The sequence below is a fragment of the Sphingobacterium sp. BIGb0116 genome (assembly GCF_024808035.1).
Classification (GTDB): Bacteria; Bacteroidota; Bacteroidia; order Sphingobacteriales; family Sphingobacteriaceae; genus Sphingobacterium; species Sphingobacterium paramultivorum.
The window spans coordinates 346,029-403,699 of the sequence record NZ_JANUDT010000007.1 but is presented as its reverse complement, the minus strand read 5'-3'; the positions used below and the strand labels follow the sequence as shown (position 1 = coordinate 403,699).

Below are 57,671 nucleotides of genomic sequence, written 5' to 3'. Positions count from 1 at the left end.
AACAGGCCAACTTTAAACTGTCGTCTCTAAAACCTTCCCGTAAAGCTTTATGAATCGGAATGAAGGTCGCCGATTTATCAAGATCTTCTAGAATCGTATAGATACGTTCTACCTGTTTGGTTGAATCTGAAAAGATCAGATTCTGGATCCGCTGGCTCTCATTCTCTTTGAAATTATGGATTAAGAGATTAAAATCCTTATTGAACGAAGGTTGCGGGTGGATATCGAACTTGAGTGTTACCTCAGCTTTATAAAAGAACTGTTTACCGAATTCGATGATTGGGAACTCAAAGAATAAGGCATTGAGATTCTTCTCATCTGTAAACTCATAGGCTGGGTTATGCCATTCGGGATTGTCTTTTTTCTGCTTATCTGTTAGTCCCGCCCATAATTTTTCCGCCTTCTTTAACCCATCTTTTACAATATCTAATGTAAATTGAGCGTCTTTGATCCAGATCGTAGCGTCCTGATCTACATATTCCAATAAGGAAATGTGTTGAGATGTTAGGAATTTCGCTTGGACATTTGGTACAATGGTTACTTTATGGATTTTTTTGACAGACAGCTGGGACTCAATGTCAAATGTACGTATGCTTTCGATGTCATCGCCAAAGAATTCAATACGGTATGGGAGGTCATTCGAAAAAGAAAAGATATCTACAATGCCACCGCGTATCGCAAATTGCCCAGGTTCATACACAAAGTCGACACGTTCGAAATCATATTCGATCAAAAATTCGTTGATGAAATCAATACTTAGAGCGGTGTTTTCTGTTATTTCCAACGTATTTTTATCCAGGTCGTTGCGGTTGATCACTTTCTCAGCAATAGCCTCCGGATAAGTCACAACCATTTTCGGTAATTCCGAAGTATGGTTGAGTGAACTTAAAGTCTCCGCGCGTTGCAATACATTGGCAGAGTCAGTTTGTGTAAAATCAAAAGCTTTGCGATAAGACGAAGGGAAAAAAAGAACCTGCTTATCCAACAGGCTTTCCAGATCACTTAAGAAATAAGAAGCGTCCTCATGAGTCGGTAAGATAAAGACCATTGGACGTTCCTGTAAGTTGTAAGAAGATACGGCTATGAACGCATCCGAAGATCCAATAAGCCCTTTCAGCTGAATCTTTGGGTTTTTGGATTGTATAGCCTTGGTGAGCGACTGGACAGATTCGCTTTGGCTGTATTTTTCTAATATTTCTTGAATTCCCACGAGCAAAAATTTCGAATAATTGCGAATTTAACGAAATAGTATCAAGTATTGGGTATGAAGTACTAAATTTTTTGGTAAAAAAATGGCTGAATCCCTCGTTAAGAAGGGCATGACTTTGGGGAGCTCAAAAAGCTATAACAGATTGATCTGTGCAGGATTTTATTTCGCGAGGTAAAAGGTGTAGGCAAAAGCGAGCAACACCAACAATGTGGCCAAGTAAATTAATTTATATTGCTCGTAAGCTGTAACATGAAAGGATCCAATTTTAACGCGGTTTTTGCTATTTCTCATGACTAATTTAGGTCGAGGTCAATCTTCTGTTCACTAATATAGCTTTTAAGTGTTGTATTACCAAAAGCATCCAGTGTATTTTGAAAATCTTCCCTGTAGTCAAACTGAAAGTCCTCATGAAGTTTACTGTATTTACCCACCGCATGTTTTATACGCCCTGTTATATATTTATGCAATTTGTGGGCGGCAGACTGATAAGAGGAGTCGAAAAGCCTGTCGTAATCAGCAATGGTTCTCTTCAGGATATAGCATCTAAATTCTACTTCACTGATTTTGTCCTTGGTGACTTTTTCGTGTTCATTCACTAAGCCGCTTGCCTGTTTTACCAGTTTGCTAAGTCCAATAAAATGAATGTGTTGTGGCGTATTGCCAATTTGACTTAAACCAATATCGAACAATTGTGCCAGTTGCTTTCTTAGTTTTTCAATACGTTCCTCTAAATCATCCGCATTCTCCAGTAATTGGAAATGCAATTGCTTGATCAGCATTTTGTCCTTGCTTATCAGGCGTACAAGGAGTTTGTCTTTTTCCTTCTGCGGTAGGTCAAGGACAGCTTTCTTTAATTCGGCATCTTGATGTAAGGACATAATCTGTGTTTTTAGTGTAAAAAGAGTTGTTGAGCGAAAAGTCAGGCACACTGAAAGTGTGCCTGAATAAATTTCTCGTTTCATAAGCCGGAATTTAAGCAGCAATAGCTGCCGCCCATATTTACCGGCGCTTGCTATTAATACAATATTCTGAACTTAATTGTATTGTCGATCTGTTTGAGTTGTTTCAATAGATCTTTATCATATTCACCTTGTATATCGGTTACCGCATAGCCAATGTCACTTTTGGTCATTAGAAATTGGGCAACAATATTGATGTTATTTTGGGCATAGACCTTATTGATCTGCGCCATAATTCCGGGAACGTTTTGGTGGATATGCAGTAATCTCGTTACCTGTTTTACTTTTGGTAAAATCAGATTTGGGAAGTTGCGACTTAAATAAGTATCACCATTGTTGATAAAATCGGCCATCCGCCGAGGTATAAACTCGGAATTTTTCTTTTTATTTTTCTTATCATCGAAAACGACAATACCTTTAGCATTGCAGATATCCTTATTGATATGCCCTCTGATATCACCCAAATATCCGATCGTTTTTAATTTGTCAGCATGTTGGAGTTGCTCATCACTGATATCGATATTGTCCCCCAATAGAAGCATCCCTACATCTTTCACATACTTTTCTTCGAAGGTATCTTTTGTACGGATAGAAAAACCGTCTCTTTTTAAGATATGAGCCGCTATTTCTGGTACGTCGCCCACAATCAAACAAAGGATACGGTTTTTAGGATAGGATATTGCACGGGGCAGATCATTTACATATAAGAACTCATCAAAACTAGGTGTGATGAAGTCTGCTTTCTCAGTGACACTTTTACGTTGGATATTCTCTGTAAATGCAAAGAATTTTTCAATTAATCCCGATTCTTTCAGTTGAAAATCTGAATAACCGTCACCAATGCCAAATAGTCTTCCTTCAATATTTAATTGTTTTAATAATTGCACTTTTCCACCTTCATTTGATAATGGATTCTCTTCATCAAAACCGATGATATTACCTTCTTCATCAAATCTGAATGTATTGGCATAGATATTTTCAGTCTTGATATGATAGGGTGTAACAACAGGAGTAATAAACTCCTTAAAACCTCCTGAAACAATCCATGCTGTGTCGGCGTGTTTCTTGAAGAATTCACGATTTCGGGAAAAAGAGGTTGAAACCTTTTTCTTAAGATGTGAAACAAGTTTATCCAGATGAGATTTATTGGCATTTAAGAGTTTTACGCGACCAGCCAAAGCTTCACGGAAAGATAGTTTACCCTCCATGGCAAGATTGGTGTACCGCTCAATTTCGTGATAAATAGATTCGCGATCCGGATGGTCCTCAAGGGAGATTCGTGCAAGTTCATCAAGTGCCTCTACTTGTGTAAATGTACTATCAAAATCAATGATGTAATAGTTTTTCATCTTGTTATTTTTTTATGAAACGATCGTGAGCAATAGCGCTGATTGCTGATCTCCGATATCGGTAGGTTTCCGATGGTTTCAAGGTTCGGTTGTTTGTTATGTTATAGTTTTACTGTTTGTTATATAAATCTGCAATTTCCTTTAGCGTTTGTTCCAAAGGCCGATAACTGTGGTTTAGGAGTTCTTGAATTTTAGCGTTGGAATACTGCAATTTGGCACTTGAAGCCGCAGCTGTTTCTTTTGTCAATGTCGTATCCGATTTTTTAAATACGGAAAGCATACTGGAAACAGTAGAGGCAATTTGGAGTAAGGTCTCGGAAACTTCGATTGTCGGTTCAGGCCTGTTCATTAATACACTTGCCACGCTCAACAAATCCTTGTTGCTTATATTGAGATGATTGATGATATAGCGCTCAGCACTAATATCATCTCTTTCCATCAATTGAATCATGATCGCAGCAACATCCTCTACGTCAACAACGCCGACACTTCCTTTCGGGTAAAATCGTAGACCTTTATTGATCATCGAAAAAATAGCTCCAGAGCCTTTTCCGTTTGCCGAAGCACCTAAAATTACTGAGGGGTTAACAATAACTGCACTTAAACCTTCGGTAATGCCACGCCACACCTCCATCTCCGCCTGATATTTTGATAACGAATAGTTGGATGTCAGTGAATTGTGTTCCCAATGGTCTTTTTCGGATACCGGCAGGTTGTCTCTATTTGTCCCTAAAGCTGCGATCGAGCTGACATGGAGCAGGCGAATGCCCTTTTCAAGGCAAAGATTGACCACATTTGTCGTTCCTTCCACATTCACTTTAAAGAGCGCTTTAGTGTCTTTCTTTTGGTAGGAAACCAATGCTGCACAATGGAACACTTTAGTAACCCCTTCAAGAGCATCTTCTAATTCAAAATAATTGTTGATATCAGCATCGATCCATTGAACCAACGAAGAAGATAACAACGAGGTCGGAATAGTCGATTGAGCTCTTTTGATGGCAATGACGTCAATTCCTTGGTCTATCAACTGTCTGATTAGTGTAGACCCTAAAAAACCTGTTCCTCCAGTTATTAATATCACTTGATAAAGATACTGTTAAAAATAATGTTTTCAAAAGTTAGTTAATAAATGGATATTTGTGTGAATTGCATCCTGAAAAAACCTTCATGCTTTCGCAGGTCTCAAACGCCATGAAAGCCGAGGTAGCTTCTTTCAGTCCAATTAAAACAGTCGTTTTCAGAACAAATAGGAGATTTTACAAATTATAGCTTATGTCATCACTGTCCGTATTCTTTAGCCCGATTTCAATTACAGGTTTTGCTCCTGAGCATGGGTTCTTGAGTTCTCAACTAGGAAACGTTATTCAAGCCTATGAAACAGATTTTCCGAGCTGGGAAGCGGATAAACAGCCTCAATTGGCTATTGTCGGTGTGGAGGAAGATCGTGCATCCATGAATAATAATGGAACGGATAAAGCGCCGGATGCTGTACGAAAACATCTCTATGCGCTATATCAGGGCGATTATAAGATGAATATCGTTGATTTGGGAAATATCAAAGCAGGTAATACAATTCAAGATACCTATATCGCTTTAAAATCTGTCGTAGAGGAACTGGTCAAAGAAAATATTCTTCCGATTATCATTGGCGGTGGGCAGGATCTCACTTATGCACAATATTTAGGATATCAAAATTTAGAACGAAAGATAGAGCTGGCGATTATAGATTCCCGTTTTGACCTTGATGAGGAAAATGCCGAAAATGTAAGCCTGAATTCCCGATCTTATGTGAACCATATTATCTTGCATCAGCCAGACTATTTATTCAATTTAAATGCCATAGCCTATCAAACCTATCTCGTAAGTAAAGAGTCTATCAATATGTATGATAAACTATTTTTTAATGCAACTCGAGTCGGTATGATTGCCGGTAAAATGGACCAATCAGAGCCTTTGATCCGAGCAGCAGATTTAATTAGTTTTGATATTGGAGCCATTCGCGCCTCTGAAGCACCTGGAAATGCCAATGCAATGCCCAATGGCTTATTTGGCGATGAAGCTTGTCAACTCGCCCGCTATGCCGGGATGTCGGATAAATGTTCTTCCATCGGTTTTTATGAATTCAATCCAACATTTGATCCAATGGAGCAGACGGCTATGTTGGTCTCCCAAATGATCTGGTGCTTTATTGATGGTTACTATAACCGCAAACAAGATACGCCACTGTACCCCAAATCATCTTATATCATTTATCGCACGACACTGGAAAATGAAGAACATGAATTGGTCTTTGTGAAAAGTAAAAAATCAGACCGCTGGTGGATTCAAGTGCCTTATTTTGGATCTAAATCAGTCAATGAACGCTATTACCTCGTGCCTTGCCGTTATGAAGACTACCAATTGGCTGTTTCAGGTGAAATGCCTGATCTATGGTGGAAAACACACCAAAAGTTACAATAATGTACCTCTAAGAGGGACATTGGTATTACGCCTTACCATAGAGAAGTGTGTAATACATCGTGCAAACTGATTACAGATTGGAGTTATCTGTTTTTAGTCCTGTCGATCCATTAAGTTTGAGACGTTATAGGTTTAATTAAATGCAGTGATGGCAAAATAGACCTGCTCAGGTAAGCATACACCATCTTCAGAAAATACAAATCATGGAAATATTTTTCTTTGCGGGAATCGTATTGTTATTGGTCATTTTGATCATATTGGTACTAAAAAAGAATACCGATACCAGTGCCGGTCCTGTGTACAATAAAGAGGTTGAAACACTAAAAATTGAGCTCGCTAGATCGCAACAGCGGGAACAAAGTTTGCTGGAAGAACGTCTTATGCTAAAAAATGAATTGGATAAGGAACGGGAGAATCTTCTGGTCGCAGAGCGGTCTTTAGAGAGTACACGTTCTTTTTATGAGGCGCAGCTCGATAAATTTCAGGAACAGAAGAATGAAATCGCCGAGATTAAACGACAATTCAACAATGAGTTTCAGGTCATTGCCAGTAAAATATTGGAGGAGAAGACACAAAAGTTTACAGAGACCAATCACCGTTCCCTGGGCTTGATCTTGGATCCATTGAAGGAAAAAATCAAATTGTTTGAAGAGAAAGTCGATAAAAATTACAATCAAGAGGCGGCGGAAAGAAATTCTTTAAAGGGAGTTGTCCTTCAGCTGGTCGAACAGAGCCTTAAAATTAAAGACGAAGCCAATAGCTTAACCAAGGCATTAAAAGGGGATACCAAAAAGCAGGGCAATTGGGGCGAGGTAATTTTAGAGCGGGTTTTGGAGCGTTCGGGACTTATGCGCGATCGCGAATTTAGATTGCAGGTCTCTCTTATGGATGCCGAAGGAAGAAGAATGCAGCCCGATGCTATTATCGACCTCCCTGAAGATAAACATCTAATTGTGGATTCAAAAGTTTCGCTGATTGCCTACGAACGTTGGGTCAATGCTGAGACGGACGAGGACCGCGCAATATTCGCAAAACAACACGTACAGTCTGTGGAAAATCACGTGAAAGAACTCTCCGCAAAAAACTATCACGAGTTATATGGTATCGAATCCCCGGAGTTTGTCCTGCTGTTTATGCCGATTGAATCTGCATTGAGTATGTCCGTCGCTGAAAAACCAGATCTATTCAGCGATGCCTGGGATCGTAAGGTTGTAATCGTTAGCCCTTCGACATTGTTGGCGACATTGCGTACCATCGCCAGTATATGGAAACAAGAGCGCCAGACACGCAATGTGATTGAAATCGCCAAGGAAGCAGGGAGTTTGTACGATAAATTTGTGAGCTTTCTGAACGATATGGAACAGGTGCAAAATCAGTTGGAGCGCGCATTAAAAAGCCATGAAGATGCAACTAAAAAACTCTCTACAGGCGCTGGGAACGTTATTGGAAAAGTGGAGAAATTAAAACGTTTAGGAGCCAAAGCAAATAAACAGATCGATTCCAAATTTTTAGATGAGGAAGATTAACAAAAACGGGCTTGCCGAAAGGTAAGCCCGTTTATAATTTTTAACCGTGCAAAGCAAAGCCTGCTCTGCTAACTTATGCTAGAGGTTCTACTAAAGCTCTTTCATCCGTTTATTGATCGAAACATCCACATACGTATCCTTTAAACGATCTACAGCTTCTTTTTGAACAGTGACATTGGTGTCTGATTCGTAATCATGAATAGTCCTTTGGTTTTGGACTTCGTTGTCATAAGGATCCTTTCCTGCCAAGAGCTTGACGATTACCGGAAGACATTCGAGGAAGACAAAAAGCAGCGCAATAAAAAACACAGCATTTGCATTGGATTCGTTGACCTTTCCATTGGCATCGTACCTTAGATTGCCCAGCGCAGAATTACGGTCTGCAAAACCAGCGACATTGACGGCGCTGTCCAAAGAAGCGTTGGATAAGACTTTTTGGTCCAATATCCCTTCAAATTTCTGTTTCTGACGTATTGCGTTTTGTTGGGTCGTTATCTTGTTCCGTAAAGTGTCCAAATAACCCTCTTTTTTCTTCAGCTCTTCTTCTTTCATTTTGGCATAAGGGCCATATCCCATGACACCAGATGTTTCAGTTGTTTTGTTCCCGAATATCTCGTAATTCAATTTTGTACGATCATTTTTAATACTGGCTTCCAATGAATCACGTTCGACCGTAATCGCTTTTAAAAGCGAAACCTCATTGGCATATTTCTTATTGAAAGTACTGTTGAGCGTGTCGATTTTAGCGCGTTGATCTGCGAGAAAACGTACACGGAGATTTTCTCGAATCTCTTTATCGAAGATTTTTAACTCCAATGGCCTAGAGATAACCAAACCAATCAAAATTGCCAATAAAATTCGTGGAAGAGCCTGCAGAAGCTGCATAAGGCCACTTTTTGATTTATTTATACTAAGTACAATATAGCGATCCATATTGAATATCGCTAAACCCCAAATGATGCCAAATACAATGGCCAAAAGCCAGTCAAATGCTCCACCACTAAATACGAAATACATGGCATAGCCCCCCGAAAGGCTGGCAAACAATCCCGTAAAAAAAATAGTAGCACCTATGGCTGTGTACTTACTATGTTCTTCCGGATATTTTTCAAGAGTTTCTTGATGTACCCCCGCACATCTCCAAAAGAAACGGTTAATATCGCTCATTAAAATATTTTTACCCAAATTGACAGATTATTTTTAACAAGGTTTATGAATAAGTTTTTGTTTTACAATACGATGACTGTTTTCAGGTTCCTTTGCACACCTCCTTAACGAGGCCTACCATTTGCCTAATTTTATTATCTTTGAAAAAAAAAATCAGGAATAATCAGATAATATGAAGAAAAGACAACTTTTGCCATTCTTTGCGATAGTGGCAACTGCATTTGTTGGTTGTGAGGAAAAAAAAGTGATGACAGATAATCCTCTTTTATTGGCTTACGAAACCCCATTTAATGTACCTCCTTTTGACAAGATCAAAACAGAGCATTTTAGGCCAGCTTTTGATGAAGCGATAAAAGTACACAATTTGGAAATTGACACGATAGTCAACAATTCGGATAAAGCAACATTTCAAAATACGATAGTCGCCCTAGAAAATGCAGGTGGATTATTGAGTAATGTATCTACTGTATTTTATAATCTAAATAGTGCCAATACAAATGACAGTATTCAGGCGATAGCAAAAGATTTGGCCCCCATCTTATCGAGTCATTCTGATGAAATTTCGATGAATACCAAACTATTTGACCGTATCAAAACAGTTTGGAGCAGCCGAAATACACTTGGATTAGACGAACAGGACAATAAACTATTGGAAGAAACCTATAAAAGTTTTGTACGTTCCGGAGCGAATTTAAAGGATGCTGATAAGGAAAAAATGAAAAAAATTAATGCTGAGCTTTCAACATTAACAACGCAATTCGGACAAAATTTGCTTGCTGAAACCAATGCTTATACACTGGTAGTTGATTCTGCTAGCCAATTGGAAGGCTTGCCAGAATCGTTGAAAACAGCAGCAGCTGAAGAAGCCGTAGCAAAAGGAAAGAAGGATAAGTGGGTGTTTACCTTACAGAATCCTTCCATTATGCCCTTTCTTCAATATGCAAAAAATCGTGAATTGAGAAAGCAACTTTGGGAGGCATATCAGCTACGCGGTAATCAAGATAACACCAACGATAATAAGGCGATCATTCAAAAAATTGTTAATCTCCGTCTTCAAAAAGCAAAATTATTGGGTTATTCTTCACATGCGGCCTATGTACTAGAGGAATCAATGGCGAAGAATCCGACCAATGTCTATGCACTATTAAATAAACTTTGGACTCCAGCACTCGCTAAAGCAAAAGGTGAAGAAGCAGATATAGCAAAGGAAATTAAGGCTGAAGGAGGTAATTTTGCTGTGGCCCCTTACGATTGGAGATATTATACAGAAATTATTCGCAAAAAACGCTTCGCGTTGAACGAGGACGAAATTAAACCTTATTTGAGCCTTCCTGCAGTTCGTGAAGGAGCGTTTGCTGTAGCCAATAAATTATATGGTTTGACATTTGTTGCCTTAAACAATGTCCCAACTTACCATAAAGATGTGGAAGTGTATGAAGTTAAAGACAAAGACGGTTCACATTTAGGTCTGCTATATGCCGATTTCTTCCCGCGTGAGTCAAAACGAGGGGGTGCCTGGATGACTTCTTACCGTAACCAGTCAACAAAAGATGGCAAACGTGTTGCTCCAGTAATTTCCATCGTATGCAATTTCACAAAACCAGTGGGGAAAAATCCTGCCTTGTTGACATTTGATGAAGCGACTACCTTGTTCCATGAGTTTGGACATGCTTTGCATGGTCTTCTTTCCAATGTAAGATACCGTTCAATGGCGGGAACTTCTGTACCACGTGACTTTGTTGAACTACCTTCACAAGTGATGGAAAATTGGGCAGCGGATCCAGAGGTGTTAAGAACATATGCTAAGCATTATAAGACCAAAGAAGCAATGCCAGATTCATTGATTCAGAAAATGGAAAAGGCCGGTACCTTTGATCAAGGATTTGCAACCGTTGAATACCTTTCTGCCGCGTTGTTAGACATGGATTATCATGCTACCACAAAAGAAATTTCAAAAGACATTAATGGCTTTGAAAAAACAGCAATGAAAAAAATAGGTATTATTGACGCTATTATTCCGCGCTATAGAAGTACATATTTTCAACATATCTTCGCTGGAGGGTATTCTGCAGGTTATTATGCCTATATCTGGTCTGAAGTATTGGATTCAGATGCCTTCGCAGCTTTCAAGGAAAAATCATTGTACGATCAAGTGACAGCGGATTCTTTCCGTAAAAATATCCTTGAAAAAGGAGGTACTGATGATCCCGCTAAAATGTACCGTACATTTAGAGGTGCAGATCCAGATCCAAAATATCTATTGAAAAAGAGAGGTTTGAACTAATGCTCTCCAATCAAAAAAAGGCGATATAGAAATATATCGCCTTTTTTTTGTTCAGGTACTTGTTATTCTAAAAACTATTCTTACATTTGAATATTATTTATAATGAGTCTAAATAAATGCAGGTAGTATGTGTGACACAAAAATTCTAAGCCAACGAGGAGATACCCATATTAGTGTTTGCCATAAGTGTCAAACATATTATATCTGGCAACAAAGTTTTGTACTGACATTTACGAGGAATAAATTCTTCGATTTCTTGAATATTACGAAAAGTAATGGTGATGAGCTCTTTTTTAGCACATTTCCAGATGGTGAATTTCGGTTGATTATGAAAACACCTTATCCAGATATCGTATTTTCATTTGATGAAGAACAATGGCAGAATTTCAGGGATGCACTCCAAGAATCTTATTACATGAATGAGTTTTATGGAATGCTGAATAATTAAGATAAAAAGTCCTGTTGCATCGCTTGTGTTTCATCTCTCTTTCCTTACGCGTTGACAACAGGCACAAACAAAACCCTCAGTTATAAGTTGCATACACTTATGCGACTATATGGTGAGGGTTCTTTTTATCTATATATTGATTACTCGCCTATCGCGTAATATTTAAAATCAAGGTCTTCAAGTTCCTTACGGTTCAATAGTTTACGGCCATCGAACACAAATGCAGGCTTTTTCATGTGCTCCTTAATTTTGGCCCAGTCATAACGTTTAAATTCATCCCATTCAGTCAATACTGCAATTGCATGTGCATCATTGCAAGCCTCATAGGCGGTATTGACAACCTTTACCAAAGCTCGGTTTTCTTCCGAAGAGCGCGTATTCAGATAATCGAGGTCGGCATAGATACGTTCAGCAGATACTTTGGGGTCATAGACCGTGATTTCAGCTTGTTCACTCAATAGATAATCTGCAACATAGATCGCTGCAGATTCACGTGTATCATTGGTGTCTTTTTTGAATGCCCAGCCTAAGAACGCAATCTTTTTGCCCGATACAGTATTATACAATGTTTGGATAATGTTGTCCGCAAATCGCTGTTTTTGATAATCATTCATCAAAATCACTTGATCCCAATACTCGGCAACCTCTGTGAGACCGTAACTTCGTGCGATATAAACCAGATTGAGGATATCTTTTTGAAAACAAGAGCCACCAAAACCTACAGAAGCTTTCAGAAATTTGGATCCAATCCTGGAATCCATACCAATCGCCTTGGAAACTTCATCTACGTTTGCCCCTGTTTTCTCGCATAGTGCCGAGATGGAGTTAATGGAGGAGACACGTTGTGCTAAAAAGGCATTTGCGGTTAGTTTTGAAAGTTCAGATGACCAAAGGTTCGTTGTGAGAATCTTGTCGCGACTTACCCAATGTGCATAGATGTCGACCAATGCGGCGATAGCTTCATCATTCTCTCCGCCTATAAGCACACGGTCTGGATTGATTAAATCCTGTATTGCTGTGCCTTCAGCCAAAAATTCAGGGTTGGAAAGAATATGGAAATTAACACCATTACCCGTGTTATCAAGGATACTTTTTAAAGCTGCCGCAGTGCGGACGGGTAAAGTCGATTTTTCAACAACAATTTTATCGTTTTTGGCAACCGCTGCGATCTGCCGTGCACAAAGTTCAATATACTTTAAGTCTGCAGCCATTCCCTTGCCTTTTCCGTAATTCTTAGTCGGTGTATTGACCGAAATAAAAATCATGTCGGCCTCGTCGATAGCTTTTTCGATATCGGTTGAGAAAAACAAATTACGATTACGCGCTTCTGCAACAATCTCTTGTAAGCCAGGTTCGTATACAGGAAGGTTGTCTAGATTCTCATCATTCCAAGCCGCGATACGGGCGGCATTGACGTCGACGATCGTAATCTCAATGTGTGGACATTGCTTTGCAACAACTGACATGGTAGGTCCACCGACATAACCAGCACCGATACAGCATATTTTCTTGATTGTTTTGCTCATTTTGATTATCTTAATCAGCTATAAATTGAAGAACAAACTTAGATAAATTGCTTTTGATATGCAATACAAAGCACAGTATATCAAAACAATTTATTTAGACGAACTGGCTCATCCATTGTTTTTCCTTCTATTTGTTTCATTGCCCTTCTGCAATGCCATTAAAGAAGCCATTTCGTAGTGGAGATGCAAAAGATTTATTCTAATTTTACATTAAAAAAGAAACGGTTTGATAAAGCAGGAAGTTATTGATAAGGTACTGGAAACAGCACGGATAGAAGAGGTGGTGGGAGACTTCGTTGATTTAAAGAAACGGGGAACTTCTCTGATTGGAAATTGTCCTTTTCACCATGAAAAGACGCCTTCCTTCCACGTTTCTGTGTCAAAGGGTATCTATAAGTGTTTTGGTTGTGGTGTTGGTGGAGATTCCCTTAAATTCGTCATGGAACTGGAAAAGTTCTCTTATCCGGAAGCCATCCGTTATTTAGCCGATAAATATTCGATTCAAATTGAAGAAATCGAGCGTTCTCCAGCCCAGCTTGCTGCGCAGGATAAACGGGAAAGTCTATATGTCCTAAGTGCTTGGGCCAGTAAATTCTTTGCTGAACAACTCTGGAAAACTGAAATGGGCCAGGTCATCGGACTCAACTATTTCAAGGAGCGTGGCTACCGGGAGGATATCATCAAAAAATTTGAATTGGGTTATTCGCCGGAGGAATGGACTGCATTGGTCGATAAAGCACAGGTAGCGGGTTTTCACCCAGATTATTTGGCCGCGAGTGGTTTGGCTATTGAACGTGATGATAAATCTTTATATGATCGTTTCCGTGGCCGGGTCATGTTTCCGATTCATAACCTGACAGGGCGTGTTATTGGCTTTGGTGGTCGGACACTAAAGACGGATAAAAAGGTCGCCAAATATGTAAACTCTCCCGAGAGCGAAATCTACCATAAATCCGATGTGCTGTATGGATTGAATTTTGCCAAAAAGGCAATTATGGAAGAGGATAATTGCTACTTGGTAGAGGGCTATGCCGATGTTCTTTCGGTACATCAAGCTGGAGTCGAAAATGTTGTTTCCTCCTCGGGAACGTCTTTGACAACAGGTCAGATCAAGCTTATTTCCCGATTCACAAAGAATGTGACCATACTTTATGATGGGGATGAAGCAGGGATCAAAGCCTCCCTACGCGGTACAGATATGCTGCTCGAAGAAGGCTTAAACGTTAAAGTGCTGCTTTTTCCCGACGGTAATGACCCCGACTCTTACGTGCAAAAGTTTGGTGCCACAGCTTTTAAAGATTATGTCAAATCCAATCAGCAGGACTTTATTTTCTACAAAACGAATATCCTGCTTCGCGATGCCAATAACGATCCAATAAAAAGGGCTTCGGTAATCCGTGATGTCGTCGAAAGTATTGCATTGATTCCCGATGAAATTAAGGTTTCTGTTTTTATCCGGGAATGTAGCAGCCTTTTGGATATCGAAGAGCGCATTTTATTGGCTGAACTCAACAAGATTAGGCTCAATAGAGCAAAGAAGGCAGATAAGGATGCTGCTCGTAAACCACAGAGCCCTCCTCCAAATGCAGGGATGCCACCTTTTGGGATGGACGGTCCACCTCCGGATTTCTTCATGACAGACGATGAAAGAGGGGGAGTAGCTCCTATGGAGAATGTCGAACAACCGGTACAACTGACTTCGGAAATTCTTCAGGAACGGGAGATTGTCCGTATTTTAATCAACTATGGGGATTATCTGGCAACCTGGGAAGGTGACGGGGATATTCCCGTTGCAGGACTGCTACTAGGGAATATCGGCGACATCGAATTTAAGGATAAAGCTGCGGCTTATATTTTAAAAGTCTATAGAGATGCTGCAGAAAATTACGAAATTCCAGATGCTAAGCAGTTTTATTCGAATTCGGATACAACAATATCCGATTTGGCGATTAATAGTGTTGCCAGTAAATATTCGCTCAGCGAAAATTGGAATGACGATAAGCGTAAAATTTATGTAACGCAGGAATACGAGCATTTAAAACAACTTGTTGTTACAGCAATTTATCGGATTAAGAAACGTAAGATTGAGGCAGAAATGCATCATATTCGTGAAGAAATGAAACATGAACAAGATGTGGCAAACCTAGAAGTCCTTATTTTTAAATATCAGAAACTTAAAGAAGCTGAACGGCTCTTGGGAGGCTTTCTGGGAAATACGATTGTTAAGTAATACTTGATATGGCCAAGCATCTTGAAACGGGCGAATGGGGTGAGCAAATGGCCATGGAATACCTCGTGGAGCAAGGCTATAAAATAGTGTTAAGAAATTGGCGATTTAAGAATTTAGAAGTAGATTTGATTGTCGTGGACAGGGATACCTTGGTATTCGTTGAAGTAAAAACACGGTCGGGAACGGATTTCGGTGAACCCTACGAATTTGTAGATCGCAAAAAACAGCGATTACTGATTCGTGCAGCACAGGCTTATATTCTTAAAACAGGTTATGTCGGTGAAGTCAGATTTGATGTTGTCGCAATAACAAGATCTCCCAAAACAGTACTCAACCATATCAAAGATGCGTTTTGGGATAGTTAAGGATACGTACTTATAAATAATTATACATAGATGAGAAAAATCACTTATTTTATGGCAATTGCAGCGCTAGCTTTTGCTTCTTGTAAGTCAAAAAAATCAAGTTTGGAATTTGCATCTCCTGGAGCAAATCAAGCTGTTTTAAAAGGAGCTCAAGTCCAGTTGAAATTGAAATTTGAATCAGTATCAATGGACTCTGTGGCTTATTTTGTTGATGATAAACATGTGGGGTCCTCAACTGACACTACGGCAATTACAATCGATACCAAAGATATGGCCTACGGTACACGTAATATTTCCGCCTTGGTATACAATGCTGGAAAACCCGATTCTGTTTCAAGTACATTTTATGTTGTACCTGAAAATGCGAAGAACTATGGTTTTGAGGTTGTCAACAAATACCCGCACGATACGACTGCTTTTACACAAGGGCTACAGTTTGCTGATGGCATTCTCTACGAATCTAATGGCCGTTATGGTGAGTCAAACTTGAGAAAGGTCGACCTAAAAACAGGTAAAGTACTCAAGGAAATCAAATTTGATGAAAAGACTTTTGCCGAAGGAATGACATTGGTAGGTAATAAGTTATTTATGTTAACGTGGCAACAGGGAGAAGGATATGTCTTTGATAAAAACTCGTTTGTAAAGGAAAGTTCCTTTAAATATGAAAATAGCAAAGAGGGGTGGGGCTTGACCTACGACGGGCAGCATTTGATAAAGTCTGATGGATCCAATAAATTGTTCTTTTTAGATGCAACGACCGGTAAGGAGCTAAACGCTATCGGAGTTTACGATGAAGCTGGGCCAGTGGATGAACTTAATGAACTGGAATATATAGGCGGCAAAGTCTACGCAAATGTCTATCAAAAAGATGTTATTGTTATAATCAACCCTCAAACAGGAGCGGTAGAAGGACGGATTAATCTTGTAGGTATCTATGAGCATACTTCCGCATATGACAATGAACTGAATGGAATTGCTTACGACCAAGCCGGAAAGCGTCTCTTTATAACAGGGAAGTTATGGAATACATTATTTGAAATCAAGACAGTTGAAAAATAAATGAACTTCAGATCTTAACCTTTCTTCGTGAGGTCGAAAGTATTGCAAGTTCGCATAAAATGGAAACCTTGTCAGAATTATCTGACAAGGTTTTTTTATTGCCCCCATTCTTCTTTGAAGTATGGATGTTATCGTGTGAGGCTTTCAATTCCATCTTTTTTATAATGACGCACCGGGCTGAGAGAGATCGCTTTTAAAACTGTATCGGAAGCTTTTAAAACTGCATGGAGAGAATGAAATATTATGACGAGCAGATCTCTCGTCAGGTGCACCTCAATTAATGAAGAACAAGAGAGTTGCCCTATATTAGTAAATAGCAGCTGGATGTATGCTATATTGATGACTGATTTCGCTATAGCGGACAGCCATAAAAGAGACCTAGAAATCCTTTTTAACCAATAGAAACAAAATATTTGAAGCAAAAAAAAGGGATGAAGTTTGAAACTTCATCCCTTTTTTTATATTGATTTTATTTCGATTAATAAATCGGAGTAAACATCCAAGTATCGTCAAAACGAGATGAACCATTAAGTCCAGTAGTGATGTAACCGTTGTTTCCTACAGCGAAACCAACAGCATCTTGGCGTGCTGAACCAGCGAAAGCGCCGTTATCATTCGTCCAGTAATCACCAGAAATATTATATTTCCAAGTGCTGTTGATAACAGCATTTTTGTAACCACCAACAACGAATGGAGTACCATTGATTGCGAATGCAGAAGCATTTGAACGAGTCAAATCGTAAGTATATGAATCATCTGCTCTGTTTAGATCGTTCAATTTAGTCCATTTGCTACCATCAAATTTATAGAAATCTTTTGGGTAAGAACCGTTAGAGATACCACCACCTACATAGGCTACATTATTGACAACAAAAGAGAAAGCTGCTTTTCTTTTCGCTGAAAAAGGAGCATCACTAATTGCTTGCCAAGTATTAGCAGCTGGATCATATTTGTAGAACTCATTTGTATTTGTTGTTCCACCGCTAACGACAGTTTCACCTGTTCCAACATAAGCAGCGCCATTTAAAGTAAAAGCTACCGCATTTGATAAAGCAATAGGAAGTGGAGCAATGCTTGACCAAGCACCTTTTCCGCTGTTAGCCGTAGGGTCAAATTTGTAGAAATCTGTTAGGTTGTTTGTTCCGTCATTTCCACCACCAACATAACCGATATTACCAATGGAAAAACCGATGGCACCGTTTCTCTCAACACCTGTGAAAGGCGCTTTTTCAGCCCAAGTATCTGATGCTGCATCATACGCATACGTATCTTTCACACGGAAAGGCTTACCACCAGCATTACTTGCTAGACCAGTAGTGACATATGCAACATTATTTATCAAAAAGCTAGCAGCAGATGAAGTTTGTGGGCCTTTAAAAGCAGCTTTTGCAAACCATTCGTCTGATTTGGTTGAGCTGTCGTCACTTTTTTTACAAGAAGAGAAAGTTGTAACTGTAAATACAAAAGCTAATAAAACGAGTAGCCAATTTTTCTTGTTCATAAATTATTGAAATTTAGTATAAAGGATGTTTAATTTAATTTTCGGATCATTCTCATTATCTTTTGCCAATATTAATCTATTTCCAGTTGAAAACAAACCCGATGTCGGTAAAGATAGATATAATGAAGTATTATTGTATGCTGTTGTTTTAATTTTTGTTAAATATTCAATAAGATTGAATGTATATGTTCCATTCGAACCAAAATCATTTCCACGCACTAATGTTGCTTGTTGTGTTGTTGTCGAATAAGGTGAAGTTACCAAACTAATCGGATTTCCATTATTACTTGCCACCATTAAGACTAAACTTTGCGGCTGATCAAAAATACTGGAAGCTCCGTTAGGGACTTCAATGACAAGTTCCGCCTTATTAATTGCAATTGATGGATTATTCACCAATTCTAATAACGTTGGAAACTCAATTTTTGCTACAACACCCGTTGAACCCTCTAAAAACACATTTCCATCAGTTTGTTGACTCGAAATTTGAGGATTTTTTAAGCTCATCGGCGCAAACTTTGTTGCAGAGCGATCTGCTTCAATTTGATTGTACTGGTAAGCCTTGTTGTCAATGGAAAAATATTGTTTGCCAACAGATTTCGTCCCTTCATTATTCAGGAATGAATAGTGCACTTGTAAAAATACAGTGTCCTTGAATCCGATAACTGCAGTATTGCTATTGTCAGGAACAAGTGCCAATCCTTTGAAATACTCTTGGAAGCTTGTGCTGTTCTGAATCCGGTTGTCATTATTTTTGATCATCGTAAATAGCTCATTGCTAATGGTACTGTTGAACCTAAAGAATAATGAATCTGCTGATTGTATACGTGGTTTAAAGGAAAGTTCTGCCAATGGCGTATTTTCATAGGCAAACTTTTGTTTACTGAAGATTGCTGCAGAAGTGACAAAAACAGGACGTTCATCAACCGGTTTGGTTAAATCAATCTGCGTTTGCGTGATTTCTTCCGTAACACGGTGTACCGATATCTTTTGTACTTTCGTTGTATCACCGTAAGAGTATTTATTTGGCGTTAATACCAAGGTCACAGAATCCAGTACCGCATCATCAGGTATAGAAGCATTGCTTATCGTTCCTACTCCGAGGCGCATATAAGCCGTAGACTTCATACTACCCGTAACAGCATTGCTATTCTTTCCGACAAGCATTGTTCCAGTAGAGGAAGTCGGAATATCGTCCAATTGATAAGTCGAAACTTTGGCGGAAACCGTATCAATTGGTACTAAACCGATTGTTTCATCTCTTGAACTATCCAATGAGAGCGAAATGTCTTTATTACAACCAACGAAAGCGGCCAATGTAAAAAGCGGAAGTAAAAGTTGAATACTACGTCTCTTAAAGTCTTTAATCATATTAATTTTTGAATAGTGCAAAAGTAATCAATGCCAACTGTTAATCAGTGTTATATTTTGTTAAATATGGTTAATTACCACAGCGATTGCAAATCTAGTAATTTAAATTTGTTTTAGTTATGGGTAGAAGATTTAAATTACTGATCAGTTTGATCGTTTTAATAGGGGCAGGAATTACTGTAGTACTGGGAATTTGGCTTTATGGAAGTTATACAAATCGTCGCGACCTGTTTCTTTCTACCGCTGAGCGTTCGCTCTTTAATGCTGTTCAAGAGGCATACCAAACGCGCAATGGTGATCGGCAGTTAGATGGCCCGGAGGCTGATCGGAATCGACTCCTCCAAGATGTAAAACGAGAGCTTTCGGTCTTAGTGCCCGCTGCTGAATTGGATAAGGCTTTACAACGTGTAAATGCCGAACGGCCTAAAAATGAGCGTTTTGATCGTAATAGCCACGATAGACGAGAGAAAATGTTTCCCAAAGACCGAGAAGGGCAAGGCGCAATTATCCCGCCCTTTCTGTTCCGGGACTTTGAGATGAACAAAGCTAATCTGGATTTAATCGAAAGAAAGTTTAAAGAATCCCTGAACAATAAGAGCATATCAGTGCCATTTGAAATGGCTATTGTCACCATTCCGCACGATCAAATCAAAGATGTGCGACGCAAGTACCGCGAAGCAAATCTTGCTTGGACGAGACCCATGATGGTCAACCCATTAAAAAATGAATTTCTTGTGATCAAGTTTCAGGAGGATTGGAAGTATCTGCTGTATAGCTTAAGCTGGCAGCTGTTAATCTCACTGCTCTTGATTGGACTGCTGCTCGGGACATTCTTCTATTTGATGAAAACCATTCTCAACCAAAATAAGATGGCCGAGCTGCGTAAGAACTTCGTCGATAACATGACACATGAACTCAAAACGCCGGTATCTACTGTCATGGCAGCCATAGAAGCTATACAGTTGTATGGTGTACAGGATGACAGGGAAAAGATGAATCGCTATCTGAATATCTCCAAAAAGGAACTGGAGCATCTGTCCAATATGATTGAAAAAGTGCTTCAAATGGATATCGATGCATCAAGGGGCATTGTTTTGCAACGTACTGACTTTGATCTTGTCGCCATGGTGAAGGGAGCCATTGAAGTTGCTCAGCTGAATAAAACTAAGCAAGTGGACTTTAAGCTTATTGCTGTTCCAAGTGAGATAAGGATCAATGGCGACGAAGCCCATTTAAAAAATGTGATCAATAATTTGCTGGAAAATGCAATAAAATACGCTGGACAGCAGGTTTATATTGAGGTGGAAGTGAAGGAAACCAAGGAAAATGTCCATATTCGTATTACAGATAATGGCAAAGGGATTTCCGCGGAATACCATACTCAGATTTTTGATATGTTCTTTCGGGTTCCCTCCGGTAATCTGCACGATGTCAAGGGTTTTGGTTTGGGGCTTGCTTATGTCAAGCAGGTGGTAAAAAGGCACGATGGCAAGATTACCGTCGATAGTGAGCTGGAAAAAGGAAGTACCTTCAGTATCCGATTACCGTATAAATAGACAGCATTATTTATTTTTCTGAGCAGAAATAGGGCTGTTTATCGGGCAGTAATTGGGCTAATTTATCCTAAAGATGTCTTTGAAACAAGGCCGAAATATATTTTGATTGAATGACAACGCTATGATTGAAATTTTATATGTAGAAGACGAGCCAAGTCTCGGAATGATCGTTGCCGATAGCTTGGAAGCTAATGGATTTCATGTTACCCATTGCAGTAATGGTCACGAAGCCTTGGGAGCATTTACAGCGGCTCGGCCGGATATTTTGGTCGTCGATGTCATGATGCCCGTCATGGATGGCTTTACATTGGTAACAAAAATACGCGAATCAGATACGCAGGTGCCCATTATCTTCTTGACAGCCAAAGTGCAGACAGAGGATGTTGTGAGGGGATTTCGTTTGGGCGGGGACGATTATGTTAAAAAACCGTTTAAGATTGAAGAATTGGTTGTGCGGATAGAGTCCCTATTGAAAAATAGTCCCAAGATGTTGTTCGGCCAAAAGCTGATGATAGGCGACTATAGCCTCGATAGCTTAAAACATCAATTAACTTATCAAGGTGAGGTGCTTAAGCTGTCTTTCCGGGAAAGTGAACTGCTGCGGAAGTTATACGAACAAAAAGATAAGGTCATCCCACGCGAGGATATCATGCGTGCCTATTGGAGCCATGATAAATATTTTACAGGAAGAAGTTTGGATGTGTTTATCAGCCGTATACGGAAATACCTCAGTCAGGATGATCGGATCAAGATTATCAATGTCAGAGGGGTAGGGTATATGCTTACCGTCGATTGAGACGTGTTCCACGTGGATTGACGTCAAGGGCACTGTGGCTAACGACGATTTTTCATGCCCGATTTTCCGCCAAGCCCACGAATATGATAGGTGAAACTTAATATCGCGTAGCGTGTTATTGCATTTGATTGGGATACACGTACCCAAAGATCGTTTACCTGCTGATTGATATTTTTATTGTCGTTAAAAATATCAAATACCGTGAGATTGATTTCGGCATTCCTACGTTTGAACAATTTCTTGCCGATAGAGACATTCCATAACAAACTTGTTGTACTTGCTGAATTCAGAATGCTGCCATTGTATAGGTAGTTGAACGTTGAATTGAGTGTCCATGTTTTTAACAAGGTCAATGCAATGGAATTGCCAATGGTATGTTTATAGACCGAATAATTCGATTTCTCGCTTGCTGAGTTCTTGGAGAAGGCAATGTTTCCATTATAATCCAATCCAATGATAACGTCTTTACTGAATGCTGTATTGACGCCGACGCGTTGACTCAGGCCGTAGGTTTGCGCATTGACCTTTTCGAGATTCAATAAGGTGTAATTCTGGTTGAAATAGAGGTTATTGTTTAGGTTGAAATTAAGTTTCAATGGTTCAAAGCGGTATCCAAGGCTATTTTGCCATTTGAGGTTATAGACTCCATTGAAATTTTCGGGTCTGATATATTGCCCCCCTGGCCCGAGTACAACATCCTCGGTGATCGTAAAGGCTGAATCTGTGGTGAAAATGGTATTGGAGATTTTATGTTCAATAAAATCTGCAGTAAAGTCGGAGGTGAAGCTTCTGCCCGAGCCTTTATTGATTGATCTAAATTGTACCACAAGGTTGTGGTCATATTCTTGCTTAAGATCCGGATTCCCCGAGCTAATGCGTAGTGGATTTTGATTGTCTGTAAAATCTTGCAATTGCTCGATAGAAGGGGTATTTGTCTTTGCATTATACCGAAACTCAATCCGCGTGTCTTTATTGAAATTATACTGGAAGTTTAGATTGGGCAGCAGACTATTGAAGTGGCTTTTTGTTGTCAGCGTATTGGGAAATAATTTATCATTGACCTGTGAAGCCGTCTGATAATCTAAGCCAATCTGAAATCTTATACTGTCTTTTTTGTTAAATAAGTAGGAGATCCCACCGCTATGGTAAACAAAATCATTACGGAATTCATTGGAAAGACGGTTTTTTAATTCACCCAGCTGGCCTGTTTCGGCCAGAAATTCATAGGTCTTGCGGTCCGAATAGCGTGCCGTATTCCGAAAAGTATAATTCCCTTGCAACCGGGAATACTTACCGAGCATCTCGGTATAGGCTACCTTTGAGCGAAAGCCATTATTATCGCCAATGGAGTAATTCCTATTGTTGACGGTATCGACGCGGTTAAATACACCATCTTTATAATAAGAGTTTAGTGCAAAATTTGTTGCATGGCTCTTGTTACTGCTAAATGAACCATTGAAATTAAAACTGATCGTGCGCCCCGGTTTGTTGAGTCTCCGCATGTAAGTGAGATCTCCTCCCCAGTTGAAATTTTCTCCAAAACTGTTATTTCTACGATCTGAACTATTAAGCATCTCTGTAAGATTTAATAACGTATTGCCTTTAGAGCTGCTGTTCCTGTCGTTACTCTGATAGGAAAAATTAGGCTGAAAGTCCAGTTTTTGAATAGAATCTATCTTCCAGTTTGCGCGGATAGAGAATGCATGATTGTTGCTGTAGGTGCTATTTAATTGATCCTGATTGTTGATTTGGTTGGCCCGGTTGCCTGCCGTATATTCTGTTTTACTTTGGCTGAGGATATTATTGTCCGTATAATTGTACGTGTAATTCGCATTGAAATCCATCCGGTCATCGAAAAAACGATCCAAGTAGTTGAACCCGGCGTTGAAGCGGGTCGTCACCCCTTGTCCGGTACGTCCTCTTGTGTTTCCGCGTGGAGCAAAACCATTGGGTTGGTTGACGTTGTTGGTATTTATATCGATAGCATACTGGCGCTTGGGGTTCATTTTGGTCACCTGGGTATTTATGGCATATTTCTGATCGGGACCTACTCCCCCAGAGAGCTTGCCAAAATATGATTTTCTTTTATCAGGCTTGGTGACGATATTGATCACTTTCATACGTTTTCCGTCGTCAAAACCACTAAATTTGGCCTGCTCGGTTTTGTCATCGATAATCTGGATTTTAGCAATAACATCGGCCGGAAGGTTTTTTAAGGCAACCTTTGGATCGGTGCTAAAAAACTCCCTACCATCAATAATAATCTTATTGACAGGTTCTCCCTGAGCTTTTAGGTTGCCATCTTCATCAATTTCAACACCAGGTATCTGTTTCACCAATTCGTCAGCATCTGCAAAATCTTGTGTGACATATTTCTTGGTGTCAAATTCAAGTGTATCCCCTTTAACCTGTATACTGCTCGAAGAAATGTTAATTTCGTCCAGCACAATCTCGGCATTAGTGAGTTTAAACGTTAGATCGATTGTTTGGCCGATTAGCTTTACACGCCGAAGATCCATGCTGTAGCCCATCGGCTGTGTACTGACTAGATAATCTCCATTGGGAAGTGTACTGCTGCTGAACCTACCCAAAATATCTGTAGGGACCTGTACTTTAATGGAATCTTTTACCGCGATAATGGTGATGCTTGCACCTCTGATAGGCTGCGAAGTCGTATTATCGAGCAACTTGCCCGTAATATACTGCTGGGCTTGCGCGTTCGTCCCCAATAATAAGCAGATAGAAAAGAACAAAATGGTCCAAAGTTTGGTCTTCATCGGTCGAGGTACAAATGTGTTTTAATGTGTTGTTGACGGTTATATAATTTTATATCCCAAAAATATGGCACTATTTGTTACGAATTATTATCATTTTAGTTACAATAACCCCAAGTGAATGGAAAGATTAGATATATTTGCAGTAGAATTAAAAATCAACTGAACAAAACCGTGTAGAGATGTAGTGATATACGGGTATAGATAAAAAAAAATAAAAGATGAAAGAAAGTGTTTTGAGTAGAAAAGAGCGTATTATGAAAGAAGCATTGTTGCTTTTCTCAGATCAAGGCTATACAAATACCTCTACCAAAACGATTGCCCAAAATGCAGGGGTCTCCGAAGCATTAATCTTTAAACATTTTGGGAATAAAGATGCACTACTGGTCTATTTAATTAAATCAGGCTACCGAAAAGTTCTTACACATCACCGTGGAATGATGACCTATCGTGAACCAAAGGAATTCCTGCGTACCATGATCAATCTCCCAGGCAAGCTGGTCAGTGCAGAACCCATATTCTGGAGGTTGCAGGAGCGTTTGTCGCATCACCCTTTTTCCAAACAGCAGCACGAACAATTTATGAAGCCGGTTCAACCCATTATTCACCGTGCTTTTAAAGAGCTGGGTTATGAGAGTCCTGAATTTGAAACCGAATTCTTATTGCTGATCATAGATACTCTGTGGAAAAAAGAAGCCATTGGAGAACTCGAGAATACCATAGAGTTGGCACTCTTTCTAGAGAAAAAGTATAACCTGATTTAGATTATATTATAAGGCTAAGTTATAGACTTTTTCTAAAAACCGTTTCCTTACTAAAGTTCTTTCTGTCTGGTCAAACCGGCTATCGTGGGCTACAATTATTGGCACAGAGCTGTTTTTCAAGAGGTATCACTTCTTTTGCATATTTACTGTTTTATCGCTTCCTCAAATTTGTATGCGTCATTTTTCTGCTTTGTAACCTAACGGAATGCTGTTTTGTGCGTTTTTATATGAAATTGTTGCAAAAACAATTTCATATTGTCCGAAATAATAACGTTCTTAGTATTTCTATTTTAAATACATTATACAAACTAATTTATGTTCAAAAAACTCGGTCTGGGAATATTGGCATTAGTCGGCACAATTTCTTTTTTGAAAGCTCAGGACAAAAAAGATTTTGTGAAATACATCAACTCTCAGCATGAATGGGTAGATGCGGTATTCAATACCTTGACGCCAAAAGAAAAAGTCGCTCAGTTATTTTTGGTTAGAGCACATACAAATCTAGGTCAGAAGTATATTGACTCGGTCGCTCAGGTGATACAAGACGAACATTTGGGTGGTCTAGTTGTTTTTCAGGGCGGTCCCGTACGTCATGTCGACATGTTCAATCGCTATCAATCCCTGTCAAAGGTACCATTGATGATGACTTTTGACGGCGAGTGGGGATTAGGTATGCGTATGCCGGATTCAACCTTGTCGTTCCCATATCAGATGACATTAGGAGCCGTTCAAGATAATCAGTTGATTTATCGCATGGGTCGTGAAGTGGCCTTAGATTTCCAACGTATAGGTATGCATTTCAATTTTGCACCCGATGTGGATATCAACAATAACCCTAAAAATCCGGTGATCGGTATCCGCTCCTTTGGTGATAATAAATATAATGTAACCCAGAAAGCAAAAGCGTATATGGACGGTATGGTGGATGGCGGTATATTGGCTTCCATCAAACACTTCCCGGGACATGGAGATACAGATGTGGATTCACATTATGATCTGCCGCAACTTCCTTTTGATAAAAAACGCTTGGATACCCTGGAAATGTATCCGTTCAAAGAACTTATCAAAGCCGGAGCTCCTGCTGTCATGGTGGCACACATGAACATCCCGAGTTTAGATGATACCCCTAATATGCCATCTTCGATTTCCAAAAAGGTCGTTACCGATCTTTTACGCAACGAACTTGGCTTTAAAGGGCTAACAGTCACTGACGCCATGGACATGAAAGGTGTAAAGAAGTTTTTCCCAAATGGAGAGGCCGATGTACAGGCTATCATTGCAGGGCATGATTTACTTGAAGTGTCGGAAAACAGCAAACGTGCGATCGATTTGATATTAAAAGCGATCGAAGAGGGACGTATCGCGCAGTCCGATATTGATGCACGTGTTAAAAGAGTGCTGGCTGCTAAATTATGGCTTGGTTTGGACAAATATCAAGCAACTGCACAGCAAAATCTATACAATGATTTACATCGTGCATCTGCGGTTCAGCTCATTGACGAACTGTCAAATGCAGCGATCACTGCATTGAACTCTACCGAAAAATTAAAATCATTCAAAAAGGATTTACCTACTGCTATTATCAATATCGGAATTACGGCTAATCAGACTTTTCAGAATGAATTAGCGGGTGCGCTGACCAATAAAACACAGTATTTCGTCACAGACAGCATGAGTAAGGATGATATCAAGCGTATTACCAAAGAAATCAAGAAAAATAAACAATTTATTATCGCTGTGCATGACACGAGACTTCGTCCGCGTCCGACCATGGTATTGAATAAAGATGTTCAGGGCTTGATGAAGAAATTTGCAAAAAAATCGATCTTGACCTTATTTACCAATGCTTATGCTTTGGATGGTTTCGAAGCAACGAAAAAAGCAAAGACAATTTTGCTGGCTTATCAAAATGATGCCTTCATGCAGAAAGCAGCAGTAAAAACGATTTTGGGGCAAAATACGCCGAAAGGAAAACTTCCAGTTACGATCAACAAAAAATTTAAATACGGACAGGGGAAATAACGTATTATAAAATCACACAAACAGGATGCCTCTTCCGAAAATGGTCCCATTGCATTAGCAAAGCCATTTAGGAAGAGGCATTTTTTAAACCTTTAAATTTCTTCGTTAGCACTCCTGCTATCTGACGGCTTACTTTCATTTTTCATGCGATCAATAGCTGTAACGACATATTTATACTGTTGATGCTGCTTGATATCGTCATCGGTATATTGAAGCTTATCGCCATCAAAGGTGATAAAGATGATTTTTCCAGGATCCTTAATGTTCACTTTTTCATCGAGGTTGAACCGATAGATCACATAGCCATAAGCAGACTCCCCATCAGTGGCCACATCTGGTTTTTGCCAAAATAAGGTGTTCATTTTAGCATTGGCCGAATTTTTAACCAGAAGACCGAAAGGGGCATTGGGTGGGATACTATCTAGCCACGGCATTGTGGGGGGGAGAGCTGGTGTGCGATACAGATCATTTCGCATGGAATCCTGCAGTCCAACAAGATTGTCCGTGAGTGATTTGGAACTGAAATAAATACTTCCCTCCACATCGTGCTCCTCTCTTAAGTGGCGTACCTGTCTGGGAATTTGACTGCGGTCTGTCCAGCCGATTTTATTTTCTGTAACACGATAAGCCCCATGCCCCACATAAAAGTGACGGCCATAGGTGTGTTTCTGCCACCAGTCAACTAAGATCTCATATGCTGCAGCGCGATTTTTGAAAGGAAAGTAGATCTGGGGATTGATGTAGTCTATCCAACCTTCCTGCATCCATTTTACACCATCAGCATATAGTTCCCGGTAAGCACTCAGACCACGGGTATCTGAGCCAGCGGTATTATTTTCTTTGTTGTCCCATACGCCACAGGGGCTAATGCCATATTTTACATAAGGTTTTATCTTTTTGATGGCAACACCAAGATCGTGTACCAGTACGTTGACATTGTTGCGTCGCCAGTCGTCAATTTTCTCGATCCCGTTGTTATATTGACCAAAGGTAATCTGATCCGGTACCGGTGTATTTCTGCTATCAGGATAGGGGTAAAAATAATCATCGAAATGAATACCATCTACATCGTAGTTTTTGACCACATCCATTATCACATCAATAATATATTTACGAACTTCCGGAATACCTGGGTTGAAAAGCTTCTTGCCAGCATAGGTGAAGAACCATTCTGGGTGGCGCTTGGTAATATGGTCATCCGAAAAATGGGCCGGATTTAATGTTGTCGAAGCACGATACGGATTGAACCAGGCATGTAGTTCCATGCCTCTTTTGTGTGCCTCGGTGATCGCAAATTCCAGGGGGTCATAAAATGGTGACGGAGGCAGGCCTTGTTTTCCGGTCAGGTATCTACTCCAGGGTTCTCTGCCCTTTGCATAGAAAGCATCGGCAGCAGGACGCACCTGCAAAATAATTGCATTCAGCCCCGCGCTGCGGTGCTGGTCCAGTAAATCAATAAACTCCTGTTTTTGCAGTGCGACATTATTGCCCGCTTTGACAGAGGGCCAGTCTATATTACCTATGGTTGCAACCCACACTCCACGAAACTCCCGCTTAGGTAGTTGTTGGGAATACGTTCTAATCGAAAATAAACAGATAACAATGGTAAAAAAAGAATATAAATATGTTTTTTCCGTCATTCTATAAATTATAGCCAACAAAGATAGGGAAGCATTTCTTACTTTTTCCCTAAAAAATGTAAGATGTTTGTTGGATACTTGTTAAAAGAACCTGAGCTTGGTTTTCAAATTGATAATAATGCAAATACAGGTAACATTGTACTTTATTTGTGCTAATTTAGATGCGGTTTTCACAAAAGCAATGGCTTGATCAGCTAACCGCAATAAAAAAGATTATGAGCAAAGAACAAATATCCGTTTTTGACATGTTTAAGATTGGTATCGGCCCCTCGAGTTCGCATACCTTAGGACCTTGGCGCGCTGCCCAGCAATTTACCGCTGTGCTCAAGTCAAAAGGCCTATTACATGAAGTCGAACAAGTCAAAATTCTGCTATATGGTTCTTTGGCCAAAACCGGTGCCGGGCACGGTACTGATATTGCCGTTCTACTGGGGCTAAGTGGAGATGATCCGGTCACCTTTGATGTCAATAGAGTGACACCCAAAGTCGAGCATATCAAGGCTGTCGGCGAACTCGAAGTCGCTGGCGAACGAATGATCCCATTTTCCTACCAGGAAGATTTATTGTTTTTATATGCCGAAAGCTTGCCTTTCCATCCCAATGCCGTTACCTTTCAGGCCTTCCTATCAAATGGAAAGGCAATTACCGAAACTTATTATTCTATAGGTGGCGGTTTTGTGGTGCAGGAAAATGATACGGAAAGTGTCCTGTCTGAAGTAGATCTTCCATTCCCTGTCGATACTGCACACGAACTCTTGCATTGGACGATGAAAACGGGGCTGAAAATCTCCGAGCTGGTCCTTGAAAATGAATGTGCATGGCGTGAAGAAAGTGAAACCGTAGCAGGTGTATTGAATATTTATAATACAATCCATGAATGTATTTACCGGGGCTGTCACACCGGAGGGACATTGCCTGGGGGGCTAAACGTTGAACGTAGAGCAGCCAAGCTAAATAAGAAATTAATGCAGGGACGCAGTTATCAAGATTATGAGTCCTGGGTAGCGGCCATTCGTGAGGGCGGCCAAAACTTTCAATATATTCTTGATTGGGTAAGTTGTTTTGCACTTGCCGTAAATGAGGAGAACGCCTCTTTCGGACGTGTGGTTACAGCGCCTACCAATGGAGCTTCGGGCGTTATCCCGGCTGTATTGCAATATTATATTACTTTCCACGACGGTATGCGTGAGAATAGAATTATCCAATTTATTCTTACGGCATCTGAAATCGGTTCAATATTTAAGAAAAATGCAACGATCTCTGCTGCAATGGGTGGCTGTCAGGCAGAAATTGGCGTTTCATCAGCGATGGCTGCCGGTGCGCTGACAGAAGTGTTGGGTGGATCGCAGCGCCAGGTTCTGATGGCTGCCGAGATAGCGATGGAACATCATCTTGGATTAACATGTGATCCAATTGGTGGGTTGGTTCAGATTCCTTGTATTGAGCGTAATACAATGGGAGCCATTAAGGCAATTACTGCTGCGCAATTAGCACTGCAATCGAACCCAGATAAGGCAAAAGTGAGCCTGGATACTGTGGTTAAAACTATGTGGGAGACCGCTTTGGATATGAATGCTAAATATAAAGAAACAGCAGACGGTGGACTTGCCGTCAATATTCCATTGAGTTTGCCGGAATGTTAATGACTGTCTGAGTTTTCTTGTTTTTCGTATCTTTGCCGCGGTAAAATAGATATATTCTTATAAATAGCGTAAACGAATGAAATATTGTGCAATCGCCTCCGGAAGTAATGGAAACTGTTATTATGTCGCTAAAGATGATTCGGCTATTTTGATAGATGCTGGAATCAACAGCAAACATATACACCTTCGGATGTACAATCTGGGGCTTTTACCGACTCAGATCAAAGCAATTTTCATTACCCATGAACATTCTGATCATATCAGAGGCCTATCAGTATTTGCCAAAAAATATAATCTACCGGTTTATATCACCAAGGGGAGTTACGATGGTACCCGATTGCATTTGCCAGCTCATTTGGTTCATATCATAAGTCACGATGAAGTCGTTGAAATCGGAGGGCTCAAAGTTTACGGTATTCCCAAATATCACGATGCCAAAGAACCCTGTAGTTTCCTTGTTTCAGATGGAACATACAATATTGGTGTACTTACAGATATTGGGCGACCTTGCGAAAATGTGCAGCATGTTATTCAACATTCGGATGTATTGCTCCTGGAATCAAATTATGATGAGGAGATGTTGCGTACAGGACGCTATTCGTATTTTCTGAAAAATCGGATCAGCAGTGGTTGGGGACACCTTTCAAATCGTGTTGCCGTCGAACTGTTTAACGCCTATAAAACAGATCGCCTTAAACATCTTATTCTAACTCACCTCTCCGGCGAAAATAATACGGTCGATCTGGTTCAGCAGACTTTCGAACCACACTGCGAACGTATCCAGCTTCATGTAGCGACACGTTACCAGGAAACGGAATTATTCGACCTGAAACTTGTGCTAGAGAATCCTGTAACATCCTTTTCAATCCCTTCCGCACTCTCTTCCTAGCGTAAAACGCACTTTTTGTTCGCTGTATTTCTTCAGTTAAAGCGTAAGAATACTGTAAAATAAAAAAATTAGTTGATTTAAAAAGATTTCCTGTTATATTTGCTTTGTTTTTAATCAGTCTAAATAACACCTTGTGTGCTTATTTGGACAAAAAGAAACAAAAACACCATGTAATAGACGGCAATCTATCACATGGCGTAAATCTACACACAGCGGCAACTGGATGTAGATGACTGAAACAGCACGCTGTGTCAGTTACTCCCGATATACGATATGGAAGAACTTGCAAGATAACGAATTTTATTGTTTATTCGTTGTAGAGCTCGCTTAAACCAGCAAATTCTCCCATAATAAGTTGAAGAAAACTAAACATCAATCAACATATTATGAAAATTTTAATTTCATTTTTTACATTTCTTGCGGTATTACTGTGTAGTCATACCGGTCATGCACATGCCCTTTGGATTGAATCATCTTCTTATGGGACGTTAAACCAATCCCATGAAGTCAAGGTATATTACGGTGAGTTTGCAACGAATGAAAGAGATCAGGTCGACAAATGGTATTCCGACGTGAAGGACTTCTCATTAATGTTGCATGCCCCGGGAAAGGAACCCGTCAAGCTTCAGTTGACGAATAAAGGCGATCACTTTAGCGGTTCATTTCAACCTACAGCAGCAGGAACCTATTTCCTATCTATTGTTAAAGCACCTAAAGATCTCGGCGGCAAAACGAAGTATGAATTTTCTTCCTTAGTACCTGTTGTCGTAGGAAAGTCTGCAACACTTGATTATAAAGGCGTAAAAAATCCATTGCAGATTGAGTTGCTTGGTGCCACCAACGCAAAAAAAGGCCAAAGTTTACAGGCAAAGATTACCAGTTTGGGTAAAACTGTTCCCCATGCCAAAGTTTCTGTTTTTTCGGCTACTGGTTGGGGGAAAGAGTTTGTTGCGGACGAGAATGGCATACTGAAATTTGATGCAATCTGGTCAGGTCCATACGTTTTGGAAGCAAGTACGTTTGCTGAGACAGCAGGTGAACATGAAGGAAAACCCTATGCTTCGGCATGGCAGGGAAGTACAACTTTCATTACCATCAAATAACTGCAGATACAGCGCAGACAAAATAATAAAGGGTCCATCTGAAACGATGGAAACACCAATGGATCCTTGCAAAAAAAGAATATCTAAGAAATATCTACTATAAAAAACATCTACCATACTACATTCATGAATAAAACTTTATCCTTTCTGGCTATTCCTATGATTAGTTCGGTTTTTTCTGTTGCACAGGCACAGACGAACAAAATAATTGAAGGAATTCTTATCAATGAAAAATCTGAACCGATCACAGGGGCGACAGTAAAATTAACCAATACGGGTGTGACCACCAGCACAGATAGTGAGGGGCATTTCGCTTTTCATAAGCTTTCATCCAAAACCTATCATATCGAGATTAAAGCGATCGGTTACGGCAAGCACACGATGGAAGTGAACGTAAAAGATGAGACGACAAACCTTGGCCCCATCATCTTAAAAGACCAATCGCAAGCTATCGACGAAGTTGCGGTTTATGGTAAATACTATGAGCATTATAAGTTTGACAGTATCTCCGGATCGTTACGTCTTAAAACACCAATCTTAGAGTTGCCTCAAAATATACAGGTTATTTCTTCTGATTTAATGGCCGATCAACAGGTGTTCGATATTGTTGACGGTATTACGCGTAATGTTAGTGGTGCTACACGTCAGGGCCATTGGGACAACCAGTATGCGAATATCCGTATGCGTGGCTCAAAAATCCCGGCATTCCGTAACGGGATGAATATTGAAGCTTCTTGGGGGCCTACAGCCGAAGATGCGAGTATGATCGAGCGGATCGAGTTTGTAAAGGGGCCTGCTGGATTTATGTTAGCCAATGGCGAACCAGGAGGGTTCTATAATGTTGTGACTAAAAAACCGACAGGAAATACCAAGGGATCTGTGACGCTGAATACAGGTAGTTTTAGTACGTATCGTGCTGCTCTTGATTTAGATGGTAAATTGCGGAAAGATGGAAAGCTACTTTACCGTCTGAATGTAGCTGGTCAACAAAAAGACTTTTTTACAAAATATAATTACAGTAATCGGCTTGTCATAGCACCAGTTGTGACCTACAAAGTGGATTCTTTGACGAGTTTAACATTTGAATATACCTACCAAGGATCTTCTTATCTATCCAATGGTAATTATACCTTTTCTCCAAAGGGATTTGCAGATCCAGGTATCTCGAATGATTTCTTCTACGGTGACCCTTCCATGGAACCTGGTAAGCTAAGAGACCATAGTGCTTATATCTACTTGGACCACAAGTTGAATGAAAACTGGAAACTGCATGCTCAGATGGCCTATTTTAATTTTGATATGCAAGCGACGAGTACCTGGTTGAATTATATGAAAGCCAATGGCGATATGCCACGTTATTATAGTATCGGCGACGAGCATGGTGAAAACAGCTTCGGTCAGGTTTCTTTAAATGGGGAGGAATATACTGGAAGCGTTCGTCATCGGATTTTAGTGGGCGCAGATTATGGTAACAAGAAATTTTGGGGTGATTTTAGAACAATCTTAGATTCCATTCCTTCGGCTCCGCTTAATGTCTATGATCCTAAATATGGTATCCCAGGAAGTGTATTCCCAACGTTGGATCGTTCACAGAGTGTAAAGGTGCGCGCAGGAGGAAGCAACTATGTGACTTCGACAAACTACATGTCATTCTATGCACATGATGAGTTGGCATTCTTGGAAGAGAAATTACGTTTATCTCTTGGCTTACGATATACAATTAATGAGACGATAGGTAAAACGGCTGCCGCAGACAGAACTGATAAAGCATTTACCCCGCGGGTAGGTTTAAGCTATTCAATCGACAAGTCCATGAGTGTGTATGGATTATTTGATCAATCGTTTGTTCCTGTTGCTGGTACGGATTGGGAAGGAAATACTTTCAAACCGATCCGTGGAAATGATTTAGAAGCGGGTGTTAAGAAAGAGTGGATGGGTGGAAAATGGATCTCCACATTAAGTGCCTATACCATTGCGCGTAAAAATGCGCTGGTAGCTGACCCCGATCCTAGCCATGTTGTTAATGGTGTATCTTTCCAGACCCAATTGGGAGAGACTAGAAGTAAAGGTATCGAATTCGATGTCACCGGTGAAATTATTAGGGGGTTAAATGTTAATGCAAATTATGCATTGACAGATTCTAAGATCTCAAAAGATACTAAAGAAGAAAATATAGGTAATATCACGCCTAATACTGCAAAACATACTGCTAACGCATTTGTTTCCTATCGTATTCAGGATGGAAAGGCTCGTGGGCTTGGCTTTATGGGGAGTGTTCAGGGAATGTTTGACCGTGCCGTAGGAACAACAAAAGAGAGTAATTTTAAAAATTATCTCCGTACGGACGCGGGTATTAGTTATCAAAAAGGAAAATATAGCATTTCTGTTGTGATCAATAATCTTTTGGACAATCGGAAATTGTTGACTGCCGGATCTATCTCCAAAGCGAGTGCGGCTGTTCAGAAGTTAGGAGGTGTGGATTATTATTCTTATATCGTAGAAGCTAGACGTAATTTCCGTATGGGGGTTACCTATAAGTTTTAAATAAACGATCTCGATAAATTATAGAATCGATGTATAGTACATTACTAGTCGTTATACTCTTTGGAGCATACCTTTTTTACAACACGAGCAAAAAGGTGAAATTTGGCCCTAGGCCACAATGGCTGGAAAAGCTGTGCGCACAAACTAAGTTTGTGCGCACTTTGAGCATGTTGCTGCTGCTCTTTCCATTTGGCACTGTTCTCTATATGCAAGGATTTGGCGCGGGCTTTTTTGCTTTTTTTGCCTATTTCATGTGCATGATGTGTCTTGTGGTCCTATTGAATCCTTATCGCTATTTCAAATTATACCCAATTGTGGGATTGTATGTATTTAGCCTTTGTGTTGAATTATTGATTTCCTAACCGATAAAATATGCCTGCTAATAAAAAATACCTCAGTACGCCCTTTCAGCGATTCCTGAAAATTACAGCCGGATTTATCGGTGGTTATGTTGTCATGATCTCTTTCCACGTCTTGGTCACACATATTTTTGAGAAAAAGGATGTTGTTGTCACGGCTTGCTTCACGGGCTATCTCCTATGGGCAGTACTCTTACTGTTTGCTTTCCTTGCAAAAAACGGATGGAAAATATGGGGGCTATATTTACTCTTGGCTGCAGTTTTTTCGCTGCCTTATTTTTTCAAAATGTAATTGACCATGAATAACCGAAATTATAATATCTATTTCAATACGCATACCATTAGTGGCATTATTATTTGCGCTATCCTTTATGTGATATTTTTTGCGGGATCATTTGCATTTTTTAGGAATGAAATCGCTGCCTGGCAGAATAATACGTCCTATAAGACCTATCGCGAAGATCACCAAAACTTTGATCGTTTGCTCGATTCGCTCAAAGGACAAACAAATTTGCATGGACGCGATATCACGTTTTATATGCACCGGGAAGGAACCTCAGCCTATGTGGGCTTGAGCGCATCTAACGATAGCATCCTCAACAAAGAAAATCTAGCAAAGGTAACTCCAGAACAGAAAGCAGCAAAACAGAAGGGCCGCAGAAGAGGTGGAGATGATGATTCAAAGAACTTTACCTATAATTTTGCAAATAAGAAGTCAGGTGACTATACTCAGAATTACGATATGGGCGAATTTCTGTTCCGCTTACACTTCATGGCTCAGCTCAATCAGGTACCCATTAGGGTAGGTATAGCTCCCTTTGGTTATCTTATTGCTGGAATTACCGCTTTTATTTTCCTATTTGCTCTTATTACAGGACTATTGCTGCATTGGGACAAGATCGTCTCAAATTTCTTCGTGTTCCGACCGTTCAGTAAATGGAAAACGGTATGGACCGACATGCATACGGCATTAGGTGTTATTGGTTTTCCGTTTCAATTTATCTTTGCGGTAACAGGCACGTTTTTGATCATTAATTCTGTCCTGGCTTTGCCGCTGAGCAAGTTGTTGTATGACGGTGATCAACAAAAAATGTATCAGGAGATGGGGGTTAGTGCCGAGACCGATTTTCCTTATACCTACAAACCTTTAAAGGCAGACATTAAGATTGCTCCATTTTTGGATCTGGCAAAATATAAATGGCCTGAATCCGAGTTTCAGCGCATTACGATCAAAAACTATGCAGATTCCAATATGCATGTTGTCATGGAGCTGGAGCCGCAGTTTAACAAGAGCTTTGCTGGATCGGGTATATTGTCTGTGAGAGCTATCGACAATAAAATTGTGGCCGAAAAATCCCCGATCAGTGATGCTACCTATGCCGATGGTGTCCGCAGTCTTTTATACCGTCTGCATTATGGTGATTATGGTGGCTATCCGCTTAAGATGGTATACTTTATTTTAGGTGTCATGGGCTGTTTGGTCATTATCTCAGGTATATTGATCTGGTTGGTAGCACGTGACAAAAACAATGTAATTCCACGAAAACGGAAATTCAATTTCTGGGCGGCAAATATATTCACAGCAATATGTCTGACCATGCTACCTGTTACAGCGCTGACTTTCATTGCCATTAAATTGAGTCCAGAGGTTAATCAGGACTTGATATACCGCGTGTATTTTTACAGCTGGCTTGTACTTTCACTGTATTATATTATACGGAGAAGCATTCGACGCACCAATCGCGAAACATTGCTGGTTGGAAGCATCTTGGCATTTTTTATTCCACTTGTCAATGGTTTTATAACCGGCAACTGGATCTGGGATACATTTCGCAATGGACAGCGTGATATTTTTGTCGTAGACTTTTTATGGCTTATGATCGGTATCATCGGTATAATCGCCTATAACAAGACTAAAAAATTCTTTGAGACTATTCGTTAACAAAGATTCTTTTCTCTCTGCGAAGTAAGTACACTTCGTTTTTTAATTCCAAGGGCGCTCACAAGGTGCCCTTGGAACGTTTATAGGGTAAGGCTTAGGAAAAATCTTTGATGCCATGTTGATCCTTGATGGAAAAGTGGTAATTTTTCCAAAGAAGGTCCCAATGATATTTCTCCTCCCATTCAGGCCGATGATGTTGATGAAATAGACTGGGATTGATTTATTTGGAGTACGGCTTTCTTAGCGTACGGCTTTGAAAAATCGCCCAAGGCGCATCAGATCCTGTGCCGTCTTTTCGTTCCAGTCCACGGCATAGTTGAGCCGAATACAATTCTTAAACTGATCGTGCTGTGTAAACATCCTTCCTGGAGCAAAACTCAACTTTTGCCTTAGGGCATAATCGTAGAGCATCGTTGAATCAATTTTAGCATCCAATTCTAGCCAAAGTACAAACCCACCCTCAGGCTGTGACATTTTTGTGTTTTCCGGAAAATGGGCCTCAATACTGTTTCTGAAATTGACATAATTGCTGTACAGTTTTTTTCTGAAGCTATTGAGGTGATGGTCGTACCTGCCGATCTGTAAGAATTTGGAAACCGCCTCTTGATAAATTGCAGGCTGCGAAATCGTCTGTATGAGTTTTTGTTTTAGGATCTTATCCTTGTATTGTCCGGGCTCAACCCATCCGAGCCGAAAACTTGGCGCCAATACTTTGGTAAATGATCCACACCACATCACCAGTCCCTCTTCATCAAAATATTTGCATGGCTTGGGCCGTGACGAACCAAAATAGATGTTTCCATACAGATCGTCTTCAATCAATGGAATATGGTGATGGGCGAGCAGTTTGACAAGCTCTTTCTTGTGTTCTTCAGGCATTAGCGCGCCCAATGGATTGCTAAAGTTGGTAACGAAGCAACAGACATCAATTTTATGAATAACTTTTTTCAGGGCATCTAATTCAATTCCCGTAATAGGGTGGGTCGGAATCTCGATGGTTTTGAGCCCCAGTAGTTGAAAGGCCTGAATAAAACCAAAATAAAGAGGGCTTTCCACCGCGATGGTATCGCCAGGCTTAGTTACTGCGCGAAGGCAGCTGTAGATCGCATTCATGGCGCCCGACGTGATAATAAGATCCTCGTCACTTATTTTTCCTTCAAGTACCAATGACCATTTGGCAATTTCTTTCCGCAAGCTTGGACTTCCCTGTACCTGTCCGTATTGATCACCGTAATCATGCAGTTCATGAACCGACTCTATAATGCATCTATTGAGTTTCTGAATCGGAAGTAATGATGCGCTGGGTAAACCCAGTGAAAAGCGTGTAATTTCCTTGTCTTCCAGAGAGTGGAAAACTTTATCGATCAATGCTGCAGGATCTTGTTTCTTTTCGTCGATTTTAAACGTGGAAATAGACGGAATAGCCATCCGACGAAGTCCCGACCGGCTAACGAAATAGCCTGATTTTGGTCGCGATTCAATTAGAGATCTGCTCTCTAATTCCATATAGGCACTTTTTGCTGTATTTAAACTTACATTGTATAGCTTCTGAGCGCTCCGGACAGAGGGCAAACGATCTCCATAGACCAAAGAGCCATTTTTGATCTGATTCTCTACAATATTCGCTATTTTCTTATATAACAGTTGCTGCTCCATCCTTATGCTAATTTACTGTTTCTGTTTTGATTTAACCAGTTGTTATATCGATGGATTCCTTTTCTGAGCAATTCTTCCGAACCAAATAGGTCAATCAACTGGTGCTCGAAGAAGGATTGTACTTTTTCCGTGAATACTTTGGAGAGCGTGTCCGAAATAGGCGCTTCGTAGGTAATTTCGATCGATAACAGATTTTTTTTGCAGATTGTTACGGACGAAAAAGCTGTTAATTGATTACATTGATCGAGTGCCATAAAAGGCATGCCTATCGAGTCTGTATCCAGTTGTTTTTTGTTGAGTATTTCTTTGATAAGCGCTAAATCAGAAAGATCCACTTGTCTGATCAGATACGGTTGATTTGCAGTTGTCGCCATAAGAATAAATCTTTTTGCTAATTTAAGAAGGGTACAGGATGCTGTTTAGGTACAGACTGCTGTTAAAATAAGGGTACAGAAAAAAATAAGATGACCATGAGTTTTTTTAATTTCCATTTGAGATCTTTACACTAGGAAAAGGATATCTCTGGATCCATAAATTATGAACTCGTATGCATAGCTTGTTTCCGTTATTTATCGCGATGATCGCGATCATCGTATTGATCGAAATGTGGGCCACCAAACTACGGATAGCCTATCCCATTCTCTTGGTTCTGGCGGGGCTATTGATCAGTTTTATTCCCACTTTGCCCGTAGTGACAATTGATCCGGATGTCATCTTCCTCATTTTTCTACCACCACTACTCTGCGAGGCCTCTTGGTCTATTTCGTTTAAGGAGATGAAGAAATGGTGGCGTATTATAGGGAGTTTTGCCTTCTTGGTTGTATTCTTTACCGCACTTTCCGTTGCGGTGGTTGCCAATTATTATATACCGGGGTTTACACTAGCGCTGGGTTTTCTATTGGGGGGCATTGTGTCACCGCCGGATGCTGTCAGTACAGGGGCGATTATGAAATTTGTGAAAGTTCCCAAAGCCACTTCTGCTATCTTGGAAGGCGAAAGCCTATTAAATGATGCTTCTTCCTTGATCATTGTACGTTTTGCCCTTATTGCCGTTGGGACAGGGCAATTTGTATGGGGACAAGCTGCGGTATCCTTTATCTGGATGCTTGTCGGTGGTGTGGGTATTGGCCTGTTATTGGGTTGGTTCTTTATACAGGCGCACAAACGCCTGCCGACAGATGCACCGTCGGATATTGCACTTACCTTGATTGAACCCTACTTTATGTATTGGATTGCGGAGCAATTCCATAGTTCAGGTGTGTTGGCTGTTGTTGCTGGAGGTCTTTTGATGTCCGGTCAGCGGTTGACATTTCTCAATAGTACGAGCCGGGTGCGGGGTCTGAGTGTTTGGGAGAGTTTTGTATTTATCTTAAATGGTATTGTATTTTTTATTATTGGATTGGATCTTCCGGAGATTGTTGACGGTCTGCGATCCAATGGAACTTCACTGCGGGAAGCTATAGGGTACGGTCTTTTGGTAACGGCAGTATTGATCCTTGCCCGTATCATCAGCTCGTATGTGGCTATGATTGCTACCCTAATTTTCCGCCCTGCTGTCGCTCCAAGGTCAAGGTCCCCTAAACAGCGTTTTCTAATGCCCCTTTTGTTGGGCTGGACCGGCATGCGCGGGGTTGTATCACTGGCAGCAGCATTGTCCATTCCTGTTGTTATGAACGGTGTGGCTGTTCCGCAGCGAAACCTGATCTTATTTATCACCTTTGTAGTGATCTTATCCACGCTCTTGATACAAGGGCTTACCTTACCCTACTTGATCAAAAGGACCAAACTATTTGAAACTTTTGAAGAAGAGCCCGAAGAGCAGGTTCGTACTCGCATGAAGCAAGGGTTAAAACATCATGTTTACCAATTTCTAAAAGATAAACATGAGAAAGAGCTGCACAATCGCGATGTTATGGACCGTATTTTGAAACATTGGGAGGAAAAGGTGAATGCGGCAGATGATTCCTGGATGAACGAAAAAACGAAAGTGATATTTATGGAGCTTTTGGATGTGCAACGGGAATATCTTCAGAAGCTAAACTGTGAGTCGACCATTGATGAGGGTATTGTTCGTTCGCAGTTATATCAACTAGACTTGGAAGAAGAGCGATTGCGACGGATTTAGCCATTTGGTTGTGTAAAACGACCGACGAGAATAATACTTGTATAACTAAATGCTCCGAAGGAGCGACGATAAAATATGAAAGTAATCATAACAGGAGCCACCGGAATGGTTGGCGAAGGTGTTTTGCTAGAATGCCTCCAAAACGAAAAGGTAACAGCTGTGCTGAGCATTTCGCGTCGTACCGCGGCTATTCAACATCCTAAATTGAAGGAACTTTTGGTGGACGACTTTACTAAACTTTCGCTATTTAGAGATGCGATTGCAGGGTATGATGCCTGCTTTTACTGTGCAGGTGTAAGTTCTGTGGGAATGAAAGAAGACAAGTACCGTTATATTACTTATGATACGACACTAGCTTTTGCAAAGTCCCTGCTGGAAATTAATCCGGAGATCAGTTTTATTTATGTGTCCGGCGGAAGCACCGATAGCACGGAGCAAGGCAAGGTGATGTGGGCTAGGGTTAAGGGTAAGACAGAGAATGATCTGGCCAAATTACCGTTCAAAAAGGAGTATAACTTTAGACCGGGGGCAATGACGACTGTTGCAGGGCAAAAGCATGCCAATCCCTTTGCTTTTGTGGCCAAAATCATCAAGTTTTTTGCCCCTTCGGCAGTACTATCCTTGCATGAGGTCGGAAGGGCAATGATACATGCTGTGGAAAGAGATGGTGTTAATAATATATTGGAGATTAAAGATATTCGCGCTTTGGCTTAAAGCGCTCGGGATTTTATGGCTATGCCCATTGCCAGTTTAGTTCCTCCCGATAGTCTATTTGAAGACGCTGACAAAGCTGCTGCAGGAAAACTTTGAATTCAGCGATATCTGATAGTTGATTTTTTGGAAAAAATAATTGGTCAGCCATTTTTAATTTTATAAAAAAAGCCGAGGACGTTTCCGTTATATATTCAAATTGGTTGAATTGATATTTAGCTTCCATTTGATCACTTTTGATTTCCAGATGATCATCTTCAAAAGTGATGGTATGGACAAGGCCGATGCGGTTTTTGAACTCTTGGCTCCTGACATATCTGGTGCCGTATTTTTTATAGTATATTCCCAGGTATTTTTGAAAAAACAGGAACGCGAGTAGGCCGACAAGGATAATTAGAATTGCCAGAAATTTTTCATAATAAAAGAAGGGAACTGCGAGGATCAGCATCAACAACAAGAAAAGTAAGCGTGCATTCTTACGGGCTTTAATGATCTGTGGAGATTTGGACATGCTAAAAAGTATGGCTTCCAATTGATCCTGTTCGGAAAGTGTTAGTTTCAGTTCTTTCATAAGATAAAAATATTAATTTTTTGGATTAGGCCCTGTCGAACTTGAGGTATTGAATTAATTTTGAAAAATACTCCTGATTCCAAATGTCGAGAGCAGTATGATCGGGAATAAACCTTACGATATCTTCTTTCACACTATTCATATTCACTGTATTTATTTTGATCTTGAGGAGATCTAGTATATCTTCTTTTGATATTGTAGATTTTTTCCAATCATTTGTGTCTTGGGCACGTAATAGGAAGTGATTAATATCCAAAGAAACACCTTTTTTTATGTACCATTCCAAATCATACCAATCTCTTCCCTTCACTCTATTTTTCCATTTTCTAAACAATAATGCGTGCATTTTACCCGCAAATAAGCTTGGCAGAGTAAAGCATTTAATATAAAAAGAGAATGGACGAAGTAGTAATTTATCTTCTGTTTCAAAACCTAATGGAGGTTTTTTGTCGACTTCTATTTTTATCTTAATGACAGGCATATTTCCCAGGCCCACCTGAGGAATGACTTCTTCTAATACTAATTCTTTCCAGACGGTGTCAGATTTCAGAAAGGCAGATTCTACGGAGGAGGTAACAGTTTTCTTTTTTTCATTTATGCTGATTGTCATTCCCAACGCTTTAAACTCATTTGTAATTGCCTCAAAATAGGGTTCAAAAGAAAAATTGGGGTCTATTGATAAAAGTGAAAAATCAAGGTCCTCGGAGTACCTATCCAATTGGTAAAAAATGCGAAGTGCTGTTCCGCCATAAAATGCAGCCTTTTCGAAAAAACCAGATCTTTGAAGTCCTGCTAATGCAACCTCTTGCATAATCTCCCGGATTGCGTCAAAGGTTTGTTGTTGATTCTGCGGATTATATTCTTTGAGCCATTCTTTTATCATAAGTTGTAGAGAGTTTTGATTAACATTTCTAAACTGTTTTTTTTCGGCGCATCAGGAATCCATGACGCTATTTCTGAAAGATTGAGTTCTTTGAGTTTTTCTTCGTCTATCCTCATATCTTCTATTAAAAAATCTATTACTTGATTTGTGCTTCGGAGAAGTATTCCAGAAGTGGTAATGATTTTGTCACATAATGCCTTTTCGGGTGAACCGATTATTATAGATTGTTTTGGGGTGAGTTGTGCCGTCTTTTGGCCAAAGGAATAATAAGGGAGGCCAACGTGAGCGAAACTAAACCTACCAATTTTTGGATTAAAAACCTTTGTCGCTTTTAGGGTAATTGAACTAATTTCATACACTTTTTCAGGAATATAGCCCCAATAAGAAAGAGCAGATTCCATAGATATATAACTGGGGCCCCATAGATGGTTTGCTATTAAAAATAACTCTGGACCTAAGATTTTACTTTTGGGGCCAGGTATATAAAATCCTCGCTTCACTGCTGTCAATATTCCCGATTTCACAAGCTCATTTATTTTGTCGTTGGGGCGCTTGTAATCCTTAAGAATGGACAAGGCTATTTGTCGCGTAATAGGTGTTTCTGCGTAATTTTCTAAAGCCTGTTTAATATCCATTTTGTTAAATATTTATATAATAATCGGAATTATTCCGATTATTTGCAAATTATTTGACATAATTGTAATTGGCTTTGTTACTTTGTAATATGCTTTCTATTCAACTTGTTCGAGCAGCTGTTGGCTGGAAATTTTCTCAAAATAGATTTCCATCTCATTGTTACATTTTTCGATAAACGTTTTGGTGAGTTCCTGTAATCTTGGGAAGGTTAGCGGATTCGCTTTGTAATTTACATTATACCTAAATTCCTGCTGTGCTTCCGTAATGTTTTTAAAGGCGTAAAGATGATCCTCATGATCTAGGCAAAATGTTGCGTAGGCATCAGGGACTATCAATTTGCAGAGTGTCATCAGAAAAGTCAGGTTGACACGTTGTGGTTTGTATTGGATGACGGAATTGATTACCCCGAGACAAGCCTGCTCCAACGCTTGCGATAGCATATAATATGTGGCCTCGATGCTTATTGACGACCTATCTTCCTCGTAGGGTAAATATAATGTGTGCGCATTATTATAGCGCGTCTTCCACTGTTGATGTACATAATCCAAATTAAGCTGTGGGGCAACGATACTTTCCAGATCGATATTTGCTATTGATGGATTTTGAAACCAGATGTCACCGGCTTTTAGGAGCGAAAGAAAAAAAGGATGACCCTTTAAAAGCTGTTTGCTGAAAGCGGCTGAGTTTTCAAGGGCCAGCGTAAGCGATACATTGTTGGGGAGCAAATCCGTAATGAGCTGGGGTAGATTATTTAGCTCGGCGTTTAAAGTATCATAAGCGACAAAAATATAGTAAGTATGCGTGATACAATCATTTTTGGCTTTTTGGAGCGCATTCTGATATTTGTGATGATCAGAATCATAACCGAAACATACTATCAGCGCAGGAGTGCAATAGCGCTCTATAACGTTTAAAATGAGGTCTCGATAATTGGCGTTACAATAGCTTTGTTTGTATATTTCATTGTTATTTTTGCAATTTTCAACTTCGTTGTTAGCAGCTGGGACTGGGTTAAGTTTTGACTTAATTTCTTCGAACAAAAGATTGGAATAATCGTAGATCCAGTTTAATGTATTGATAGCAATTTGATAGGCTGTTTCTAATACATCTTCATCGATAAAATAGTCAAAGTGATATCGATAGTCAATGTAAGCCTTGTTGATTTTCTCCAAAGCTTGTTTGTTTTCCATGTTATCTGTTAGTGTGCCGAGGCGATCGTCGAAAGCTTTGAGATAGTTTATATGGTTTTTTAGGGAATGGGACTTTTTATCCTCAACGACAAGGATATTTTCTGCTGTTCGAAATGCAAGTTCTAAAGCTTGGTGTAGCATGAATGCTGCATGTGCATAATTTTTATGCTCGAAATAGAAATTGTAGCCATCTATAAAAGATCGAATCTTGCCCTTTTCCTTATTGATATATGTCCGTGTTTTTTCGATGACTTCATCACTTTTATTATTTTGTAAGACAAGGGGGATATCTTGCATAGGATTCTGATAAATACGGTTTTCAGGTTGGCAAATAAGATAGGCCCGGCCTAAACCTTGATTCAATTTTTGTTGTATTTCATGCGTGAAGTTCACATTGATATACACATTGGGATAGGAACCAACGGTTTTGTTTATCAGACTGTTTGCATCGGAAAATCGAATTCCGGCATTTGACGTAAGATTGACCTGTAACATCTGATACTTTTTACCATCGTGGTCAAAAGTCCATTGGTAAATTTCATCGACGGCAACAGCACGAAGTATTGCTTCGATAATAGGGTTAATATCGGTGTTCATAATATGGATTGAATAAATGGGCTTTATATTTCTGTTTCTAGAAGAGCTGTTTGTTTTTGATTGAGAGATTCTATCTCTTCAGAAAAAGCTGGTAAATAGGCGAGTTCTATTATTTTGATCATAGTCTGGTAAATTCGTGTACCGTAATCTGAATAGGCGCCGGTATATCGGTTTTTGGCGAGGCCATAGTTGATCCATTCATACAAGATTTCATTCCATTCTTGTTGATCGTATGTTTTAACTGTTGCCAATAGTGCTGACAAAGGATTGTCTAGTTCTTCATTCGATACATAATAAAGTATAATCTCCTCTTTTGCATGCCTAATCAAAACTGATTGGCATTCGGGCAATATCGAAAATGAATTGTCCATACCGATTGGTAGATTAGAGGATTCCTCAGATTTATTGGATAACATCTCCAATAAGGCGTAAAGGCAAGCATAGTTAAAGAGTAGATTTGCCCCCGAAAATTTACTGTTTTCATGATCAGCAGACCAGAATTCTTTTTCGTCGATGACCGTTTGGTACCAATATCGGATATCTTCTCGCCAGCCATTTAGATCGTCTCTATCAAAAAAATCTTTTAATGCTGAGATGGAATAAGATTGGGAAGCAAGCCATTCGGGCGATATGATACGTTTTTTTGGGTGAAGTATTTCGTCTTCTGTTTCGTCCAAAGATTGCTGGGTTTGGCGCTGCTCATCTGCAATGTCTTCTTGATTTTCTTTAACATAGTCTGGAAGTATTTTATTTTCATAGATCTTTCCGAGAGAAGCCGCTAGACGCAGTAAGAATTCTTTTACAGCAACAATTTCATGACCGTTATTGCCTAAAAAGCCGTTATCTCTGTCTCCTAAACTTATCCATAAATCATCAAGAATGTCGTACCATTTTTGCAAAGACTGATAGGAAAAGAATCGACTAATGCTATCTGCTGCTGTGTCAATATTACGTGCCGATGAGTCTGTTGCTAATAGCTGACTCCAGTGGTCTGAAACAAGTTTGCTGAACTTCAACGGCTGTTCTATTGTTTTTAGTTTACATTTCCTAAAAATGACATATGCCAATTCTACCTGTTCAATTAATTTTTTGGTAAGATATCCGATAGAGGAACGCGGTGGGTTCATCTTTGCGTTTGAAGCTGCATTGATTAGCATATTTAGGTCTGCTAACCAGTCAGGTATGGATGTTTCGCTTTCAAAGAACTCTATAAGATATTTCATCGGATCATCGATGTATTCTTGGGTTAAATAGCGAAAATGTTTCGCTTTTAGTTTCTTTTGCGTATTTTTCATCAGATTATATTTTTTTAGTTGATGAAACTGCTACTTGGGCATATACCGATCTGTGCACTGATCTAAAGCCTTGTTGGTTTCATAAATTTTTTGGTTTGTAAAGTGGTTTATAATTGTCTTCGTTGACACTAAATTAAGAACTATTTTTCGGTAAAACAAATATTTTATATTAAAATTTTCGGTAATGAGTTCTGTTTTGAAGAGAATTAAGATTGTTGCGGATAGGGAGGGGATGAGTGTTTCAGCTTTTGAAGCTACAATAGGGGCCAGTAAAGGGGTTTTTACTCGTGCGCTTGCCAATGGAACTGATATACAATCTAAATGGCTAATAAATCTTGTTGAAAAATATCCGCAATATTCTTCCGAGTGGTTACTAAAAGGTGAAGGCGATATGCTAAAGCCTAATCTCGTATTAAAAGAAGAAGAGGAAACTTATTTAACTCCCGAATTGGAGGGAATTACGAACTCTGTAATCAATAGTTTGAGACAGGTTATAGCCTCACAAAATATCACGATAAAATCTCAAGAGAAGACAATTATGTCTTTGGAGAGATTATTGTCTTCATTGGAGCGGGAGATCGAATCCTTAAAGAATTAGTAAATAATCGACGATTTTTAAAAGGGACCTATAGGTGAATGTAAAGGAACGTGTGCTGCTTATTGCTGAAACCAAAGGAATCAGCAAAACTGAGTTTTTCAAAGATGTGCAACTTTCCTATGCAAACTTTAAGGGAGGGCAGAAAAATACTGCACTCAGTTCGGATGCCATGGTTGCTATACTGTCCAGGCATCCCGATATTAGTCCAGCCTGGTTATTGATGGGCGAAGGAACTATGATGCGGAAGGATGAGAGGAATGTGGTAAGTGCTCCACCTGCCGAAACAGCTCCTGCCACTGCCGAAGGCCTCGGAATTTATAGGCAGCTGGTCAATGCCTTAGAGCAAACCGTCAAGGCACAGGAAAAAACAATCCAGTCATTGGAAGGACAGGTGAGTTTATTGCAGCGCAAATAGCCACATCGTGTAGTTTAGAAACCAAATAATTTCCTCCCCAAAAAAATACCTGATTCCGGTGATTTCATTGGCCTCCTTTTTGTTTTAATTTCGTTATTGCAACGGTGCGTGTTTGACCGGCAGCCAGAAAAAGTTTCTGTTGCATTTATAGATGTCTCGTTCCCTGCGGTTGATCGCAATGGAACGACCACTAGTCATGTATTCAAAGAATTAATTTTATGTCGAAAAAAGTATTTGTTATATGCTGTCTGCTTTTAGCTTGTTTTGTGCATCAGGCACTAGCACAGCCTGCGGGTCAGCGCCCAATGTATACCTCAACATGGGGACACCTTTACCGTGAAGCAGGAAACAGTAAAGACCTCTTGGGGGTTTTCCCAACGGAGGCACCTGTCTACCTGCTAGATTCCACCAATACACAGTATAAGGTGCAGGTGAGTAATGGGGATATCGGCTATATTGACCGTCAGCCTTTGAAAAGTGCAATGTTCGGAAAAAGATCTGCCGGCGAGCCAAAGCAATATTTCTATCGTGGAACAACAGATGCCCAATGCCCACATTTCTATGTGCAGGTGTCGCAATTGCGCGTGCGTAAGGCTCCTAATACAACAAGTACCGCTGTGCGTAGGGCCGGGCTCAATGAAATGGTATGTATCGATTATGTGCCGCTCTACACAGATGGATGGGTCTACATTGGAGACCACTTTCATGAAAGTCCGGAGTATATTCAGATGAAATTTTTGGGGTCTGAACTAACGTATGACAAGGTGCTAAGAGAATATCTGGCCGTAAAAGGAAAGGACCAGGAGAAAGAGCTGGCAGCAGTTGGACGCCTGCGTGAGATCGGGTGGACCAAGTATCCCAAATTAAAACAGGCCCTTACCTATTGGAAGGAATCCTATGCTCAAGCGGGAATAGTAGATCCCAAAGTTGATATAGACTTTGAATTACTCTTGGCCAATAAATTCCAAAATGAGCTCCAGTCCGAAGTTTATGCCAAGAAACTGAAAGCGCTGAATTTCCATTTCGAATGGAAAGGAGTGTCGTTAGCTGACGGCAAGATTACGGATGCACAGATGAAGCAACTGGCTTTACAACGGGTTTCCGAAATTCCCGATATGCCCGAATGTGGCTGGGAGCCGCGGTATTACTATAAAACACCGAATATGATCGTTGCCTTCGAAGAAAACTATAAGGGGAAAGTGGTCGGTACGATGTATAAGCTGTTTTTTAGTGATGGCGAAACCATTGTCATGGGCAACGAGCGGATGGATGCCAATTACGCAGAAAAAGACTTTGTAAACCACTTTGGTGAATTGCTTTCGGCAGATTGGATTTCAACACCACATACGTACTATATTCAAAATAGCGATGCAGGATTATTTATATTCAGATTTGTTGATGGGAAACTGGCCAGCTATGAGTGCATGTATTATTGTTAATACTCCGAAATTGTGTAGGGGTCAAGTATAGACTTCCAAGCGTTTGAAAATGTCCTTCCTTTGTGATGTTAGCAAGGATTTTATTAACGAGCAGGAACAGGGATGCTCAAAAAATAAGGCCCTTTGAAGGGGAATTAAAACTCCGCTTTCAAAGGGCCTTTGGATGTTATTGAAATCTTAAATTAGACTACTTGCATTTCAAAGAGTTGTGCAATATGGCCTTTCAATTTTTCTTTCACGTCTTCCATATCGACTTCTTTGCCAAGTTCCCGCTTTAAAGACGTTACATCCTTATCGTCGATACCGCAAGGAATGATGTTGCCAAAATAGTCGAGGTCTGTGTTGACATTGAATGCAAAACCATGCATGGTCACCCAGCGTGAAGCGCGAACCCCCATCGCACAGATTTTGCGTGCCGTCGGTTTATCGGGCTCTATCCATACACCGGTAAATCCAGTATATCTCCCGGCTTCGATACCGAAATCAGCACAGGTCAGTATGATCGCTTCTTCGAGTGTACGCAGATAAAGATGTATATCGGTAAAGAAGTTGTCGAGATCCAGGATCGGGTAACCGACAATCTGTCCCGGACCGTGATAGGTAATGTCGCCACCCCGGTTGATCTTATAGAATTTGGCTTCTTTCTCTTCGAGTCCTTTTTCATCTAACAGCAAGTATTCCTCGTGCCCGCTTTTCCCTAAGGTGTAAACATGGGGATGTGCTGTAAAGATCAAGTAATTCGGGGTACTGGTTGCTGTCGCGTTGACCCTATTGTCGTGCTTAATGTCCAATACGCCCTTAAAGATGGATTCTTGTCTGTCCCAGGCTTCCTGATAATCGACAAGACCCCAATCTTGAAACTGCACCTCTTTGTTCATTTTGTATTTTTTTAAGCTGTGAATGGACATAAGGCCCATTCACAGCATTGTTTGTCAAAATTAATACAATAAATTATTGTATGGGTAACGCTCATTGTGCATCTTCACAATGATATCGTAAAGTTTTTGTTTGAACTCTTCGATATTCGTTTTATTTGTTGCTGACAGAAAGATTGCGGGATCTGAATTTTTTGCCATCCAGGAATTACGGAAATCATCCAACGTTACCTCGATCTCCTCGCCATCGTGTCCTTCTTCGACCGCCGGTTTATAAAGGTCAATTTTGTTGAACACCGTAATCACCGGTTTGTCCAGCGCTTTAAGGTCCTTCAATGTTTCGTTTACCGCCTGGATATGATCTTCAAAATTCGGATGCGAGATGTCGACTACGTGGATCAGGACATCGGCTTCCCGAACTTCATCCAATGTGGATTTGAAACATTCCACCAAGTGATGCGGTAGTTTGCGGATAAAACCAACGGTATCTGAAAGCAAAAAAGGAAGGTTGTCGATAACAACTTTACGTACTGTCGTATCTAATGTTGCGAAAAGTTTATTCTCGATCAATACATCAGACTTGGAGATCATATTCATGATCGTCGACTTTCCGACATTGGTATAACCTACCAAAGCTACACGGATCATCTCACCACGGTTTTTTCGTTGTGTCTCGTTTTGCTTGTCGATTGCTTTTAGGCGTTCTTTGAACAAGGAAATTTTGTCCAGAATGATCCGTCTATCGGTCTCGATCTGTGACTCCCCCGGACCGCGCATACCAATACCCCCGCGCTGACGTTCCAAGTGGGTCCACATACGGGTCAAACGAGGTAAAAGGTATTGCAGCTGTGCCAATTCCACCTGTGTCTTCGCCTGTGCAGTTTTGGCATGACGGGCAAAGATGTCCAGGATGAGATTGGAGCGGTCCAATATCTTGCGTTTCAGTTCTTTTTCAATATTACGCAACTGCGAAGGTGAAAGCTCATCGTCGAAAACAACGATGTCGACTTCCTCGGCTTCGACGTATGCTTTTATTTCTTCCAGCTTTCCACTACCGACAAATGTAGCGCGATCCGGGAAGCCCAGTTTCTGTGTAAACATGCCTTTGGTCTCGCCACCGGCAGTCTGTACAAGAAATTCAAGTTCCTCCAAGTATTCTTTTGCTTTTGTCTCCGTCACACTTGGAGTGATGACACTCACCAAGACGGCTGTTTCGGGTTTTATAGCTGTATCGTGTATTTTAAATCTGGCCATTTTGTACTATTAAGTCTTTCAAGTGAAGTCGGCAGGTCATTAAGCTTTGCAATGTGCGCTAGTGCCTACCTCTTGTTATACGTTCACTTTTTAATTATTTTCAATGAGCTCGCAAGCCCGGTTTTTGTTTGAAAAGGTAAATTTAAGAATTTATGCGTTTGTACACCACACAAGACTGATGCCGATTATGACATAATTCTCCATTAACCAATAAATTTCCTGTGATTTGCTTACCAGGGCAACTCAAAATATGTAAGCGTTCGGTCGCCATCTTTTGCCTAGTAAAAGAAGGGATATTTTTCTATATCATGTTCATAATGATGCAAAAGTAAATAAATTTGGTTTTATATACAAAAAAGATAAATTGTCTTCAAAAGCTAATTAACAACAATTCGTATCCTATTTATGTTGAAGAGCCGCCTTTAGATTCCAATGCGCTCTGTTTATTCACTTAAACACGTTATCGATTTATTTGCTGGCCCCGTTTTTTGTCGCGAAAATGACATGCGGTTAAGAAATCTTGTCCCAAGCAATGCCATCGGATTTTCTGGCGAGGAAGCTTCGCAGTAAATGATTCTTTTCGCTTTGTAGTGTTGGGTCTTCTTTGAAAATAGCAATGACGGTGTTACGGCATTCGGTAAGCAATGCCTGATCTGTCGCTAGGTTCGCCATCTTGAGGTCAAGTACACCCGACTGTTGGGTGCCCGATATATCGCCTGGACCACGTAGCTGTAGGTCGACTTCTGCAATCTCAAACCCGTCATTGGTACGCACCATTGTATCCAGCCTTAATCGTCCTTCTTTGCTCAGCTTATTGCCCGACATCAGGATACAGAAAGACTGTTCGGCACCGCGGCCTACGCGGCCACGCAATTGGTGCAGCTGGGATAATCCAAAACGTTCGGAATTTTCAATGACCATGACCGATGCATTAGGAACATTAACTCCGACCTCTATAACGGTGGTGGCAACCATGATCTGCGTTTCATGTTTGACAAATCGTTGCATCTCAAAGTCTTTATCTTTTACGGGCATCTTGCCGTGAACAATACTGATCTTGTATTGTGGTAGCGGAAATTCGCGTTGCAAATTCTCAAGGCCTGCTTCCAGGTAAATCAGATCCAGTTTTTCGCTTTCCTTGATGAGGGGATATACCAGGTAGACCTGCCTGCCTTTGGCGATCTCCTCGCGCATGAAGCCGAACATCCTTAAACGAGAGCTTTCAAAAAAGTGAACAGTCTTAATCGGTTTACGTCCAGCAGGTAATTCGTCAATTACAGAGATGTCCAAGTCGCCGTACATAGTCATCGCTAGTGTGCGTGGAATAGGTGTGGCTGTCATGACCAACATATGCGGTGGAATGACATTCTTCCGCCAGAGTTTGGCCCGTTGTTCTACGCCAAAGCGATGCTGTTCGTCAATAACAACGAAGCCCAGGTTTTTGAACTGCACCTTATCCTCGATCAGGGCATGGGTACCAATTAAAATATCCAGGCTGCCATCTTCCAGTGCCTGGTGGATCAGACGGCGTTCCTTCGTGCTTGTGGAGCCTGTAAGTAGTTTAATATTGACGATGTCATCGCCTACGAGCTGCTTGAGTCCATGATAATGCTGTGTCGCCAGGATTTCTGTGGGGGCCATCATACAGGCCTGAAATCCATTGTCGACAGCGAGTAGCATGCTCATCAGGGCAACAACTGTTTTCCCGGAGCCAACATCACCCTGCACCAGACGGTTCATCTGCGCGCCTGTATTGGTATCGATACGGATTTCCTTCACAACGCGCTTCTGTGCGCCTGTCAACGGGAACGGAAGGCGCTCATTAAAAAATGTGTTGAATTTTTCACCGACTTTATTGAACCGCTGGCCTCTAAACTTCTGGGTATTGAGCTGTTTGTTGTTGAGCAACTTGAGCTGAATAAAGAATAGTTCTTCAAACTTGATGCGTTTGATCGCTTGGTTCAGCTCCTTTTGATCGCTTGGAAAGTGTATGGATGCGAAAGCCTGCTGCCGCGATATGAGGCGATGTTTAGTGAGAACTTCCTGGGGAAGCGATTCGCCTATAGTGCGAAATACGGTTTCCAGTGCAGTCTGCTGTAGCCGCTGTATGCCTTTGGCATCAAGGTTGAATTTTTTGAGTTTCTCCGTTGAAGAGTATACAGGCTGTAAGCTCATATTGCCTACCTGTTTTACCTGCGGGTTGTACAGGTCCATTTCGGGATGAGTAATGGATAGTTGTCCATTGAATTCACTCGGCTTGCCATAAATAATATAGGCCGAACCTACTTTCAGTGATTTTTGGAGCCATGGGATAGACTGAAACCAGACAAGTTCCATGGAGCCGGTTTCGTCCTTGAATGAACCGACAAGGCGTTTTGTCTTTTTCTCACCCACGAGCTGTAAAGAAACCAGACGGCCCAGGACCTGTGCTGCCATCATGTCTGGGTGGAGTTTCCTAATTTTATGGAATTCCGTACGATCGATATAACGGAAAGGATATTGCGTCAGTAGATCACCAATGGTAAATACCTGCAACTCTTTCTTGAGCACATCTGCCTTTTGTGGACCTACACCTTTGAGGTATTCTATGGGGGTAATTAAACTTAATTCAGCCATTCTTCTAGAATGGCTAAATTACGAAAAATTTAATTTTTACGATTTATATACTTCTACAAATGGTTTTCCATCCCTGCATTGAACTGGTCTAGCCATATTTGGACAGTCGCCTTGACAGGTTGTTTTCTCCAAACGCAGCTTGTTTTCCATGAGGCGGTTATAGAGCGCTATTTTTTCTATCATCTCGTTTGATCGGATGGTTTTGTGTACGGCAATTCCTTCCATACAACAGCCTGTGCGTAAAAAATGGCTGGTCCAATCGTTTGGATTCGAGCAGGTCACGTCTTTATAGAACTCTTTTAGCTCCTTGAGTCTTTTGGGTAGTTCTGCGTTGATTTCTTCAAGCGATAGATCGTAGGCAAAACGCAGTGCGGCTTTACCGTTATAACAGACTTTCCCCACAGGTGGATTGGGCGCTGGCATTGATAGGCGTTGTGCATCATAGTACGTTTTTCCTTCACGTTCGGCTGCTTTATTTAGCTCATCTTGGAGATGATCTAATTCGAGATTCAATTTTTCGAATTGGGTTTTCAGTGAAGAATGCACTAGGTAATATGTATAATATGGACGCTGTACAATTTCAAACTCTTCAATATTTGTGCAGGGAACAGATTCAAGCAGCTTGTTGAGTTCCTGCGCCTTTGCATTGACTTGCTCATTCCAATATTCGTACGATTTAGAACTATCTTTCGAACAGGCAAAGAAGAGTATAAGTCCAATAATCGGGACTATAAAGATTATTTTTTTCATGTTTGGTTAATTAGGGTTTTTGCTATTTTTATGTGTAGAATCTGTCTATTCGTATTTAATTGTTGCCTGCCCTTCTTTGCAGATAATACCTGTTGGTTTTTGATAAGGTGTGCAATTTATTCTGGGCGCCATCATCGGCTGGTATATTTCCATCAGTTTGTTGTTGTCATTGATCATATTCTGCAATTTTGTTTTGTCTACAGATTTGTGGTAGGGGAGGTAACTTATTCCGCACACTGTCCGTATTTCCATCATTTCCCATTCCGTAGCGTCAGTACATGATTTTGGGCTAGCAAAAGCAACGATTTTGCGGTACTTCTCATTGGAAAGCGACTCAAGTTCCTTTTCTGTTTTGTCTTTGTAGGGATTTTCTAAATGTGATTCTGATTTACAGACAACAAATAGCAGGCTGCATGCTAAGAGGGTGGTTATACCCAAAATGGAAAGATTTTTCATAATATTCTTCTTGGTTTTTTAACTAAACGGGTAATTTTTGATCTCTGCTACAGGAGGTCTCTATTAAGTTTTTGTTAAGGGAACTTGGAGTATGTCGCAGTAGCCGTGAGAAGAGAAGAGAAGAGAAGAGAAGAGAAGAGAAGAGAAGAGAAGAGAAGAGAAGAGAAGAGAAGAGAAGAGAAGAGACTTGGTTAAAGTTGGAGGATAGGTATTAATTGTATAAAAACAGGGCTGTCCAATTGTTTTGGACAGCCCTGTTTAAGATTTATTTCGGATGATTTCTCGATTAGAAATTACCCTTATTTACATCCCACCAAAGTCTGGTACCGCCGTTGTCAGGTCCGCCCAACAAGGAGATTGCAGATTGTACTTCGGCTGCATTTGTATTGTATTCATTTTGTGGGAACGGTAAACGACGGATCTGTATTTTAGTATCGATCAGTCCACCACTATTATTGACAACAACTGGGAATAGACGTGGATATCCTGTACGACGGAATTCACTCCAAGCCTCTTGTCCTTCAGGGAAGATCGCCAACCATTTCTGTGTGATAATACGTTCCAATTTTTCTTCGTTGGTAGCACCCTCATTCCATTTGATGGTCAGTGTGCTTGGTGAAGCTGCATTATTCTTCGCATTGAAAGGATCCTCGTAAGCTGCTGCCTTACTTGTATTATCATTTAGGTAAGTGCTTAAACCTGATGTTACACCCCATTGCGTAAAGGAAGTTTCCACTCCTTTTTCATAAAGTGATTGTGCTGTTCCGCCAGCATTGTTCCAACCTCTCAATGCTGCTTCGGCACGTAGGAAGTAAACCTCAGCAGCAGTCATTAATAATGGTGCTGTTGTCGCTACGAAAGTAGGCGTTGTACCTTCGGTATTCAAAGCCGATAGCTTTTGGTATTTATCCTTTTCGATACCCTCTGCTCCTGCGCGGATTCCAATGTATTTACCAGCGAAAGCCGTTGTGGTTGCATCTTTAATGACGGGCGCCATGTACTTAGAGATACGAGGGTCGTTCAATCCTGTCATATAAGACGAAAGCGTCGCATTGATACGTGTGTCAGCCCAGTTTTTGGAAATAAACCAAAGCGGGTTGCTGTAGGTTCCATCTGCCGGTACAGTGATCTTGAAGTTTTCGCTATTGCTTTCCAAGACACCACCATTTGCTGGATCCAATGCTTTTTCAGCTTGTGTTTTCGCTAATGTCGCATCGATTTTAACCAAACGCATCGCTAAACGAAGGCGCAATGAATTGGCAATTTTCAACCAATTTTTAAATCTGACCTGATTATCTGTATTCGGAAATACAAGGTCGATCTGGTCAATTTTAGCAGCCATTGGACTATCTGCTTTGTATGATTTCAATGCTGTTACAGCCTCATCAAGCTCTTTGAAGAAAGCAGCATATACATCCGATTGTTTGTCGTATGGAACGGTATTCGAAGTACCTACTTTACTATATGGAATAGGACCATAGATATCTGTCACCCGACTGGCCGCTTCTACTTTTATCACTAATGCGGAGCCCCATAGTGCTGGATATGTTTCTGCAAGTCCATTGCTTTTTAGCTTCTCAATGGATTTGATAACGTTGAGATATAAGACCTGGAACGGTTCGCCATTCCATCCATTAACCATCGCATAATTCAGGTTGTTTTGTCCGCTATTGAAAGGCGTAGGTGACATGAAAAAGCCTGAAAAAACGTCTGCATTCAAGTTTTGTTGTACCTGATAGGAGTTAGGGTCTCCAGCACCGGAAAAGTTATAGATAGACATTTGTGCATTTCTGAGAAAAAGCACAAGATCCTGTCCATCACCTTTTAAATCTTCGTCGGTAAGCCCAATATTGTTTTTATTGTATTCTTCGAAATTCTTTGTACAGCTGGTCAATGTTCCTCCGAGAAGTAACAGGGCAAGCGAGAATTTAGATATATGTTTGATATTAAATTTCATTGTTGATCGTTTAGAAAGTTGCATTTAATGTAAGACCGTAATTACGCGTAGCAGGCATCATAAAGATATCCACACCGCTCAACGAATTGCCTGTTGACATCGTTACTTCCGGGTCAAAAGGCGCTTTTTTCGAAATGTAGAATAGGTTTCTTCCTACAGC

At 40.4% G+C, this 57,671-nt stretch carries 47 protein-coding genes (2 of these 47 cut by a window edge); 23 read left to right on the top strand and 24 right to left on the bottom strand.

Features of this window, described 5'->3' with window-relative positions; genetic code table 11:
* The 4 genes from mfd to M2419_RS18085 form a co-directional block, all read right to left on the bottom strand.
* Positions 1-1,210, bottom strand: the 5' end (the start) of a protein-coding gene (gene mfd, locus M2419_RS18100; protein ID WP_153844427.1) for a transcription-repair coupling factor. It extends 2,126 nt beyond the left edge of the window; only the first 1,210 of its 3,336 coding nucleotides appear in the window; the start codon lies at positions 1,208-1,210; its stop codon lies beyond the left edge, outside the window.
* A 293-nt stretch (positions 1,211-1,503) separates the two neighbouring features.
* A complete protein-coding gene (locus M2419_RS18095) occupies positions 1,504-2,172 on the bottom strand; it encodes a hypothetical protein (RefSeq protein ID WP_227550069.1) in 669 nt (222 codons plus the stop codon).
* Between the two features lie 53 nt (positions 2,173-2,225).
* Positions 2,226-3,518 (bottom strand): HAD-IB family phosphatase, encoded by a 1,293-nt coding sequence (locus tag M2419_RS18090; protein WP_075994534.1) that lies wholly within the window; start codon positions 3,516-3,518, stop codon positions 2,226-2,228.
* A 109-nt stretch (positions 3,519-3,627) separates the two neighbouring features.
* The gene (locus M2419_RS18085; RefSeq protein WP_182330627.1) at positions 3,628-4,599 is read right to left on the bottom strand and encodes an NAD-dependent epimerase/dehydratase family protein; all 972 of its coding nucleotides are present in this window, start codon (positions 4,597-4,599) and stop codon (positions 3,628-3,630) included.
* Between the two features lie 191 nt (positions 4,600-4,790).
* Here M2419_RS18085 and M2419_RS18080 point away from each other — a divergent pair, with 191 nt between their 5' ends.
* Both M2419_RS18080 and rmuC read left to right on the top strand, forming a co-directional pair.
* The gene (locus M2419_RS18080) at positions 4,791-5,978 is read left to right on the top strand and encodes a formimidoylglutamase (protein ID WP_153844425.1); all 1,188 of its coding nucleotides are present in this window, start codon (positions 4,791-4,793) and stop codon (positions 5,976-5,978) included.
* A 203-nt stretch (positions 5,979-6,181) separates the two neighbouring features.
* Complete coding sequence (rmuC, locus tag M2419_RS18075; RefSeq protein ID WP_153844424.1) at positions 6,182-7,504, top strand: DNA recombination protein RmuC; 1,323 nt, start codon at positions 6,182-6,184, stop codon at positions 7,502-7,504.
* A gap of 90 nt (positions 7,505-7,594) precedes the next feature.
* On the opposite strand, the gene M2419_RS18070 is transcribed toward rmuC, so the two are convergent.
* On the bottom strand, positions 7,595-8,671 hold the full coding sequence (locus M2419_RS18070) for a DUF4407 domain-containing protein (protein ID WP_120335147.1): 1,077 nt from the start codon (positions 8,669-8,671) through the stop codon (positions 7,595-7,597).
* Positions 8,672-8,843: 172 nt separating this feature from the next.
* On the opposite strand from M2419_RS18070, the gene M2419_RS18065 reads away from it, so the two are divergent.
* Positions 8,844-10,955 (top strand): M3 family metallopeptidase, encoded by a 2,112-nt coding sequence (locus M2419_RS18065; RefSeq protein ID WP_153844423.1) that lies wholly within the window; start codon positions 8,844-8,846, stop codon positions 10,953-10,955.
* A 256-nt stretch (positions 10,956-11,211) separates the two neighbouring features.
* On the top strand, positions 11,212-11,403 hold the full coding sequence (locus tag M2419_RS18060; RefSeq protein ID WP_228280105.1) for a hypothetical protein: 192 nt from the start codon (positions 11,212-11,214) through the stop codon (positions 11,401-11,403).
* A gap of 140 nt (positions 11,404-11,543) precedes the next feature.
* Here M2419_RS18060 and M2419_RS18055 read toward each other — a convergent pair whose 3' ends face one another.
* Entirely contained in the window at positions 11,544-12,929 is a 1,386-nt protein-coding gene (locus M2419_RS18055; protein WP_153844422.1) for a nucleotide sugar dehydrogenase, read from the bottom strand.
* Positions 12,930-13,155: 226 nt separating this feature from the next.
* On the opposite strand from M2419_RS18055, the gene dnaG reads away from it, so the two are divergent.
* Genes dnaG through M2419_RS18040 form a run of 3 tightly spaced genes read left to right on the top strand, consistent with a single transcriptional unit; the run spans position 13,156 to position 16,583 of the window.
* A complete protein-coding gene (gene dnaG / locus M2419_RS18050; protein ID WP_153844421.1) occupies positions 13,156-15,159 on the top strand; it encodes a DNA primase in 2,004 nt (667 codons plus the stop codon).
* A gap of 8 nt (positions 15,160-15,167) precedes the next feature.
* A complete protein-coding gene (locus tag M2419_RS18045) occupies positions 15,168-15,524 on the top strand; it encodes a YraN family protein (RefSeq protein ID WP_145330336.1) in 357 nt (118 codons plus the stop codon).
* Between the two features lie 30 nt (positions 15,525-15,554).
* On the top strand, positions 15,555-16,583 hold the full coding sequence (locus tag M2419_RS18040; protein WP_153844420.1) for a glutaminyl-peptide cyclotransferase: 1,029 nt from the start codon (positions 15,555-15,557) through the stop codon (positions 16,581-16,583).
* A 478-nt stretch (positions 16,584-17,061) separates the two neighbouring features.
* On the opposite strand, the gene M2419_RS18035 is transcribed toward M2419_RS18040, so the two are convergent.
* Complete coding sequence (locus tag M2419_RS18035) at positions 17,062-18,084, bottom strand: kelch repeat-containing protein (RefSeq protein WP_153844419.1); 1,023 nt, start codon at positions 18,082-18,084, stop codon at positions 17,062-17,064.
* A gap of 3 nt (positions 18,085-18,087) precedes the next feature.
* The gene (locus tag M2419_RS18030; protein ID WP_153844418.1) at positions 18,088-19,455 is read right to left on the bottom strand and encodes a DUF4270 family protein; all 1,368 of its coding nucleotides are present in this window, start codon (positions 19,453-19,455) and stop codon (positions 18,088-18,090) included.
* 119 nt (positions 19,456-19,574) lie between these two features.
* On the opposite strand from M2419_RS18030, the gene M2419_RS18025 reads away from it, so the two are divergent.
* A complete protein-coding gene (locus tag M2419_RS18025) occupies positions 19,575-21,011 on the top strand; it encodes a cell wall metabolism sensor histidine kinase WalK (RefSeq protein WP_153844417.1) in 1,437 nt (478 codons plus the stop codon).
* 121 nt (positions 21,012-21,132) lie between these two features.
* Positions 21,133-21,807, top strand: a complete 675-nt coding sequence (locus M2419_RS18020) for a response regulator transcription factor (RefSeq protein ID WP_153844416.1) — start codon at positions 21,133-21,135, stop codon at positions 21,805-21,807.
* A 38-nt stretch (positions 21,808-21,845) separates the two neighbouring features.
* On the opposite strand, the gene M2419_RS18015 is transcribed toward M2419_RS18020, so the two are convergent.
* On the bottom strand, positions 21,846-24,584 hold the full coding sequence (locus tag M2419_RS18015; RefSeq protein WP_153844415.1) for an outer membrane beta-barrel protein: 2,739 nt from the start codon (positions 24,582-24,584) through the stop codon (positions 21,846-21,848).
* Positions 24,585-24,802: 218 nt separating this feature from the next.
* On the opposite strand from M2419_RS18015, the gene M2419_RS18010 reads away from it, so the two are divergent.
* Both M2419_RS18010 and M2419_RS18005 read left to right on the top strand, forming a co-directional pair.
* A complete protein-coding gene (locus tag M2419_RS18010; protein WP_153844414.1) occupies positions 24,803-25,345 on the top strand; it encodes a TetR/AcrR family transcriptional regulator in 543 nt (180 codons plus the stop codon).
* 315 nt (positions 25,346-25,660) lie between these two features.
* Positions 25,661-27,367 (top strand): glycoside hydrolase family 3 protein, encoded by a 1,707-nt coding sequence (locus M2419_RS18005; protein ID WP_153844413.1) that lies wholly within the window; start codon positions 25,661-25,663, stop codon positions 27,365-27,367.
* A gap of 92 nt (positions 27,368-27,459) precedes the next feature.
* Here the strand turns inward: M2419_RS18005 and M2419_RS18000 are convergent, their stop codons facing one another.
* Positions 27,460-29,007, bottom strand: coding sequence for a glycoside hydrolase family 10 protein (locus tag M2419_RS18000; RefSeq protein WP_259255487.1), 1,548 nt, complete (start codon positions 29,005-29,007; stop codon positions 27,460-27,462).
* A 215-nt stretch (positions 29,008-29,222) separates the two neighbouring features.
* On the opposite strand from M2419_RS18000, the gene M2419_RS17995 reads away from it, so the two are divergent.
* From M2419_RS17995 to M2419_RS17965, 7 genes are all read left to right on the top strand, one after another.
* Positions 29,223-30,650, top strand: a complete 1,428-nt coding sequence (locus M2419_RS17995) for an L-serine ammonia-lyase (RefSeq protein ID WP_153844411.1) — start codon at positions 29,223-29,225, stop codon at positions 30,648-30,650.
* Positions 30,651-30,726: 76 nt separating this feature from the next.
* Positions 30,727-31,539 carry an MBL fold metallo-hydrolase gene (locus M2419_RS17990; RefSeq protein WP_153844410.1) on the top strand — a complete coding sequence of 271 codons (813 nt, stop codon included), beginning with the start codon at positions 30,727-30,729 and terminating at the stop codon, positions 31,537-31,539.
* Between the two features lie 386 nt (positions 31,540-31,925).
* Complete coding sequence (locus M2419_RS17985; protein WP_153844409.1) at positions 31,926-32,642, top strand: DUF4198 domain-containing protein; 717 nt, start codon at positions 31,926-31,928, stop codon at positions 32,640-32,642.
* 126 nt (positions 32,643-32,768) lie between these two features.
* On the top strand, positions 32,769-35,186 hold the full coding sequence (locus tag M2419_RS17980) for a TonB-dependent receptor (RefSeq protein ID WP_182330635.1): 2,418 nt from the start codon (positions 32,769-32,771) through the stop codon (positions 35,184-35,186).
* A 29-nt stretch (positions 35,187-35,215) separates the two neighbouring features.
* The gene (locus tag M2419_RS17975; protein ID WP_153844407.1) at positions 35,216-35,548 is read left to right on the top strand and encodes a hypothetical protein; all 333 of its coding nucleotides are present in this window, start codon (positions 35,216-35,218) and stop codon (positions 35,546-35,548) included.
* 10 nt (positions 35,549-35,558) lie between these two features.
* Positions 35,559-35,837, top strand: coding sequence for a hypothetical protein (locus M2419_RS17970; RefSeq protein WP_120335131.1), 279 nt, complete (start codon positions 35,559-35,561; stop codon positions 35,835-35,837).
* Between the two features lie 6 nt (positions 35,838-35,843).
* Entirely contained in the window at positions 35,844-37,487 is a 1,644-nt protein-coding gene (locus M2419_RS17965) for a PepSY domain-containing protein (RefSeq protein ID WP_159727482.1), read from the top strand.
* Between the two features lie 240 nt (positions 37,488-37,727).
* On the opposite strand, the gene M2419_RS17960 is transcribed toward M2419_RS17965, so the two are convergent.
* Positions 37,728-39,143 carry a PLP-dependent aminotransferase family protein gene (locus M2419_RS17960; protein WP_153844405.1) on the bottom strand — a complete coding sequence of 472 codons (1,416 nt, stop codon included), beginning with the start codon at positions 39,141-39,143 and terminating at the stop codon, positions 37,728-37,730.
* Positions 39,144-39,145: 2 nt separating this feature from the next.
* Positions 39,146-39,517 (bottom strand): hypothetical protein, encoded by a 372-nt coding sequence (locus M2419_RS17955; protein WP_153844404.1) that lies wholly within the window; start codon positions 39,515-39,517, stop codon positions 39,146-39,148.
* A 173-nt stretch (positions 39,518-39,690) separates the two neighbouring features.
* Here M2419_RS17955 and M2419_RS17950 point away from each other — a divergent pair, with 173 nt between their 5' ends.
* Together M2419_RS17950 and M2419_RS17945 are read left to right on the top strand one after the other, a co-directional pair.
* Positions 39,691-41,268, top strand: a complete 1,578-nt coding sequence (locus M2419_RS17950) for a Na+/H+ antiporter (protein WP_153844403.1) — start codon at positions 39,691-39,693, stop codon at positions 41,266-41,268.
* Between the two features lie 75 nt (positions 41,269-41,343).
* Complete coding sequence (locus tag M2419_RS17945) at positions 41,344-41,982, top strand: NAD-dependent epimerase/dehydratase family protein (protein WP_153844402.1); 639 nt, start codon at positions 41,344-41,346, stop codon at positions 41,980-41,982.
* 19 nt (positions 41,983-42,001) lie between these two features.
* Here M2419_RS17945 and M2419_RS17940 read toward each other — a convergent pair whose 3' ends face one another.
* From M2419_RS17940 to M2419_RS17920, 5 genes are all read right to left on the bottom strand, one after another.
* Positions 42,002-42,550 (bottom strand): YcxB family protein, encoded by a 549-nt coding sequence (locus M2419_RS17940; RefSeq protein ID WP_153844401.1) that lies wholly within the window; start codon positions 42,548-42,550, stop codon positions 42,002-42,004.
* 25 nt (positions 42,551-42,575) lie between these two features.
* Positions 42,576-43,433, bottom strand: a complete 858-nt coding sequence (locus M2419_RS17935) for a nucleotidyl transferase AbiEii/AbiGii toxin family protein (RefSeq protein ID WP_153844400.1) — start codon at positions 43,431-43,433, stop codon at positions 42,576-42,578.
* Positions 43,430-44,068, bottom strand: coding sequence for a hypothetical protein (locus M2419_RS17930; RefSeq protein ID WP_153844399.1), 639 nt, complete (start codon positions 44,066-44,068; stop codon positions 43,430-43,432). Before M2419_RS17930 ends, M2419_RS17935 begins: the two co-directional genes overlap by 4 nt.
* A gap of 96 nt (positions 44,069-44,164) precedes the next feature.
* Entirely contained in the window at positions 44,165-45,856 is a 1,692-nt protein-coding gene (locus tag M2419_RS17925; protein WP_259255485.1) for a HEPN domain-containing protein, read from the bottom strand.
* A gap of 23 nt (positions 45,857-45,879) precedes the next feature.
* Complete coding sequence (locus M2419_RS17920; protein WP_153844397.1) at positions 45,880-47,151, bottom strand: hypothetical protein; 1,272 nt, start codon at positions 47,149-47,151, stop codon at positions 45,880-45,882.
* A 184-nt stretch (positions 47,152-47,335) separates the two neighbouring features.
* Here M2419_RS17920 and M2419_RS17915 point away from each other — a divergent pair, with 184 nt between their 5' ends.
* From M2419_RS17915 to M2419_RS17905, 3 genes are all read left to right on the top strand, one after another.
* Entirely contained in the window at positions 47,336-47,749 is a 414-nt protein-coding gene (locus M2419_RS17915; RefSeq protein ID WP_153844396.1) for a hypothetical protein, read from the top strand.
* Between the two features lie 34 nt (positions 47,750-47,783).
* Entirely contained in the window at positions 47,784-48,164 is a 381-nt protein-coding gene (locus tag M2419_RS17910; protein ID WP_153844395.1) for a hypothetical protein, read from the top strand.
* A gap of 218 nt (positions 48,165-48,382) precedes the next feature.
* Positions 48,383-49,603 (top strand): hypothetical protein, encoded by a 1,221-nt coding sequence (locus tag M2419_RS17905; RefSeq protein ID WP_153844394.1) that lies wholly within the window; start codon positions 48,383-48,385, stop codon positions 49,601-49,603.
* A 182-nt stretch (positions 49,604-49,785) separates the two neighbouring features.
* Here the strand turns inward: M2419_RS17905 and lipB are convergent, their stop codons facing one another.
* From lipB to M2419_RS17870, 7 genes are all read right to left on the bottom strand, one after another.
* A complete protein-coding gene (lipB, locus tag M2419_RS17900; RefSeq protein WP_153844393.1) occupies positions 49,786-50,481 on the bottom strand; it encodes a lipoyl(octanoyl) transferase LipB in 696 nt (231 codons plus the stop codon).
* A gap of 60 nt (positions 50,482-50,541) precedes the next feature.
* Positions 50,542-51,732, bottom strand: a complete 1,191-nt coding sequence (hflX, locus tag M2419_RS17895; protein ID WP_259255484.1) for a GTPase HflX — start codon at positions 51,730-51,732, stop codon at positions 50,542-50,544.
* A gap of 510 nt (positions 51,733-52,242) precedes the next feature.
* The gene (gene recG / locus M2419_RS17890) at positions 52,243-54,348 is read right to left on the bottom strand and encodes an ATP-dependent DNA helicase RecG (RefSeq protein WP_182982256.1); all 2,106 of its coding nucleotides are present in this window, start codon (positions 54,346-54,348) and stop codon (positions 52,243-52,245) included.
* A 36-nt stretch (positions 54,349-54,384) separates the two neighbouring features.
* Positions 54,385-55,098: a hypothetical protein gene (locus M2419_RS17885; RefSeq protein WP_153844391.1), complete on the bottom strand. Its 714-nt coding sequence runs from the start codon at positions 55,096-55,098 to the stop codon at positions 54,385-54,387.
* A 45-nt stretch (positions 55,099-55,143) separates the two neighbouring features.
* Complete coding sequence (locus M2419_RS17880) at positions 55,144-55,554, bottom strand: hypothetical protein (protein ID WP_259255483.1); 411 nt, start codon at positions 55,552-55,554, stop codon at positions 55,144-55,146.
* A 286-nt stretch (positions 55,555-55,840) separates the two neighbouring features.
* Positions 55,841-57,511 carry a RagB/SusD family nutrient uptake outer membrane protein gene (locus M2419_RS17875; RefSeq protein WP_259255482.1) on the bottom strand — a complete coding sequence of 557 codons (1,671 nt, stop codon included), beginning with the start codon at positions 57,509-57,511 and terminating at the stop codon, positions 55,841-55,843.
* Positions 57,512-57,521: 10 nt separating this feature from the next.
* On the bottom strand, positions 57,522-57,671 hold the end of the coding sequence (locus M2419_RS17870) for a SusC/RagA family TonB-linked outer membrane protein (RefSeq protein WP_259255481.1). The gene runs 2,910 nt beyond the window's last position; 150 of the gene's 3,060 nt are visible here — the last part of the coding sequence; its start codon lies off the right edge, out of view; the stop codon is at positions 57,522-57,524.

Excerpts from the sequence above, each read along its gene's own strand:
- M2419_RS18095 (WP_227550069.1), bottom strand. The coding sequence starts at position 2,172 with ATGAAACGAGAAATTTATTCAGGCACACTTTCAGTGTGCCTGACTTTT.
- M2419_RS18090 (WP_075994534.1), bottom strand. The coding sequence starts at position 3,518 with ATGAAAAACTATTACATCATTGATTTTGATAGTACATTTACACAAGTA.
- M2419_RS18080 (WP_153844425.1), top strand. The coding sequence starts at position 4,791 with ATGTCATCACTGTCCGTATTCTTTAGCCCGATTTCAATTACAGGTTTT.
- rmuC (WP_153844424.1), top strand. The coding sequence starts at position 6,182 with ATGGAAATATTTTTCTTTGCGGGAATCGTATTGTTATTGGTCATTTTG.
- M2419_RS18070 (WP_120335147.1), bottom strand. The coding sequence starts at position 8,671 with ATGAGCGATATTAACCGTTTCTTTTGGAGATGTGCGGGGGTACATCAA.
- M2419_RS18065 (WP_153844423.1), top strand. The coding sequence starts at position 8,844 with ATGAAGAAAAGACAACTTTTGCCATTCTTTGCGATAGTGGCAACTGCA.
- M2419_RS18055 (WP_153844422.1), bottom strand. The coding sequence starts at position 12,929 with ATGAGCAAAACAATCAAGAAAATATGCTGTATCGGTGCTGGTTATGTC.
- M2419_RS18045 (WP_145330336.1), top strand. The coding sequence starts at position 15,168 with ATGGCCAAGCATCTTGAAACGGGCGAATGGGGTGAGCAAATGGCCATG.
- M2419_RS18040 (WP_153844420.1), top strand. The coding sequence starts at position 15,555 with ATGAGAAAAATCACTTATTTTATGGCAATTGCAGCGCTAGCTTTTGCT.
- M2419_RS18035 (WP_153844419.1), bottom strand. The coding sequence starts at position 18,084 with ATGAACAAGAAAAATTGGCTACTCGTTTTATTAGCTTTTGTATTTACA.
- M2419_RS18030 (WP_153844418.1), bottom strand. The coding sequence starts at position 19,455 with ATGATTAAAGACTTTAAGAGACGTAGTATTCAACTTTTACTTCCGCTT.
- M2419_RS18025 (WP_153844417.1), top strand. The coding sequence starts at position 19,575 with ATGGGTAGAAGATTTAAATTACTGATCAGTTTGATCGTTTTAATAGGG.
- M2419_RS18020 (WP_153844416.1), top strand. The coding sequence starts at position 21,133 with ATGATTGAAATTTTATATGTAGAAGACGAGCCAAGTCTCGGAATGATC.
- M2419_RS18015 (WP_153844415.1), bottom strand. The coding sequence starts at position 24,584 with ATGAAGACCAAACTTTGGACCATTTTGTTCTTTTCTATCTGCTTATTA.
- M2419_RS18010 (WP_153844414.1), top strand. The coding sequence starts at position 24,803 with ATGAAAGAAAGTGTTTTGAGTAGAAAAGAGCGTATTATGAAAGAAGCA.
- M2419_RS18005 (WP_153844413.1), top strand. The coding sequence starts at position 25,661 with ATGTTCAAAAAACTCGGTCTGGGAATATTGGCATTAGTCGGCACAATT.
- M2419_RS18000 (WP_259255487.1), bottom strand. The coding sequence starts at position 29,007 with ATGACGGAAAAAACATATTTATATTCTTTTTTTACCATTGTTATCTGT.
- M2419_RS17995 (WP_153844411.1), top strand. The coding sequence starts at position 29,223 with ATGAGCAAAGAACAAATATCCGTTTTTGACATGTTTAAGATTGGTATC.
- M2419_RS17990 (WP_153844410.1), top strand. The coding sequence starts at position 30,727 with ATGAAATATTGTGCAATCGCCTCCGGAAGTAATGGAAACTGTTATTAT.
- M2419_RS17985 (WP_153844409.1), top strand. The coding sequence starts at position 31,926 with ATGAAAATTTTAATTTCATTTTTTACATTTCTTGCGGTATTACTGTGT.
- M2419_RS17980 (WP_182330635.1), top strand. The coding sequence starts at position 32,769 with ATGAATAAAACTTTATCCTTTCTGGCTATTCCTATGATTAGTTCGGTT.
- M2419_RS17975 (WP_153844407.1), top strand. The coding sequence starts at position 35,216 with ATGTATAGTACATTACTAGTCGTTATACTCTTTGGAGCATACCTTTTT.
- M2419_RS17970 (WP_120335131.1), top strand. The coding sequence starts at position 35,559 with ATGCCTGCTAATAAAAAATACCTCAGTACGCCCTTTCAGCGATTCCTG.
- M2419_RS17965 (WP_159727482.1), top strand. The coding sequence starts at position 35,844 with ATGAATAACCGAAATTATAATATCTATTTCAATACGCATACCATTAGT.
- M2419_RS17960 (WP_153844405.1), bottom strand. The coding sequence starts at position 39,143 with ATGGAGCAGCAACTGTTATATAAGAAAATAGCGAATATTGTAGAGAAT.
- M2419_RS17955 (WP_153844404.1), bottom strand. The coding sequence starts at position 39,517 with ATGGCGACAACTGCAAATCAACCGTATCTGATCAGACAAGTGGATCTT.
- M2419_RS17950 (WP_153844403.1), top strand. The coding sequence starts at position 39,691 with ATGCATAGCTTGTTTCCGTTATTTATCGCGATGATCGCGATCATCGTA.
- M2419_RS17945 (WP_153844402.1), top strand. The coding sequence starts at position 41,344 with ATGAAAGTAATCATAACAGGAGCCACCGGAATGGTTGGCGAAGGTGTT.
- M2419_RS17940 (WP_153844401.1), bottom strand. The coding sequence starts at position 42,550 with ATGAAAGAACTGAAACTAACACTTTCCGAACAGGATCAATTGGAAGCC.
- M2419_RS17935 (WP_153844400.1), bottom strand. The coding sequence starts at position 43,433 with ATGATAAAAGAATGGCTCAAAGAATATAATCCGCAGAATCAACAACAA.
- M2419_RS17930 (WP_153844399.1), bottom strand. The coding sequence starts at position 44,068 with ATGGATATTAAACAGGCTTTAGAAAATTACGCAGAAACACCTATTACG.
- M2419_RS17925 (WP_259255485.1), bottom strand. The coding sequence starts at position 45,856 with ATGAACACCGATATTAACCCTATTATCGAAGCAATACTTCGTGCTGTT.
- M2419_RS17920 (WP_153844397.1), bottom strand. The coding sequence starts at position 47,151 with ATGAAAAATACGCAAAAGAAACTAAAAGCGAAACATTTTCGCTATTTA.
- M2419_RS17915 (WP_153844396.1), top strand. The coding sequence starts at position 47,336 with ATGAGTTCTGTTTTGAAGAGAATTAAGATTGTTGCGGATAGGGAGGGG.
- M2419_RS17905 (WP_153844394.1), top strand. The coding sequence starts at position 48,383 with ATGTCGAAAAAAGTATTTGTTATATGCTGTCTGCTTTTAGCTTGTTTT.
- lipB (WP_153844393.1), bottom strand. The coding sequence starts at position 50,481 with ATGAACAAAGAGGTGCAGTTTCAAGATTGGGGTCTTGTCGATTATCAG.
- hflX (WP_259255484.1), bottom strand. The coding sequence starts at position 51,732 with ATGGCCAGATTTAAAATACACGATACAGCTATAAAACCCGAAACAGCC.
- recG (WP_182982256.1), bottom strand. The coding sequence starts at position 54,348 with ATGGCTGAATTAAGTTTAATTACCCCCATAGAATACCTCAAAGGTGTA.
- M2419_RS17885 (WP_153844391.1), bottom strand. The coding sequence starts at position 55,098 with ATGAAAAAAATAATCTTTATAGTCCCGATTATTGGACTTATACTCTTC.
- M2419_RS17880 (WP_259255483.1), bottom strand. The coding sequence starts at position 55,554 with ATGAAAAATCTTTCCATTTTGGGTATAACCACCCTCTTAGCATGCAGC.
- M2419_RS17875 (WP_259255482.1), bottom strand. The coding sequence starts at position 57,511 with ATGAAATTTAATATCAAACATATATCTAAATTCTCGCTTGCCCTGTTA.